48 protein-coding genes and 1 tRNA gene (2 of these 49 only partly in view) are annotated in these 57,671 nt (G+C 30.2%); 21 read left to right on the top strand and 28 right to left on the bottom strand.

The window, feature by feature from the left end; all coding sequences use genetic code 11:
- Together BLU40_RS03220 and BLU40_RS03215 are read left to right on the top strand one after the other, a co-directional pair.
- A protein-coding gene (locus BLU40_RS03220; protein WP_090119639.1) for a tRNA-dihydrouridine synthase family protein crosses the window boundary here: on the top strand, window positions 1-869 show its 3' portion. The gene continues 82 nt to the left of window position 1, outside the view; the window shows 869 of its 951 coding nt (coding positions 83-951); its start codon lies off the left edge, out of view; it ends in the stop codon at window positions 867-869.
- Between the two features lie 20 nt (window positions 870-889).
- Window positions 890-1,771 (top strand): M90 family metallopeptidase, encoded by an 882-nt coding sequence (locus BLU40_RS03215; protein ID WP_090119637.1) that lies wholly within the window; start codon window positions 890-892, stop codon window positions 1,769-1,771.
- 84 nt (window positions 1,772-1,855) lie between these two features.
- Here BLU40_RS03215 and BLU40_RS03210 read toward each other — a convergent pair whose 3' ends face one another.
- From BLU40_RS03210 to BLU40_RS03160, 11 genes are all read right to left on the bottom strand, one after another.
- On the bottom strand, window positions 1,856-2,428 hold the full coding sequence (locus BLU40_RS03210) for a hypothetical protein (RefSeq protein WP_090119634.1): 573 nt from the start codon (window positions 2,426-2,428) through the stop codon (window positions 1,856-1,858).
- Between the two features lie 468 nt (window positions 2,429-2,896).
- Window positions 2,897-3,868, bottom strand: coding sequence for a type I phosphomannose isomerase catalytic subunit (locus tag BLU40_RS03205; RefSeq protein ID WP_090119632.1), 972 nt, complete (start codon window positions 3,866-3,868; stop codon window positions 2,897-2,899).
- 21 nt (window positions 3,869-3,889) lie between these two features.
- Window positions 3,890-6,478, bottom strand: a complete 2,589-nt coding sequence (locus tag BLU40_RS03200) for a beta-mannosidase (protein WP_090119630.1) — start codon at window positions 6,476-6,478, stop codon at window positions 3,890-3,892.
- 70 nt (window positions 6,479-6,548) lie between these two features.
- Window positions 6,549-7,427 (bottom strand): sialate O-acetylesterase, encoded by an 879-nt coding sequence (locus BLU40_RS03195; RefSeq protein ID WP_217633378.1) that lies wholly within the window; start codon window positions 7,425-7,427, stop codon window positions 6,549-6,551.
- Window positions 7,428-7,436: 9 nt separating this feature from the next.
- On the bottom strand, window positions 7,437-9,032 hold the full coding sequence (locus BLU40_RS03190; RefSeq protein WP_090119628.1) for a sodium:solute symporter: 1,596 nt from the start codon (window positions 9,030-9,032) through the stop codon (window positions 7,437-7,439).
- Window positions 9,033-9,057: 25 nt separating this feature from the next.
- Window positions 9,058-10,608, bottom strand: coding sequence for a hypothetical protein (locus BLU40_RS03185; protein WP_090119626.1), 1,551 nt, complete (start codon window positions 10,606-10,608; stop codon window positions 9,058-9,060).
- Between the two features lies 1 nt (window position 10,609).
- Window positions 10,610-11,653, bottom strand: a complete 1,044-nt coding sequence (locus tag BLU40_RS03180) for a glycoside hydrolase family 130 protein (RefSeq protein ID WP_090119624.1) — start codon at window positions 11,651-11,653, stop codon at window positions 10,610-10,612.
- Window positions 11,654-11,713: 60 nt separating this feature from the next.
- Complete coding sequence (locus BLU40_RS03175) at window positions 11,714-13,249, bottom strand: hypothetical protein (protein ID WP_090120343.1); 1,536 nt, start codon at window positions 13,247-13,249, stop codon at window positions 11,714-11,716.
- Between the two features lie 53 nt (window positions 13,250-13,302).
- Window positions 13,303-14,997, bottom strand: coding sequence for a hypothetical protein (locus tag BLU40_RS03170; RefSeq protein WP_090119622.1), 1,695 nt, complete (start codon window positions 14,995-14,997; stop codon window positions 13,303-13,305).
- 13 nt (window positions 14,998-15,010) lie between these two features.
- Complete coding sequence (locus BLU40_RS03165; protein WP_090120341.1) at window positions 15,011-16,513, bottom strand: RagB/SusD family nutrient uptake outer membrane protein; 1,503 nt, start codon at window positions 16,511-16,513, stop codon at window positions 15,011-15,013.
- A 45-nt stretch (window positions 16,514-16,558) separates the two neighbouring features.
- Window positions 16,559-19,642, bottom strand: a complete 3,084-nt coding sequence (locus tag BLU40_RS03160; RefSeq protein ID WP_090119620.1) for a SusC/RagA family TonB-linked outer membrane protein — start codon at window positions 19,640-19,642, stop codon at window positions 16,559-16,561.
- A 229-nt stretch (window positions 19,643-19,871) separates the two neighbouring features.
- On the opposite strand from BLU40_RS03160, the gene BLU40_RS03155 reads away from it, so the two are divergent.
- The 5 genes from BLU40_RS03155 (at window position 19,872) to BLU40_RS03135 (ending at window position 28,156) form a co-directional block, all read left to right on the top strand.
- Window positions 19,872-20,732: an AraC family transcriptional regulator gene (locus BLU40_RS03155; protein ID WP_090119618.1), complete on the top strand. Its 861-nt coding sequence runs from the start codon at window positions 19,872-19,874 to the stop codon at window positions 20,730-20,732.
- A 210-nt stretch (window positions 20,733-20,942) separates the two neighbouring features.
- Complete coding sequence (locus tag BLU40_RS03150; RefSeq protein ID WP_090119616.1) at window positions 20,943-24,185, top strand: PAS domain-containing sensor histidine kinase; 3,243 nt, start codon at window positions 20,943-20,945, stop codon at window positions 24,183-24,185.
- Window positions 24,172-24,600: a response regulator gene (locus tag BLU40_RS03145; protein ID WP_090119614.1), complete on the top strand. Its 429-nt coding sequence runs from the start codon at window positions 24,172-24,174 to the stop codon at window positions 24,598-24,600. Before BLU40_RS03150 ends, BLU40_RS03145 begins: the two co-directional genes overlap by 14 nt.
- A 38-nt stretch (window positions 24,601-24,638) precedes the next feature.
- Window positions 24,639-26,969 (top strand): response regulator, encoded by a 2,331-nt coding sequence (locus BLU40_RS03140; RefSeq protein WP_090119612.1) that lies wholly within the window; start codon window positions 24,639-24,641, stop codon window positions 26,967-26,969.
- A gap of 158 nt (window positions 26,970-27,127) precedes the next feature.
- Window positions 27,128-28,156 carry a serine hydrolase domain-containing protein gene (locus BLU40_RS03135; protein WP_090119610.1) on the top strand — a complete coding sequence of 343 codons (1,029 nt, stop codon included), beginning with the start codon at window positions 27,128-27,130 and terminating at the stop codon, window positions 28,154-28,156.
- Here the strand turns inward: BLU40_RS03135 and BLU40_RS03130 are convergent.
- The 3 genes from BLU40_RS03130 to BLU40_RS03120 all read right to left on the bottom strand — a co-directional run bounded on the left by BLU40_RS03130 (window position 28,153) and on the right by BLU40_RS03120 (window position 32,270).
- Window positions 28,153-30,225 (bottom strand): hypothetical protein, encoded by a 2,073-nt coding sequence (locus BLU40_RS03130; RefSeq protein WP_090119608.1) that lies wholly within the window; start codon window positions 30,223-30,225, stop codon window positions 28,153-28,155. The two genes, BLU40_RS03135 and BLU40_RS03130, sit on opposite strands and share 4 nt — an antisense overlap.
- Before the next feature lie 235 nt (window positions 30,226-30,460).
- Window positions 30,461-31,876, bottom strand: coding sequence for an alkaline phosphatase (locus BLU40_RS03125; protein ID WP_090119607.1), 1,416 nt, complete (start codon window positions 31,874-31,876; stop codon window positions 30,461-30,463).
- Between the two features lie 321 nt (window positions 31,877-32,197).
- Window positions 32,198-32,270, bottom strand: a tRNA-Met gene (locus tag BLU40_RS03120).
- Window positions 32,271-32,382: 112 nt separating this feature from the next.
- On the opposite strand from BLU40_RS03120, the gene BLU40_RS03115 reads away from it, so the two are divergent.
- The 3 genes from BLU40_RS03115 to era are packed head-to-tail and all read left to right on the top strand — an operon-like array spanning window position 32,383 to window position 35,898.
- Window positions 32,383-33,759 (top strand): DUF1800 domain-containing protein, encoded by a 1,377-nt coding sequence (locus tag BLU40_RS03115; RefSeq protein WP_090119604.1) that lies wholly within the window; start codon window positions 32,383-32,385, stop codon window positions 33,757-33,759.
- Window positions 33,760-33,769: 10 nt separating this feature from the next.
- Window positions 33,770-34,960 (top strand): DUF1501 domain-containing protein, encoded by a 1,191-nt coding sequence (locus tag BLU40_RS03110; RefSeq protein ID WP_090119602.1) that lies wholly within the window; start codon window positions 33,770-33,772, stop codon window positions 34,958-34,960.
- 56 nt (window positions 34,961-35,016) lie between these two features.
- Window positions 35,017-35,898, top strand: coding sequence for a GTPase Era (gene era / locus BLU40_RS03105; RefSeq protein WP_090119600.1), 882 nt, complete (start codon window positions 35,017-35,019; stop codon window positions 35,896-35,898).
- Here the strand turns inward: era and BLU40_RS03100 are convergent, their stop codons facing one another.
- Complete coding sequence (locus BLU40_RS03100) at window positions 35,899-36,408, bottom strand: GTP-binding protein (RefSeq protein ID WP_139170912.1); 510 nt, start codon at window positions 36,406-36,408, stop codon at window positions 35,899-35,901.
- 119 nt (window positions 36,409-36,527) lie between these two features.
- Between BLU40_RS03100 and der the strand changes: the two genes are divergently transcribed.
- The 5 genes from der to BLU40_RS03075 all read left to right on the top strand — a co-directional run bounded on the left by der (window position 36,528) and on the right by BLU40_RS03075 (window position 41,154).
- A complete protein-coding gene (der, locus tag BLU40_RS03095; protein WP_090119595.1) occupies window positions 36,528-37,829 on the top strand; it encodes a ribosome biogenesis GTPase Der in 1,302 nt (433 codons plus the stop codon).
- Window positions 37,830-38,046: 217 nt separating this feature from the next.
- Window positions 38,047-39,378 (top strand): cytochrome ubiquinol oxidase subunit I, encoded by a 1,332-nt coding sequence (locus BLU40_RS03090; protein WP_090119593.1) that lies wholly within the window; start codon window positions 38,047-38,049, stop codon window positions 39,376-39,378.
- 3 nt (window positions 39,379-39,381) lie between these two features.
- Window positions 39,382-40,455: a cytochrome d ubiquinol oxidase subunit II gene (gene cydB, locus BLU40_RS03085; protein ID WP_090119590.1), complete on the top strand. Its 1,074-nt coding sequence runs from the start codon at window positions 39,382-39,384 to the stop codon at window positions 40,453-40,455.
- Between the two features lie 10 nt (window positions 40,456-40,465).
- Window positions 40,466-40,765, top strand: coding sequence for a hypothetical protein (locus BLU40_RS03080; RefSeq protein WP_090119588.1), 300 nt, complete (start codon window positions 40,466-40,468; stop codon window positions 40,763-40,765).
- Between the two features lie 5 nt (window positions 40,766-40,770).
- Window positions 40,771-41,154 carry a NifB/NifX family molybdenum-iron cluster-binding protein gene (locus BLU40_RS03075; RefSeq protein ID WP_090119584.1) on the top strand — a complete coding sequence of 128 codons (384 nt, stop codon included), beginning with the start codon at window positions 40,771-40,773 and terminating at the stop codon, window positions 41,152-41,154.
- A 127-nt stretch (window positions 41,155-41,281) separates the two neighbouring features.
- Here the strand turns inward: BLU40_RS03075 and BLU40_RS03065 are convergent, their stop codons facing one another.
- The 6 genes from BLU40_RS03065 to BLU40_RS03040 form a co-directional block, all read right to left on the bottom strand.
- Window positions 41,282-41,488, bottom strand: coding sequence for a hypothetical protein (locus BLU40_RS03065; protein WP_090119581.1), 207 nt, complete (start codon window positions 41,486-41,488; stop codon window positions 41,282-41,284).
- A gap of 306 nt (window positions 41,489-41,794) precedes the next feature.
- Window positions 41,795-42,514, bottom strand: a complete 720-nt coding sequence (locus tag BLU40_RS03060) for a LytR/AlgR family response regulator transcription factor (RefSeq protein ID WP_317040114.1) — start codon at window positions 42,512-42,514, stop codon at window positions 41,795-41,797.
- A 2-nt stretch (window positions 42,515-42,516) separates the two neighbouring features.
- Complete coding sequence (locus BLU40_RS03055) at window positions 42,517-43,359, bottom strand: sensor histidine kinase (protein ID WP_175454734.1); 843 nt, start codon at window positions 43,357-43,359, stop codon at window positions 42,517-42,519.
- A gap of 202 nt (window positions 43,360-43,561) precedes the next feature.
- Entirely contained in the window at window positions 43,562-43,879 is a 318-nt protein-coding gene (locus BLU40_RS03050; RefSeq protein ID WP_090119577.1) for a DUF4907 domain-containing protein, read from the bottom strand.
- A gap of 75 nt (window positions 43,880-43,954) precedes the next feature.
- On the bottom strand, window positions 43,955-44,941 hold the full coding sequence (locus tag BLU40_RS03045; protein ID WP_090119575.1) for a Kelch repeat-containing protein: 987 nt from the start codon (window positions 44,939-44,941) through the stop codon (window positions 43,955-43,957).
- Between the two features lie 2 nt (window positions 44,942-44,943).
- Window positions 44,944-45,816, bottom strand: a complete 873-nt coding sequence (locus tag BLU40_RS03040) for a DUF6268 family outer membrane beta-barrel protein (RefSeq protein WP_090119573.1) — start codon at window positions 45,814-45,816, stop codon at window positions 44,944-44,946.
- 236 nt (window positions 45,817-46,052) lie between these two features.
- Here BLU40_RS03040 and BLU40_RS03035 point away from each other — a divergent pair, with 236 nt between their 5' ends.
- Both BLU40_RS03035 and BLU40_RS03030 read left to right on the top strand, forming a co-directional pair.
- On the top strand, window positions 46,053-47,381 hold the full coding sequence (locus BLU40_RS03035) for a DUF4270 family protein (RefSeq protein ID WP_090119571.1): 1,329 nt from the start codon (window positions 46,053-46,055) through the stop codon (window positions 47,379-47,381).
- 1 nt (window position 47,382) lies between these two features.
- Complete coding sequence (locus BLU40_RS03030) at window positions 47,383-48,624, top strand: BamG family beta-barrel-assembly machinery protein (protein ID WP_090119569.1); 1,242 nt, start codon at window positions 47,383-47,385, stop codon at window positions 48,622-48,624.
- On the opposite strand, the gene BLU40_RS03025 is transcribed toward BLU40_RS03030, so the two are convergent.
- The 6 genes from BLU40_RS03025 to BLU40_RS03000 form a co-directional block, all read right to left on the bottom strand.
- Window positions 48,621-49,217, bottom strand: coding sequence for a class I SAM-dependent methyltransferase (locus BLU40_RS03025; protein ID WP_090119567.1), 597 nt, complete (start codon window positions 49,215-49,217; stop codon window positions 48,621-48,623). The two genes, BLU40_RS03030 and BLU40_RS03025, sit on opposite strands and share 4 nt — an antisense overlap.
- A gap of 20 nt (window positions 49,218-49,237) precedes the next feature.
- Window positions 49,238-50,035 carry a TPM domain-containing protein gene (locus BLU40_RS03020; RefSeq protein WP_090119564.1) on the bottom strand — a complete coding sequence of 266 codons (798 nt, stop codon included), beginning with the start codon at window positions 50,033-50,035 and terminating at the stop codon, window positions 49,238-49,240.
- Entirely contained in the window at window positions 50,036-50,473 is a 438-nt protein-coding gene (locus BLU40_RS03015) for a TPM domain-containing protein (RefSeq protein WP_090119562.1), read from the bottom strand.
- A 2-nt stretch (window positions 50,474-50,475) separates the two neighbouring features.
- Entirely contained in the window at window positions 50,476-51,069 is a 594-nt protein-coding gene (locus BLU40_RS03010) for a LemA family protein (protein ID WP_090119560.1), read from the bottom strand.
- A gap of 63 nt (window positions 51,070-51,132) precedes the next feature.
- Window positions 51,133-51,465: a MerR family transcriptional regulator gene (locus BLU40_RS03005; protein WP_090119558.1), complete on the bottom strand. Its 333-nt coding sequence runs from the start codon at window positions 51,463-51,465 to the stop codon at window positions 51,133-51,135.
- Window positions 51,465-52,436, bottom strand: coding sequence for a M23 family metallopeptidase (locus BLU40_RS03000; protein WP_090119556.1), 972 nt, complete (start codon window positions 52,434-52,436; stop codon window positions 51,465-51,467). Before BLU40_RS03000 ends, BLU40_RS03005 begins: the two co-directional genes overlap by 1 nt.
- Window positions 52,437-52,568: 132 nt before the next feature.
- On the opposite strand from BLU40_RS03000, the gene alaS reads away from it, so the two are divergent.
- From alaS to BLU40_RS02985, 3 genes are read left to right on the top strand one after another with little or no spacing between them, the layout of a single operon-like run.
- Window positions 52,569-55,181: an alanine--tRNA ligase gene (gene alaS / locus BLU40_RS02995; protein ID WP_090119554.1), complete on the top strand. Its 2,613-nt coding sequence runs from the start codon at window positions 52,569-52,571 to the stop codon at window positions 55,179-55,181.
- Between the two features lie 4 nt (window positions 55,182-55,185).
- The gene (locus tag BLU40_RS02990) at window positions 55,186-55,572 is read left to right on the top strand and encodes a VOC family protein (RefSeq protein WP_090119553.1); all 387 of its coding nucleotides are present in this window, start codon (window positions 55,186-55,188) and stop codon (window positions 55,570-55,572) included.
- Window positions 55,569-56,513: a GSCFA domain-containing protein gene (locus BLU40_RS02985; protein ID WP_090119551.1), complete on the top strand. Its 945-nt coding sequence runs from the start codon at window positions 55,569-55,571 to the stop codon at window positions 56,511-56,513. The genes BLU40_RS02990 and BLU40_RS02985 overlap by 4 nt, the downstream gene beginning before the upstream one ends.
- A 53-nt stretch (window positions 56,514-56,566) precedes the next feature.
- Here BLU40_RS02985 and BLU40_RS02980 read toward each other — a convergent pair whose 3' ends face one another.
- Entirely contained in the window at window positions 56,567-56,875 is a 309-nt protein-coding gene (locus BLU40_RS02980) for a rhodanese-like domain-containing protein (RefSeq protein WP_090119549.1), read from the bottom strand.
- Window positions 56,876-57,049: 174 nt separating this feature from the next.
- Between BLU40_RS02980 and BLU40_RS02975 the strand changes: the two genes are divergently transcribed.
- Window positions 57,050-57,671, top strand: partial view of a M48 family metallopeptidase gene (locus tag BLU40_RS02975; RefSeq protein ID WP_090119547.1) — the 5' portion only. Its footprint extends 149 nt past the window's final position; the window shows 622 of its 771 coding nt (coding positions 1-622); it begins with the start codon at window positions 57,050-57,052; its stop codon lies off the right edge, out of view.

Raw genomic sequence — 57,671 nt, 5'->3', positions numbered from 1 at the left:
GTATCGACACTTTTTATTCTCCTTACATAAGGCTTAACGGGAAACTAAAAATAAAAGCTGCTTATGAGCGTGACATTTTACCCGAAAACAATATTGGTTTAGAAGTTATACCGCAAATAATTACAAATAATGCAGACGAGTTTTTATTTGTTGCAGATTTTGTAAAACAACTTGGCTACAAAGAGTTAAATTGGAATCTTGGTTGCCCTTACCCAATGGTTACAAAATGCGGAATGGGCTCTGGATTAATTAATAGCCCAGAAAAAATTGATACTATTTTAAATAAAGTTCATATTGAAAGTGATATTTTAGTTTCTATGAAAATGCGTTTAGGCTACGAAAATGCTGAAGAAATTTTAAAAACACTTCCAATTTTAGATAAATATCCTTTAAAAAACATTGCAATTCACGCTCGCATAGGAAAACAATTATACAAAGGCGGCGTTAATTTAGATGCTTTTCAGCAATGTGTTGAAAACACTAAACACAAACTGTATTATAATGGAGATATAACTTCTGTTGCAAAATTTAACGAAATGCAAGAGCGTTTTCCTTCAATAGACCATTGGATGATTGGTAGAGGCCTTATTGCTGACCCTTTTTTACCTTTGATGATTAAAAATAATACTTTCGAGTATCCAGAAAACAAATTGGAGATGTTGCATCAATTTCATAATACTTTATATAAAGGATACAGTGAGTCTTTATCTGGAGCAACTCATATTCTTTTGAAAATGTACCATTTATGGGAATACTTTATTCCTTTATTTGAACAAACACCAAAAGCTTTAAAAAAAATAAAAAAAGCTAAGAACATTAAAAATTATGAAAAAGCAGTTCAAGAAATATTTTACAATGAAGGTTTTTAAAATATTAGATAACAAATAGTATGGTTCCAATAATAACATTTATAGTATTAAGTGGTTTGGTTTTTTATGTTTGGAAACGAAAAAACAAAGCTAAATGGATTTCACCAACAAAGCCTTTTCCAAAAGAGTGGAGATCAATTTTAACTCAAAAAATTACTTTTTATAATGCGCTTTCTTCAGAAGAAAAAAATAGATTTGAGTTTAAAGTTCAAGAATTTTTACTGAATTGTAGAATAACAGGAATTGAAACTACAGTTAATATTACCGATAAAATTTTAGTAGCATCTAGTGCAATAATTCCAATTTTTGGTTTTAACAATTGGAAATACACCAACATTAACGAAGTTTTAATTTACCCAAATGCTTTCAATAAAGAGTTTGAAACAGAAGGTGAAGATAGACGTATTTTAGGAATGGTTGGAAGTGGTTATATGGAAGGAATTATGATACTTTCTAAAGAAGCTTTACAGCACGGATTTAAAAATGAATCAGACAAAAAAAATACAGCTATTCACGAGTTTGTTCATTTAATAGATAAAACTGGCGGTGTAATTGATGGTATTCCATCGTTACTTATGGAAAAGCAATATGCCATACCTTGGATTGATTTAATAAACAAAAAAATTGATGAAATTTATGATGGAGAATCTGACATTAACCCTTATGGAGGAACTAACAAAGCTGAATTTTTCTCTGTAGCAAGTGAATATTTTTTCGAACGTCCCAAACTGTTAGAACGTAAACATCCTGAATTATACAATTTATTAGAAAAGGTTTTCAATCAAGATATGTCTGCTCGAAATTTAAACACAGCAAAAACAAAAATAAGCCGCAACAGTCCGTGTCCTTGTAATAGTGGTAAAAAATTTAAAAAGTGCTGTGGAAAAACTCATTATAACTAACACAAAAAAGCCGTTGCAATTGCAACGGCTTTTTCTACCCTTTTGTTAAAAATCTATTTATTAATTCAATCTATTTACTTTCTATTAGTTATCAGATAATGTATAAGTAATTGTTAGTGTTGTTGACTCATCGAAGTTTAAATTTGCATACGCATCTTTATCTTCGCTTTGAGTTATTCTGTAGGTTAAGTTATGTCCATTTTTAGCGCCATTTCCAGTATAAGCACTTCCTATTCCTTTAATAATGTTTGTTGCTTTTTTGTTGTTTAACACAATACTTTTCTCAGCAATTTCTCCCATTGTTCCTTCTCCATCTCCTTCGTATTTATTAGCAGATACAGTTAAGTCAATTCCGCTTGGTACATCACCATCTGTAATTTGTACCGTAATTGCTCTTGAAGATTCATTACCTACTATTGAAGAGTAGTTTAACCATAAATCACTATTAGATTGGTTGAATTCTACTTTTTCTCCTGCTTCTGTTGGTGCAGTTGCTTTTAATGAAATTGCTTTAGCTACTGTAGATTCGATATCTAATAAAGCTACTTGTGGAACACCTAATTTTAAAGAATGAGAATCTTTTTCTGTGTCTTGAGCAAAAGCATTTGAAGTTGCGATAAACAAAACAGCTGCGATAAATAATTTTGAAATTTTCATGATTTTAAGTTTTTAATGTTTTATATATTTTGTTAAATAAGTGTCTAACTTTGTTGTTATTTACACTGCAAATATATGGCGAGATAATAGCCTAAAACTTAAAATTAGATTAGTAAAATCTAAGTATCGATGAATGGTTAATTATTGTCGATTAAAGAAATATAATGTTGAGCTTCCTGTAAATGAACCTCTAACTCCACCAATAATTATACTATTATTAGTAGGAGAAACAGCTATACACATATTATATCCGCTTGTGAGTTAAATCCACTTATGGTAGTTTCCATAGTTTTATCAGCTACAGTATTATCATTTACAAACCGACACTTTCTAAAACCGATAATACCCTGGTATTAAACAAATTATTTACACCAATAAAATAGGCTAAACTATAGTTTAAAACATAAAAAAAGACATAACTAATTTATGTCTTTTCTATATACTTTATGTAATTATAAAATAAAAATCCTATAAATAAACCTCTAGTATTGTTGCTAAATCCGAATTTAAATTAACACTATTAATAGCTGCTGGTAATAAAATAGTTTCACCTTTTTCCATTAGAATTTTTTCTCCGTTGCAATCAACTTCCAAAGCCCCTTCAACACACATGTAAATAACAAACGAATCTAGTTTACTATAATCTTTTTCAAGTTCTCCTTTTAACTCAATAATATCTGTTTTAAAATATGGAGAATGTACTAACTCGACAGATTGATTTTCTCTTACTTTATAAGCTGTTTTATAATTATCGTATAATTTATAATCTATAGCGTCTAATGCCATCTCAGTATGTAACTCACGCTGATTACCATCTGCATCAACACGCTCATAATCATAAATTCGATAAGTAATATCGCTTGTTTGTTGAATTTCAGCTAAAACAGTTCCTGCTCCAATTGCGTGAACTCTACCTGTAGGAATATAAAATGTATCTCCTGTTTTTATTTCTTCTGAATTTAAAATTTCTAAAACTTTACCTTCATCTAACGCCTTTACATATTCTTGCTGAGAAACTTCTTTATTAAAACCAACAATTAAATTAGCGTCCTTATCAGCATCCATTATATACCACATTTCATTTTTTCCAAATGAATTATGACGCTCTTTTGCTAATTCATTATCTGGGTGAACCTGAATAGATAGTGGTGTTTTTGCATCAATAAATTTAATTAGAATAGGAAATTCATTTCCAAATTGTTTATAAACTTTTTCTCCTATAAATTCGCCTTTAAATTCTTTTATTAAATCTCTTAAACTTTTACCTTTTAAAGCTCCATTAGAAACTATAGAAACATCTCCTTCTACATCTGAAATTTCCCAACTTTCGCCGATGTTAGCTTTCTCAGATTTTTTTTTAAACGTTGTAATTAGTTTTTCTCCACCCCAAATTCTTTCTTTTAAAATGGGGTTAAATTTAATTGGATAATTCAATTTCATATTAGTTATGTTTTATAATATTTAGTAGGTATCAATTAACGACAATATCTCTAAGTTTTCTTTTAATTTCTTTGGGCTTAATTCTTCTTCTGAAATAAATTCTATTTTATACTTTTTATTTGGAATCATATCAAAATAATTATTTGAAAATCTTCCTGAAAATGGAGCAGTAAAGCAAATATCTTTTACTAAAACGTCTGCTTTAACTTCAACAACAACCTTTTTACTTGATGTTTTTAAAACAGTAATATCTATTGTTGGTTTTGTTAATTCTAATTTATTTGGCATTTCAAAAAAGTAAATACTTTCGTCAAACACATTATTTTCTAGACCAACTAACTCTGCAAATATAAAGATATTAAATTTGTTGTATTTTGAAACTAACTTAACCAAATCATTATTAAAATAGATTTTACTTGAGTTTGGTTTTATTTCAATTTCCTTTTCAAAAGTGTTTAATATAACGCCTTTAAAATCCATTACAGACACTTTTAATTTTGCTGTTTTTTCTTCCAATTCGTCCGAAATAATATGTAATTCTATTTCATTCTCTGTCTTAAAAAACATTGATTTAATTGGTTTGTACAAGTCTTTCACTTTATAGTGTGAAGCTTTCCAATTTCCATAATAATCTATACTAGACCACGAAGCAACTGGCCAACAATCATTAATTTGCCAATACAATGTTCCCATACAATAAGGCATATTTCTACGGTGAGCTTCAATAGCAATTTGCATTCCACGAGCTTGCAATAACTGACTTACGTATAAATAAGACTCAAAATTCTTTGGGTCTTTATACAAAGGCTTCATATAATGTTCAATATTTTGATTTCCGGAAAAATGACGCTGATGTGATTTCATTACTTCAGAATAAATATCCCAATCTTCTTCTACCGTAAATTTCTTTACAGATTCAAATTCTGGAAACGATTGAAACCCATATTCCGACATAAATCGAGGAATAAATTCATTAAGAGTTGAGAATGGTGATTTTTGTCCCCAAACTCCCCAATAATGATAATCGCCCGAAGTTAAAGTAGCATCTACACCTCTTGCAGATGTTGGTGACGATGCCCAATAAAACGTATCATTATCAAATTCTTCAACCACTTCTGGTAATATTTCGTGAAAAACATCAGTATAACCTTTCCAAACTTTGTCTACTACTTCTTGACCTTGGCTATTTAAGGTTTGTGGAATCCAACCCCAATTTTTCCAAGCTGTAAGATTTTCGTTATTACCACACCAAAGTGCAATACTTGTGTGGTTTCGTAAGCGCTTTACATTGTATTCGGCTTCTTTTTTTACATTTTCTAAGAAGGCTTCATCTCCAGGAAACATTGCGCAGGCAAACATAAAATCTTGCCATACTAGAATTCCATTTTTATCACATAAATCGTAAAAAATTTCTTTCTCATAAATTCCACCTCCCCAAACTCGAATCATATTGAAATTTGCATCTACCATATTTTGAATGGTTTCTTCATAATCTTTAACAGAAACTCTACTTAAAAATACATCTTGAGGAATATAATTTGCTCCCTTCATAAAAACAGGAACTCCATTTAATTCAAAATAAAAACTTTCTCCAACAGTATCTTTTTCTTGAACTACTTTTAAAGTTTTTAATCCAATTTTATTTGAATTAACAGCTAAAGTTTGTTTCCATTTTTTTAATTCAACCGAAATAGTATATAATTTTTGATTTCCGAGTCCATTAGTCCACCATAATTCTGGACTGTCAATATTAAAAGGTATTTTAATATTGTTTATTCCTTTTTTGAGCTCAATTTTTTTCTCGTAAATTAATTCTGAATCTACTTTAATAAGTAATGGCGTTTCAAAACTTTCTGTAGCTTCAATTTTTATATCTGCTAATAAATTTGCGGTTTCACTAGATAGTTTTTTTTGCTGAATGTGTACATTGCTAATACTTGCTTTATCCCAAGCATTCAAATTTACATCTTGCCAAACACCACTAGAAACCAAACGTGGACCCCAATCCCAACCAAAATGATAACCAGCTTTTCTATTAAAAATAGATACTTGCTTTTTACCCAAGCCTCCATTTTCGGACTGATCATTTACTGCATTTGGTAATTGATAACCCAATTTAGCTCTTTTTTTAAGCCCTATTTTTATAGGTGAATCGAATAGAATTTTTAATTCATTATTTCCTTCTTTTAAATATTGTTTGCAATCTGTAGTATAACCGATAAACATATTTTCGGTTTTCAAAATAAGAGAATCGTTTACATATACATTTGCATAGGTATCTAATCCTTCAAAATTAAGTTCAATTTTGTCCTTTTTAAGAAGGTGCTCATCAACTAAAAATGTAGTTTTATATTCCCAATCTTGCTTATCAATCCATTGCTGATTTTTTTCATTTAATCTATAGAATGAATCTTCAATAATTCCATTCGCCATTAAATCGGTATGTACTGTTCCTGGCACAGATGCTTTCATCCAAATTGAATCTTGAACAGATTTAAACTCCCAACCAACATTCAGCTTCTTAGAAATGACATTTGGAGATTGGTTGCAAGAAGAAATTATCAAAAATAAAACAACAAATTTTAGATTATAGATACTTTTATAAAACATACTTTTAAAATTAAAAAAAGTATCAACACAAAAATTAAATTGCATCAATACTTTTAAACCTAATTACATATTACTTAATTTTTGAAGGACAACAAGATTTTTTCTTTGTATTACAAAAAATTCCTTTTAGCTCTAGCATTTTTTCAGCATAGCGCTTTCCTAATTCTCTAACTCCTTTCGAGTTAAAGTGAACCATATCGTCTCTAACCTCACAACCTTTTGATGAAATAACATAAGCTGTTGGCACAACTTCAGGAAGTTTATTAATAATTGGATTCATACTAGCACAAACTCCTTTTTGTTCTTCGTGAACTACTTCACCAGCTAATAATGGAACATCTTTAGCATTCAAGTTTAAATCTTTCAGCATATTTTCATAAACAGCCTTTACATATTTTGGCCAATTTTCATCATCTTGATTCGTTTCACCTTGATGTAATAATATTCCTTTTATTACTCCAACTTTTTGAGTCTCTTTTGCCAAAGTAATAAAGTGCCTATATGGATTTCTACCATAATCATCAATCTTTTTTGTAAACCAATCTTCTGGGTAAGTTTCTAAATAATCTTTGTACAAGTCTTTATCAAACATTCTAATATCAGACCCTCCAACAGCTACATTTATCACTCCAACTTTTATTGAATCTGGTAAGTTTTTCACCATAGTTCTACCAAAATAATCAGCTGGAGATAAACCAACATAACACTGACTTAAAGGCGGTGTTGCAGTTCTCCACTCATTCTTTTTATATCCTAAATTATCACAATCTAAAGATTGTAACACCTTAAAACGTTTGTTACCAACTTTATCTTGCTCCTCAATAGTTGCAGAACCTTCCATATTAGATTGTCCAAAACATAAATAAATATGAAAATTCTTATCTTGTGAATACGTGTTCATTGTAATTAAAACTAACCCAATAAACAATATATTTTTTATATTTTTCATAATTTAAGTTTATTGATAAATGTATAAAACCAAGAAACAGAATACTATTAAAATTACAGACCAAACTCTAAAGTTTTTATAGATTGGAACTCCTTTCAATTCTTCAGTTTCTTCTCTATAAATTTTCTTAGTCCAAATAAAATCTGCTATTTGTTTTTCATCATCAGGTTTCGATACTAAACTAACAACAATTATTATAACAGCACTAAACACAAAGTAGAAGGGAACTTTTAATAAAAAGTGAATATCTCCCAATAATTCATATTCAAAAAACACTTTTGCTAATACCGTTGTAACTGCTGCAAATGCACCACCCATTAATCCCCAAAAAGCTCCGTGTTTATTAATACGTTTCCAAAAAACACCTAAAAAGAATACTGCTACAACTGGTGGAGCAATGTACGTGAGCATTTCTTGGTAATATTTTAATAAAGAATCGAACATTGCAATAAATGGCACCCATAATACTGCCAAAACTAGTACTACTACCGATACAATCTTACCAACGTACACTTGTTCTTTTTGCGATGTATTTTTCTTAAATTTTATATAAAAGTCCATTGTAAATAATGTTGCTACAGAATTTAACAATGCACTTAAAGATGATGTTAATGCCGCTACCATTGCCGCCAACATTAGGCCTAATAATCCGGTTGGCATTAGCTCAATAACTAATTTAGGATACACCATATCGTTTTTTGGCAACCCTGGGAATAAATGTTTCCCAATTACAGCTGGAAAAATAATAATGAAGATTAACGAAACTGTTAAAAACCCAACTAATAAAATACCTTTTCTACCGTGGTCTACAGATTTTGCCGTTAACACACGTTGCACCAACATTTGATTGTTTCCCCAGAAGTAAAAGCCGAGTATAGGTATACCAACTATCATTCCAAGCCAAGGAACGGAAGAATCGTCATTCGGTCTTATCAATTTCATCATTGTATCATCAGCTAGTAGTAACTCTTTTAGATAGTCTAAACCACCATTTTGCATTGCTAAAAATGTTAGTATAAAGGTTCCAACCAACAATAATATCCCTTGAATTAAATCTACCTTAATGGCTGCTGAAAGTCCACCTGGAATTGTATAGGCCGCAACAATTATGGCAAAAATCACAGACAGTTCCATTATAGATAATGCTGGAAAAACTAATTTCATTAATAATGAAGCTGCATATAAAGCACCTGCTGCATCTAAAAATGTAGAACCAATTAATGTGATGAATGAAAAGTAATATCTTGAACGTTTATCGAAACGTTTTTCTAAAAATTCAGGAATGGTAAAAATTCCTGATTTTATATAAAACGGCAAAAAGAACATGGCAAAAAATACCATTACCAATACCGAAACTAAATCGTAATTAAAAACTGCAATTCCAGTAGAATATGCATCACCACTTTTTCCAATTAAAGTTGTACTCGAAATACTTGCGGCAAATAATGAAAACCCAATTATTGGCCAAGTCATATTTCTTCCGGCAAGAAAGTAATCTTTAGTTGAATTACTTCCTTTTTTAGAAGATTTTATTCCAAACCAAACTATAAATATAAAATACAGTACTAATACTGTTATGTCTACAATTCCTAAATTATATTCCATTTTTATTTCTTTAACCTTTCGGTTATTATTTTATTAAAATTGTGCTTAAAAAAACTACACTATTGGCTTTAACCTCAACAATCATTTCTTTTTCTGCTTTTATTTTTTTTGTTACAATTGGAAAGCCATCTTCATTAACAGGTCTGTTTTCTTCAGCATATTCATATAAATACAAATCTTTAGAAGTATTTAATTCTGAATTTAAACTCACTGTTTTTATCGAGTTTGACTGGTTTACAATTGCAGTTGTAAAATTATTATTTAATGTTGAAGCTACTGCACGAATACTCTTATTTTCAACCGAATACTGTGGTTCATAAATTGTTGAATTTGGTTCAAACAAATTACAAAGCAATGTCCAAGAATAAGCCCAAGGTCTAGGAGTTTTATCAGCTTCTAAATCACCAAATTCTTCAGCTAAAATATTCCACATTCCCCATTTTTTTAATTGATCTTTTTGGCCTAAATCTCCAACAGTATGCATTGCATCATCTACATCCCAAGCAATTGCACCACCAACACTTGCCAACATACTTTGTATTGCTGCATCGGCCATATCAACTCCATAAAAATAATCGTACACAAACATTGATGAATCATCAGGGCCTGCAAAAGGATCTGCCTCGCCTCTTTTTCGGTTTTCTTCTTTTAAATCACCGCTGTACTTCATTCCTAATTCACCTAAAACCAAAGGCTTTTTGGTTGCATTAATTTTTGAAGTAAATGGTTTTAAATAATCGATAAAATTTCCAGTTCTAATCAACTCTTGATCTGCATAAATATGAAAATCGTATAAACCAGTTATCTCATTTAAGTCTGAAACTGTTGAATACACCCAATCGTGTGCCTTTTTTGGATGCGTTGGATGATCCCACTGAGTTACCGCATCTGGTCCAGACATTGTAACATACTTATCTAACCCTTTTTCAACCAACACTTTATTTAATTTTTGATAACCTTCTTTCCATTCTTCCCAATTTCCATCTGTAGATGCCCAATAACCGTTAGGTTCGTTTACTAAATTGTAATATTTAATACACGTGTAACCTTTTTCAATAATCAGAAAGTTCAAATACTCTGAAATCATTTGGTGCCACCTGCTATCACTCGCTAAATTGATATGATTTGTTTTTTTATCTGATTTCCACATTCCTGGAGCTCCCCATTCACCAAATAATACTTCAATATTATTTTTCTGGCAATAGTCCAATAACTTGCAAAGACTTTTTACTTCTTGAGTTTCAAAATCTAAAATTGGTTGATTATTTTTGTCAATACCTTTAAAGTAACGCCAAGAAGCAATATCCATCACCCTAATTATATGTGGATTTACAAAATCTAAACGCTTATATAATTCATTCCATTTTTCGTCAGTCATTAAAAATCCCCATTCTGCATCTTCAGAATCTGCGTGTGGATATGCTGACCATTGAACTCCGTGACCAATAAAAGGGAAATCTAATTGATCTGTTTTGTTAAATGAAATTGTTATATCGGTTTTTTGTTTTTCAGCAGTACAGCTACCAAACAAAACTATAACGGCTACTACTATAATTAGGATGAGTGATTTGTTCATGTTACTTTTTTAAAGCTTCTAATAATTCATTAATATCACACGTTGCTAAACCAATATGTTTATCAGCGGCACCATAATATACGTGTAAAGTATTATCTATAATCATATTACCAGTTGGAAAAACACAACCTTTGTAATACCCTTCAATTTCGTAATCATGTTCTGGTTCTAAAATCCAATGATCTAATCTACCTATTACTTTTGTTGGGTCTTCTAAATCTAATAAAGCTGCACCTGCACGATAATAACCTAAACCACCGTTTTCAACGCCGTGATAAATAATTAACCAACCATCTTTAGTTTTTAAAGGTGGTGTGCTTCCTCCTATTTTCTCTTCCCAAGTTCCATCTTTTCCTGCTAATAACATTGTACTTGGCTCTTCCCAAACCATTAAATCGTCTGAAAAACGAATCCAAATTGCTGGTTTATCAGTTTCGTAACCTTCACCAACCCATTCTTTCGGTCTGTGAAGCATTACAAATTTACCATTCACTTTTTCTGGAAACAAAATTACATCTCTATCATCTAAATTAGAAGTTGTAATTCTACCTAAACGTTTGTAATTTTTGAAATCTTTTGTAATTGCCAACCCTGAATTTGCAATATTATTTTTATACACTAATGGCGTGTCTTCACCAGATTCTGGCAATAAAATTTCATCGTGTCCAAATTTCCAATATTGACCTGGAGGAAATGGTCTATACGCATATGTAATGTAATATTCATCACCAAATTTCACAATTCTTGGGTCTTCAACTCCACCCATATCTGGTCCATCTATACTTGGTGAAAATACAGGCTCATCTGAAACTCTTGTAAAGTTTATTCCATCTGTACTTTCGGCTAAACCAAATCTTATATAATGTTCTTTATCATCTCCTGCTGCTCTATATAGCATTGAAAATTTTCCATTTTCGTACCAAACACCAGGATTACAAACTACAATATTTTCCCAGTAATTATCAGGGTTTGGGCTAAAAATAGGGTTGTTTTCATATTTTTTTAAACGTACCAAATCTGTGCTATTTTTTTCAATAGTATTCATTCTCTTCAATTTTCCTAAATTTTTACTTAAACTAATCTTGTATAATTGGTTATTTTTAGATTAATCCATATTTGTAAATAACATAAATGACTCTCCTTCAAGTGTCATTTTTTCACCTATTTCAAAATTCAAATTCATTCCAATTTCTGAAGGAGCAGCAAAACCATTACTATCAACTTCACCCACAAATGAACCATCTGAATTTGATTTGTACATATACTTATTTAAAGTAACCGAGCTAATAAATTCTGATTTTAAATTGATTTCATAAGTTGTGTAATGTGAATTAACTAGTGCAATAGTATATTTTCCATTATTTACACCAACTACAGCTCTAACTCCTTTTTTATTCGGTAATTCTACATTGTAAATATCACTTCCTGCAGGGAAATAACGTGTTAATAAAGATACTGGGTAGAAGTACGGACGAATAGCTTCATCTGAAGCATTGCCTATTAATTCTTCACCTAAAATATTCCAGAAGCCCCAACGCTTTAACATAGTTGTTTGATAATCTCCATTGTCTGGACTGTTATACATTGCGTCATCCATATTCCAAACTAAAGAACCAGAAAAACCTTCTCTCATAGATTGAATTAATGCATCTGCCATATCAATTCCATAGAATGCTTTATAAACCATCATGTTAGAATCTTCTCCTGCAAATGGATCATTTTCTATTGCTTCTTCATTTTCTAATTTAAGTTCAGCATCTACAGCATCATATTTAAAACCTATTTCACCCAAAACAACTTGTTTATCTGCTGGAGTATTCTCTTTATAGACTCTTAACATTTCTGCAAACTCACCATTACGAACTAATTGTTGCTTTGGATATACGTGAATATCATATAAACCAACATTATCACCTAAATCTGTTTCAGTATTTGTAAACCATTCTGTTTGACTTGCAGTATTAAATACAGCAATATCTGGTCCCATTAACTTAACATTAGATAAAGAATAGTTTGCCATTTCTGCAATATAAGCTAACTGAACATCTCTATAAATATCGTAGTTTCCTTGTGTTGAAGCCCAGCTTCCGTTAGGCTCATTAATTATATTTACGGTTTTTATAACTGTGTATCCTTTTTCATTAACTAAATGGTTTAAAAATTTTACTGAATTAGCTATCCAGTTCATATCAATATCACTAATATTTCCCGTTGATTGGTGTCCCCATTCTCCATAAGTTATTTCAATATTTCTGCTCTGTGCATAGTCTAACATTTTAAATAATGAAGTGGTTTTTGTTGTTTCATCATACACTCCATTATTATCGTACGCCCAACCAGAATTAGTCATAATTCTTAAAAACGGTGGTCGCATAAAGTCAATTCTATTAAACAATGTATTCCAATCTGCTTCACTTAAGGTTTCTTCACCTAACCAGGTTGGCACTAAATCGTAACCTCCCCATTGTACACCATTACCAATAAAGTTGGTCGAAACAACTTTGTTCGTAATAGTAATTTCTCTATTTTCTTGAACAACCTCAGCTATTTTATCATTTAAATCATCATCTTCACAAGCTGTAAAAACAAGAACTAGAGATAATAAAAAGCTAATCATATATTTTATATTTGTTTTATTCATTTCTAAAGTATTATACATCCACTTGCATTAAAGCAAGTGGATTAAATTATCTATTATTTACTTAAGTTATACCACATTTTATTAGACATATGCGCTACTTCTTCATAACTATAATTGGTATCAGTCCAATTAAATAATTCTGAATAATATGGTAACACTGTTGTTAAAGCTATTTCTGTTTCAGTTTTTACTTCTAGGGTTAAAACATATTCTGTTCCAGAAGCATCAGTTATTGTAACAGTTTCTCCTACTAGTTCCCAGGTTCCTGCTCCAGTTGGTACTTTTCTAAATCTAGAATTGAAATCAGTTTCTGGCCAACTTGCATCATCAGATACAAAATCTCCAAATTCACCATCTGACCCTGCATTATTTTCATAGGTTCCAAAAGGATTATCTCCATTTTTACCTTCAACAACAAATGTTATAGCATTATCTAACTCTTTACTTGCACCAGATAAATAATTGTTTAATAATTCAGATTTATCCCATCCCCAACTTTCCCAGGTAAATAAGTCACAGTAAATTCCTATTTCTCCAATAGTCCAAGTTCCTGCTATTGAAATATCACTAACATCTATATCTATTTCTAAATTAACAGTCCACACAACTGCTTCTCCAGCTTCAGATGTAACTGTTATTTGAGTTGAATTACCAGTAGAAAAATCTAACATTTCTCCAACTGCCTTATCTGCTGTTGCTGCATATGAAGTTCCTAAAGCTGTAATTTCAATTGCTGAAATATCAGCCCCATTATCTTCAATTTTAACCGTTACTGTTTTATTATCAACATCTATTGAAGCATCTCCAACTTGATTTGCAACACCTAAAGATGTAATGTTATTACCTGTTTGCTCAGTATATTCTTTTGTTAACACATACCACATTGGGTTAGACATATGAGCCAATTCTTCATAACTCCAATCTGTATCATTCCAATTAAATTGGTCTGCTAAATATGGTAATGCAGCCTTTAATGAAACTTTGTTGTCAGGCAACAATTCTAGATCTAATTCGTGTTCTACTTTATTTTCATCAGTAATAATTACTTTATTACGTTCAAAATCGCGCAACCAAGTTCCACTACCTGTAGGTATTTTACGGAATCTTTCATTAAAATCCCATCCTTTGCCTTCATCTCCAAAGTTTCCATATTCTCCATCGTTACCTGCGCTATGTTCATAATTTCCAAATGGATTACCATTTTCATCAGCTCCTTCAACAGTAAAAGAAATTGTATTATCTAATTCCGGACCTAATTCTGGCAAATACCCAAAAATGCTTTCGTTCTTTTCCCATCCCCAGCTTTCCCAGGTAAACATATCACAATACATACGTGCGTCTCCAACGTACCAAACACCTTCTAAATCTGATTTAAATGGGTTTAACGTTACCTCCCAAGTTAATGTTTCGCCTGCACCAGAAACAACCGAAATACTTGAAGTTCCTGAAGTAAAATCTAATGTTGTTCCTACTTCATTTACTGTTGTTGCACCATAAGAAAGTTCTATATTTTTAATTTCAACATTAGCAATGTCGCTTATGTTTTCATATTTAGCATAAATTGTAATTTTAGCCTCATCAAAATTACGATTAACAACGGCCGTACCTATTTGACCTTCAACTAAAATTGAAACAATGTTACGCTCTTTTTTCCAACCAGTTCCCTCTACATCTTCTAGAGGATTTTCTGTACAAGCAACCGCAAATATTGCTAATACAATAAGCCATATATTAAATATTTTTTTCATTTTTCGAATCCTTTTAGTTAATGTTTGGGTTTAAATCTATTTCACGTTGTGGAATTGGATAAAACGCTACTGCCTCTGGTGATAAACCTGCTGCCTGAGTTACTTTAGCCTGCACTGTATTTGTACGTCTTAAATCCCATAAACGATCTCCTTCATATGCTAATTCTCTTTGACGCTCTTCAATTACTAATTGTCTAAATTCTTCTTTTGACAATCCACTTAAATCAGCTAACTCACTAACTCCAGCTCTATTTCTAATATTGTTATACTGAACTAAACCCTCTGCATTTGCAGCAGCTTCTGCATATACTAATTGAATATCTGAATAACGTAATAAATAAGGTCGAGTGCTTGTTTTATCTCCTTCAAAATTAGGGTCGATATACTTTCTTGTAAACGGATAAGCAACAACACCATCTCCTGTAGTTCCTAAAGAAGCTCCTGTTTCATCAAAAACTTCTGAAACAAATAAATTATTTCTACGTAAATCATCTGTATTGTAAGCTGTAAATAAATCATCTGTAGTTTGAAAAACGCTCCAACCATCGTGTGTTGGAGAGAAGCTATCGTCTATATTTTTCAGGTAAACTGTAGCTCCACCAATCCAAGGAATAAAATATTTTGATAATTTAGAATAATCACCTTCAGCGGTTCCTGAACTATCCATAGATAATATGAAAATATGTTCTGGTCCGTTTGGCATTTCAACATTGTAAATATTTTGAAGATTTAAATCGTGGCTATATTCACCTTGATTAAATAAAACATCTCCTGAATATTGAGCAGCTTTTGCATATAAATTTTCTACACTTTCTAAAATTGTTTCATATTTTGGAACTCCGCTTTCTTTTGCTGAAGCTGCAAATAAGTATACTTTAGACAGCAATGCTTGTGCTGCAATTTTATCTACTCGACCAACAACTCTATTTACTTCTAAATAATTTATTGCTCTTTCTAAATCGCTAATTAAAAACGCGTATACCACTTGCATATCTGCAGGTAAAGAAGCTGTAGTTTCATCTAACTTATCAATTAATGACGTTTGCAACGGAGCCAATCCAAATGCTTTTACAGCGTTAAAATGATTGTAAGCTCTTAAAAACAAGGCTTCACCTAATAAACGGTTCTCATCATTTTCGTTAAAACCTCTTCCTTCCACGTTCTCAATTACTGCATTTGCTCTATTAATAGCAATATAGCAAGATCTGTAATATTGAGTTAATAATTGATTTTGAGAAGTAACTTCCCAGTTTACAAACGCTTGAGCATCTGCTCCTTCATCTGGTTTTACAATACAGTTATCACTAGCTAACTCAGTTAAATAATAAGTAACTGGCGCGTAGCTTACCTGCGTTAAACCATCATATGCATATAACATTGAAGCTTCTGCATCTTCTATTGTTTTATAGAAATTCTCATCAGAATAGAATCCTTTTGGCTCTACATCTAAACTTTCACAGGACACAAAACCTAGTACCAAGGTTAATCCCATTATTATATTTTTTATTTGTCTCATTTTCAATTCTTTTATTATTGTAAATGCTTTTTTCATCTTCTGAAATTAAAATGTGAATTCTACACCTAAAGTCCAGTTTCTTAATTTTGGATATCCACCCCAGTAGATTCCATCAGTTCCAATTTCTGGATCGTATCCTTTAAAATCTGTAATTGTAAATAAGTTAGTTCCATTTACAAATATTCTTCCTCTTTTTAACCAAGGCAAATCAATATCATTTAGATTATATCCAATAGAAAGGTTTTGCAAACGAACAAAGCTTCCTTCTTCAATGTACCAATCAGACATATAATTTGTACGGCCATCTCTTAAACTTGGGTAACTATTTGTTGGGTTATCTTGTGTCCAACGTAAAGGCATATTTCCTGCTTCACCAAAACTTTTGGTATTAAAAATATCTTGTCCAAAACTACCGTTAAAGAACATTGAAATATCAAAGTTTTTATAACTAGCTTGTAAGTTTAAACTTGCAATAAAATCTGGATTTGGATCTCCAATAATAGAACGATCATCTTCATCAATAACACCGTCTTCATTTAAATCTACATATTTAAACTCACCTGGCTGAGCTAAATCTCCTGTTAAACCAGCAGCTAAACCTTCAGCTTCGCTTTGTACTATACCATCTACTCTGTAACCATAGAATACATTTATTGGTTGTCCAACTGCTAAAATATTTGGTATGGCACGAAAAGCTTCAACAGTACTTCCAGAAAATTCATATTTTATACCTGTTAAAGCATCTGTAGTTAAACCTGAAGATAATTCGTTACCTAAACTAACAACTTCATTTTTATTTTTTGAAAACATTAATGAACCTCCAAAGCTCCAATCTTCATTCTTAAAAATAGTTCCGTTAATTGTTAATTCAATTCCTTGATTTTCTATTTCACCATCGTTAACCCACATTTTATCATATGAAGATGAAGGTGACAATAAACGTTCACGCAATAAATCTGTAGTATATTTATTGTAATAATCTAATGTTACTTTTAATTTTCTGTCAAAAAATGCAAAATCTCCACCAATGTTAAACTGTCTTGTAGTCTCCCATTTTAAATCAGGATTAGGAATTCCTCCCCAAGTTTTTTTACCAGTTTGACTATCCCAACCTACAACATAACCAGGTCCAATAGCAGTTTGCCACCCACCGTTTACATAGTATTGATCTTGTCCATATCTACTATTAATTAAGTAGGGAGAAATACCTTGGTTACCTGATATACCAAAACTTGCACGTAATTTTAATTCATTAAATACATCTAAATCTTTAATAAAATCTTCTTGATGCATTTTCCATCCCAATGCTCCAGAAGGGAAATAAGCCCATTTATTATTATCTCCAAATTTTGAAGAACCATCGGCACGCATTGTAAATGTTGCCATATACTTATCATCATAAACATAATTGAAACGACCTAAACCAGAATACATTACCGTTTCTGTATAAGCGTTGGCTACAGTTTGTTTTTCTGGATTACCTGCAGCTAAGTTACCGTTTCCTAAAGATTCATTTAAAAAATCGTACGCTTTCAAATCTGATGAACGAGCTTCATAGTATTGGTATGAAAAACCTCCCATTGCAGTAAACTTATGCTTTTCGTTAAACATTTTATTATAAGTTAAAAATGTTTCAGCAACAGTTTCTTCACTATCCCAATTATTAATTCCTCCAGAACCATTATTAAAAGTTCCGTCTTCTGTATAAATTTTAGGGTTGTAATAATCTGTAATAGATTGCCCTGTTTTATAGTTTAATTGCGTTTTTAATTTTAATGAAGGTAATAATTGAATATCAACAAAAGCCGACCCAATAAAATCTTTAAATTCATTAGTATTGGTTCTATTTTCTACCAAAGCAATAGGATGAGAATAATCTTGAGATCCTGCTAAAAAATAATCCTGTGTTGGATCGTTATTTTCATAAACAGGGAAAATAGGATTTCTCCAGTAAGCTAAATCACTATTATTAGTTCTATCTCCTTTTGAATAAATTACATTACCTCCAACTGATACCTTACCATCGTATAATTTATGAATTACATTTAGGTTTATGTTTAATTTTTTATAATCATCTTCAATATAAACACCTTCTTGTGTAAAGTGAGTTGTACTTAAGCTAAATTGAGTTTTATCGGTTTGACTACGAATAGCTAAGTTTGTATTGTTTGAAACTGGGCTTCTAAACACAACATCGTCCCATTTTGTATTGTACGACCAACTACCGTCTTTTAATTCTCCTAAAGATGGGTAATAAACTCCATTTGCATCTTCAGTTCCAATATATAAAGGAACAAAACCACCATTTATACGACTTTCATTACTTAATTCAGCCATTAAAACAGGGTCTCTCCATAAATTTAAGTCTGAAGTAAAGCTTGAAAACGTGTTTTGTTGAGACACAGTAACTTCGGTTGTGTGCTTGGCTCCTTTTTTAGTAGTAATCATAATTACACCATTTGCACCACGAGAACCATAAATTGCAGAAGCTGATGCATCCTTCAACACTTCCATAGAGGCAATATCTTGAGGTGAAATTTGTTTTAAATCACCCGCATAACCAATAGGAAAACCATCTACAACAACTAAAGGATCGTTTCCTCCATTTAAAGAGCTTCCACCTCTAATTCTTACAGTTGCTCCAGCTCCAGGATCATCTGAAGAAGTAATTACCTGTACACCTGCTACTTGACCTTGCAGCAACCCATCAATTGAATTTGAAGGTTTAGATGGAATATCATCCATTTTTACAGAAGTTACAGAACCTGTAAGGTCACTTTTTTTCATTGAACCATACCCAACAACCACAACTTCATCTAAAGCTGCAACATCTTCTTTTAAAGAAATTGTAAAAGTAGTTTTGTCTCCAACTTGAAGAACTGCTGTTTGAAACCCCATAAAAGAAACTTCAATACTAGATTTTTTACTAGCCACAGCTAATTGGAATTTACCGTCGAAATCTGTTGTTGCTCCGTTAGTAGTTCCTTTCTCTAAAATATTTGCACCAGGAATTGGCAAACCGAGTTGATCGGTAACCACACCACCTATATTAATTTGTGCATTTATTGTTCCTACACAAAGAACAATCAAAATAGCAGATAAGAGCCATATTCGATTTTGTTTATTCATCAGTTAAGTTTTAAGTTATTAATTATGGTTCAAAGTTATAGATCATCAAAACACAATAATGACAAAATTAGGTTTAAAACTGTGCATTTATTGAATTATAATTAACATTTTCTTAATTTCACGCAATTGTATTATCAATTCATTAAATTTACGCACAGTAATTTTTAATTATTAAATTTGTATAGTAAATTCATAATTAAAGGATTCAGCCTAAAACTTACCATATTAAATGAAATCTATTAAAGAAATAACACCAATAAAGTCTGATGATCCTTTTGTGATTTTAAAACACAAAAATGCATTATTTGATTATCCTTTGCATTTTCATAATGAATATGAATTGACTTTAATAACCAATTTTGAAGGTAGTAGAACTGTTGGAGATTCGGTTGAACAATGTGAAGAAACCGATTTAACTTTACTAGGCCCAGAGTTAAAGCATTTATGGAAATCTGATAAAGTTGTAAGTAACTCTGGCGTTATTACTATACAATTTCAAGAACACTTTTTGCATTCTAAAATTATGAGCTATTCTGTTTCAAAAGACATTAAGAAACTTTTGGAGCTATCAAAACGTGGAATCTCATTTTCGAACCCTACTAAAAAACTTGTTAGTAAAAAAGTTCAATCAATTGAAAACAATACTGATTTTAAATCGCTTTTAACATTTCTTGAAATATTACATATATTATCTACATCAAAAGATATTAAAGTATTAAGTAGCCCTCCAAGTGCTAATTATAGTCAAAAAAGAGAAAGTAGAAGAATCTCTTTAATTACCAATTACATTATAAATAATTACGATCAAGAAATTAAACTTTCTAAAGTTGCAGAAATGGTAAATATGTCTGAATCTGCATTTAGTCATTATTTTAAAAAGCGAACTAGTCAAAGTTTTACAAGTTATTTAATGGATTATCGACTAGGCGTAGTAACAAAACTTTTAACTGAAACTAATATGTCTATTAATGAAATTTCAATTTCTGCAGGTTTCAATTCTCTCTCTAATTTTAATAGATCTTTTAAGAAAAAACACGGTATTTCTCCTAAAGAATTTAAGGTAAATTATCATAAAGAAGTACAACGATAATCTACATTAATCATACCTAATCCCTATTGTTTAATAACACAATGGGGTATTAAAACTCCTTCATAGAGCTTACCAAATAAAGCTTCAACTTTTTGACTATCAAGCATTCAATATAAAAGTATTATATTGTGGAACTATTTTATATATAAATCATTTTATATGTAATTTATATTTTTTTAACGAAAAATTGGAACAACCAAAAAAAAAGCAATGAACAAAAAGAAACTTAATGAAGAGATTAACATTTTAAAAAAACTTTTAAAATCAAAAACTTCTGAATTAAATAAAGTTAAAGAAGAGCTAGTTCTATGTGAAAAAAAATTAAACAATAGCTCTCAAAATAATTCAAATCAAAACACTACCAAAACAGAAGAAATAACAAATAAAAATCGTTTCGAATATGCGCTAAACAATATTGAAACTGGAGCCTGGGAATTGGATTTAAAAAAGTTTGACTCTTGGAGAATGTTTAAACACGACCAAATTTTTGGCTACTCAAAACCGCTTGACGAATGGACCTACGAAATGTTTCTAGCACATGTAATTCCAGAAGACAGAGAGCGAGTAGATTTTAAGTTTAAAAAAGCTCTCGAAACAAAAACAGATTGGAATTTTGAATGTAGAATTAAACGAAATGACAATAATAAAATTAAATGGATTTGGGCTACTGGACATCAAGAATTTGATGCAGAACAAAACCCAATTAAAATGTTTGGTATTGTCCAAGACATTACAGACCGTAAAAAAATTGAAATAGAGCGTGATTTACAAGCTGAACGATTTAATATGGCTTTTAATCAGCAGTTTCAATTTATGGCTATTCTTTCACCTAAAGGAATTACATTAGAAATAAACAACCTTCCATTAGATGTACAAGGTGTTATTAAAAAAGAATATATTGGTAATTATTTTTGGGAATCTCCAACTTGGAAAAAAAATAAAAAGCTAAAAGAAAAAATAAAGAATCAAGTTTTACAAGCTGCAACTATGAACACTCCACTTCATACTGAAGATTCTTTTTATGCTGAAGATGGAAAACTACATACTGCATTAGCTGCATACACTGGAATTAGAGACAGCAACAACAATTTAAAATATATTTTAGTACAAGCAACTGATATTAGCGAACAAAAACAGGCGGAAATAAACCTTAAAAAAAAGCAATATTATCTTGAAAATGCACAATCACTTGGAAAAATTGGATCTTGGGATTTAAACATTAAACAAAATGAACTTATTTGGACCGATGAAAACTATAGAATCTTCGGCTTGCCAATTGGAACACCCCTAACTTATGAAACTTTTTTAAATCGTATTCATCCTGAAGATAAAAAATACGTTAATAAAAAGTGGAATACCGCAATAAATGGTGGTGAAAAATACGATATTAACCACCGCCTTTTAATGGATGACGGTGAAATAAAATGGGTTAGAGAAAAAGCAGATCTTATTTTTGACAGCTCAGGAAAATGTATAAGAGGTACTGGATTTACACAAGACATTACAGACAAAATAAAAGCTGAACAAAAATTTCAAGCAATTTTTGAAAGCTCGCCTGCCGCTATTTATGAAACTGATGAAAATGGAAATTGCCTAACAGTAAATAAAAAATGGTGCGAATTATCTGGTTTAACTGAAGAACAAGCAAAAGGAAACGGTTGGATTAATGCCATACACCCAGATGATAGAGATAAAATTAGTGAACTATGGTATAAATATGCAAAAACAGGTAATTCTTGGAATTTTGAATATCGTTTTTGCACTCCTAACAACAAAATAACTTGGGTTTGGGGAACTGCAACACCTCTAAAAAATGAAAATGGAATTATAACTGGATATATTGGTAGTAATACAGATTTAACAGAACGTTTAAAGGCTGAAAAAGAAATTAAAGTTAATGCGAAAAAATTTCAAACTTTATTTGAACAAGCCGGTGATTATTGCATGGTTATGGATCCAAATACCGAATCTGGAATACCTATAATTGCAGATGTTAACAAAGCATTTAGCAAAGCTTTAGGATACACTAAGGAAGAATTAATTGGAAATACCGTTGCCGAAATTGATGACGATGAAGCAAAAAAACTAAGTTTAGATCGCTCCAAAAGAATTCTAGCTGGTGAAGATTTACATATTGAAACAACGCACGTACGTAAAGATGGCTCTACATTTATTGTTTTAGCTCATGCAAATCGAATAATTTTTGAAGATAGACCACCACTTATATATGTAACAGAAGTCGATATAACCGAACGTAAAAAGAATGAATTAAAATTACGAGACATTCAGAATAACCTTTCTGCTATTTTTAATAACACTTCGGATGCACAGTTACTTACACAATATTTAGGTAGAAAAAAATTCAAAATTGCAGCAGTTAATACAGCATATATTAAATCTTTACAAGCTTTTGGGTTAAACGTTTCTCATAATGACTTGGTTGGAAAATTTTTAGAAGACGTTCTACTAAATGTTATCCATTTAAATGAAGAAGTGTTTGAGTACACCATAAATTATTATCAACAAGCAATAGATACCAATCAACAAATTAAATATCTTGAAACTTTAGATATTAATAATAAAATCTACCATTCTAAAACATCTTATACACCAATAGTTCAAGAAGAAGATAAAACAAAATACATACTATATACTTCTCATGATATTACTAAAGAAACTGAAGCTCAGAATAAAATACATAAATTAAATACAGAGCTAGAACAAAAAGTAAAGGATAGAACCGCTCAACTAGAAACTACTAACAAAGAACTTGAAACCTTTACATATTCTGTTTCTCATGATTTAAAAGCACCATTAAGAGGTATAGATGGCTACAGTAAACTACTTCAAGACTTATATCAAAACACAATTGATGAAGAAGGAAAATACTTCCTTTCAAATATTAGAAGCTCTGCACTTAAAATGAACGAACTGATTAACGATCTTTTAGATTATTCTAGACTTGAAAGAGCTCAAATGAGAATTGAAAAAATTAATATTAAAGATTTTATAAATGCTCTTACATCCGTTTATAAAATGGAACTTGATAAAGAAAATTTTCAATTACAAATTAATATTGATAATATTGAACTAGAAGTAGATTCAAAAGGCTTATCTATAGCGCTTCGAAACCTAATAGAAAACGCTATTAAGTTTACTAAAGGAACACCAGACCCTAAAATTATTATTTCATTAAAAGAAAAACCTAAATTTTGGCAAATTAGTATAGAAGATAATGGTATTGGTTTCGACATGAAATATAAGGAAAGGATTTTTGAAATTTTCCAACGCTTACATAGAGCTGAAGATTATTCTGGTACTGGAATTGGGTTAGCAATGGTAAAAAAAGCAATGCATAGAATGAATGGTAATGCTTTTGTAAAGAGCACACAAAATATTGGATCAACATTTTATTTAAATATACCTAAAAGAAAAAACAATGGAAAAAGATAATTTAACAAACCCAATTTTATTGGTTGAAGACAACCCAGTAGATCTTGACCTTACGTTACGAGCGTTTAAGATGAAAAAGTTACTAAACCCTATTGATATAGCACGTGATGGAGAAGAAGCCATTCAATACATTAATAATTGGAGAGTAGGTAATCCATTACCAATAGTAATTCTTCTAGACCTTAAAATGCCTAAAGTTCACGGTTTAGAGGTTCTTAAAGAAATTAAGTCTAACAAATATTTTAAAACAGTACCTGTGGTTATTTTAACAACCTCATCTGAAGACTCTGACGTTAAAACAGCATATGAATTAGGTGCTAATTCATATATTATAAAACCTGTAGATTTTGAAAAATTTATTGAAGTTGCAGGTCAAATAGAACTGTATTGGAGAGTCTTAAACAAACCTGTTTAACACCCTATATTTTAAGGTTTTAATAAAATTTAAATATTATGTATATTTTACTTTTGGAAGATAATTCGACCGATGCTGATTTAACGAAAAGAGAACTCATAAGTACAATACCAAATTGTACTATTGACATAGCGCCTACTATAAAAATTGGAAAAGAATTTATACAAAAAGGAAATTTATACGATATAGCTTTACTAGATATGCAATTGCCTGATGGAATTGGGTTAGATTTATTAACCGAAATTAGACAACAGGAATTAAAAACAGCTATAATAATGCTTACCGGTTCTGGAAATGAAGAGGTAGCTGCCACAGCATTAAAAATGGGGGCAAATGATTATATTGTAAAAAAACAAGATTACATTTCGCAATTACCTTCTATTATTGAGTTTGCAATTAGTAATTTTAATCAAAACTTAATAGAAAAAACCAAAACAATAAATGTGTTGTATGTTGAACATAACATACATGATATTGACCTTACTAAAAGGCATATGCACCAATATGCGCCTAACTTACTAATTAATGCTGTATCTACCGCCGAAGAAGCGTTAGACAAGCTTAATGCTAATAAAAAATTTGATGTAATATTAATGGATTATCGCTTAATTGGAACTAATTCAATGGAGTTGATTAAAATTATAAGACAAAAACTAAAATTAATAACGCCTATAATTCTAGTAACTGGTCAAGGAAACGAAGAACTAGTAGTTCAATCTTTAAAATTAGGAGCATCAGAATATCTTACTAAAAGTGATAGTTATTTATTTAGATTACCATCATTAATAATAAGTACAGTACAAAAAATAGAACTCAAAAAAAAACAACAAGCTCTAATTGATAGTGAAGAAAAATATAGAACTCTTATAGAAAATCAAGGTGAAGGTATTTGTATTATTGACACTAACAACATTTTTGTATTTACAAACCCTTCAGCAGAAAAAATATTTAATGTTGATTCTGGAAAACTTATTGGACAAAACTTAAATAGTTTTATTATTTCTAAAAACAACAAAAGCCCATTTAACAACTCTGCCATAGATCAACTTTTATGTAAAAAAACAACTTGCGAAATAGAAATAAAAAACAACGCTAACCAAATACTTACCTTATTAGTTACAACTACTTTACAAGTAAACAAAAGTGGTGAAAGCACAGGTTATTTTTGTATTTTTAGAGATATAACCTTACGAAAAAATGCAGAAAAAGAACTAATTATAGCTAAAGAAAGAGCAGAGGAAAGTGATCGTTTAAAATCTGCATTTTTAGCTAATATGAGTCACGAAATACGTACACCTATGAATGGTATACTTGGGTTTATTGATCTACTTAATGAATCTAACTTAGACAAAGAACAAATTGATTCATATTCAAAAATTATTAATAAAAGTGGAAATAGGTTACTTAACACTATTAACAATATTATTGATATCTCCAAAATTGAATCAGGACAAATAAGTACTACTTTATCCAAAACTTATTTAAATACAGAACTTGATGAACTTTTTTCTTTTCATTTTCCCGATGCAAAATCAAATGGAATAACCTTATACATAAACCCTACTTTATTAGAAGAAGAAATAATTATTTATACAGACGCACATAAACTTCATGGTATATTAACTAACCTTATTAAAAATGCTATCAAATACACCGAATCTGGGTCTATACATTTTGGATATTCAATTAAAAATAATTTTATAGAATTTTTTGTAAAAGATACAGGTATTGGAATTCCAGAAAATAGAATACACGCAGTTTTTAACCGTTTTGAACAAGCAGATATTGAAGATTCTAAAGCCCTTCAAGGCTCAGGATTAGGGCTTACTATAACAAAAGCATATGTAGAAATGCTTGGAGGCGAAATTTTTGTAACATCTAAAGAAGGCGAAGGTTCTACATTTACATTTACACTGCCATTAAATACAATTGAAGAAGAAAATTCAGAAAAAACAATAACACCACAACCAAGCAATGAGTTTAATTTTACTAATTTAAACCTATTAATTGTTGATGATGATGATATTAGTTCTAAATTATTAGAAACTATACTTGAAGGTTGTTTTAAAAAAATAATTATTCTGAACAATGGCCAAGACGCTATTGATTATTGTAAAAACCATTCTGAAATAGATCTAATATTAATGGATATTAAAATGCCTGTTATAAGTGGTATCGATGCAACACGTGAAATTAGAAAGTTTAACAAAGATGTAATTATTATAGCGCAAACAGCATATGTATTAATGGGCGATAAAGAAAAAACAATTGAAGCTGGTTGCAACGATAACATTTCTAAACCTATAAATAAAAAATTACTTTTAGAAATAATAAACTCTCATACCACTAAAAAACATACGTTAATTTAAATATTCTTATAAAAATTGTAACACTTCAATTAAACTACAGTCTTATAAAGGCTTGTGCTTATTTATAAAACATTTTGATATAACACAAAAATATTATCGAACAATAGCGAACTAATTTATTAAGCCCATTAAAAATATTTAGCATTTAATACCATATAATGAAAAAACTAATATTTAGAATTATATTACTTGTTGGAACAGTAACTTCTCTATTCTTTGTTCCTTGGATTTTGGTAAAAGCCTGGATAATACCATTACCAAATACAGTTCAAGAACAAGTAGACGAGGCTATTGATTATGGATTTGATGGAATGATTGTATACGTAGATGAAGCCGGAAAGCCTCCTGCTTTTTATACTGGTGGTTGGAAAGACCGAAACCAAAAAACACCTACAGATCCTAACTCATTATTTAAAATTGCTAGTATTAGTAAATTATACACTGCTGTTTCTATTGCAAAACTTGCCCATAAAAATCGTTTATCATTAGATGAAAAACTTACTGATTATTTTCCAGAACTTAAAGGTAGAATTGAAAATGCAGATAAAATTAGCCTAAAACTAATGGTACAACACCGAAGTGGAATTCCAAATTTTACTAACAATCCTTCTTTTTGGGAAAACGAACAAGAAAACGGTAAAAATGCACTCGAATTTGCACTTGATTTACCTGCTAGTTTTAAACCAGATAAAGGCTATGAATATTCGAATACAAACTATTTATTACTTCGCCAAATTATTGAAAAAGTTACAGGTAAAACTCATCAACAATACATTAAGGAGAAAATTTTAATTCCTTTAAACTTAAAAAACACATTCTTTTCTCTTAATGAAGTTGATATAGAAAACGTTATGAGTGGCTATTATGTTGGTGTTGAAGAAGATTTTAAAACTAACGAATATGGAATGCTAGCTACAGCTCAAGATGTTGGAATTTTCTTAAGAGCACTTAACAATGGTTCTGTTTTTAAAGAAGGTGAACAGGAAATATACACCTCAATTTACGTTTATGAACACGGAGGCTTAGTTCCAGGATATCAAAGCCTTGCAGAATACCATAAAGATATTGACACAGTTGTAGTTCAATTTATGAATACAACTGATTTTGAAGGTTATAATTGGAATCTATCAGAAATTATAATTAACCGTATTGTTAAAATACTACGAAAACAGCATAAATTAATCTAATTTAAAAGCTCAGGATTATCTAATATTAATTCTATCTTTTTAATAATTACGGTAATCTGATTCATTTGTATTTCAATATTTCTAAAATAAAGGCTTATATCTCTGTTTACCCAACTTTCAGAAATAACTCTAGCTCCTAAACTAATTCTTAAAATAGCACTTTGAATGTCGTTACCATATTTAACATTAACCGCCTGACCTATATGGCATTTCTGCCCTGCAAGTCTAATAGTTTTTAAAGGTGAATCTTTAAACTGATCTGATAAATCTGAATTTAACAATAAGTACAATTTCTTTACTTTCTCTACGGGTAATACTTCATTGTTTTTAAGAATAAAGAAAGGAAATATTGTACGAATATTTCTTATACCAAAATCTTTACTATTATAACTGTTAGTTTTTGCTTCATCTCCAAAAATTGGTTCTAAAAATGAAGCTTCTTTAATAGAGTCCTCAACAAAATTACAGAACATTTCAATTCCCATATTTCTATATAAAATAGGAGTTTTAAAATATCTATCCATTTCAACTATAGCTGCATTCCAGCGCATATAAGAACCAAAATTATAACCTTCGGATAAATTATTTGCGCAACCCCAAGCTGTAGGCCAATCTGATCTATTAAAATATTGAGTAATTCCTTTTGGCAATGTCTTTTTTACAGAAGAAATTAATTTACTAACACATTGAGGCAAAATTAAAGCCCCAGAATAAGGAGGCCCAGTAAAATATTTACTTCCAGTTACGGAAACAATAAAACCTCTATTTAAATAATTTTGTATATCTGTAGCGTCTAATCTAAGCTGTGCTGCATCTACAATAACTTGCATAGACAAATTATCTAATGATTCCAATTTCTGCATCATTTCTTCACTAGGAGATTGGTATCCTAATTTAGATTGATCCATTACATGCAATACAATATGCTTTCCTTGTTTATTAGTTTTTGAAATAGCGTTAAAAACTTCATCGTCTAATTGATTAGCCGATTTTAATTCTCCTTTTTCATCTCTAAACGGAACTTTAATTAAATCGATATCTCTAAAACCTTCAATTAAATCTCCTTTATTAACCGGATAATTTAAAGCTGTATTATTTTCGAAGTGACAACCTTTTAATGCTGCCGGTACTCCACTACCAGTTTCATCAGATGCAACTAATACATGTGTTATATCTTTATTGGAAATTACTTGAGTTATCGCTGCAATTTGAAGAGATGAATCGGTTCCTGAAGGTGAAAATATTATTTGACACTCTTCGTTTAATTTAAATATTTTTTTAAGATTATTTTTTAATAGTTCAGAAAATTGAATGGTTGCATCTTTAAAACCATTTTTCAAACTATTTTTAATTAAAATACTTCTAACCTTATCTGTTTTATCAAAAGCAAAGTTAGATACACTTGTTGCTGTAGACGATGCGAAAGTGAATGCCTCTGGCCTAGGAAAAGGGCGACATCCATATTTATTTAACAATGCAACTTCATCTATATTTAATCTAAAATCACCACCATCCATTAATAAATACTCGGTTGGTTTAGCCAAATTCTCAATAATAGGTTTCCAAGATTCTTTAAAAGACTTACTATCATTATTTAATCCATGAAACGTATTTATCTCCTTATAACTTAATAAAGTTTCTGGATCTATAGTTGCTTTTTCTTTAATTAAATTAATTAAAAAATAATCTAGAGACTCTAACTTTTCTTTATCATCTTTTGGTAATAATTCATAAAAAATTCGAGTTACTTTAAAAGCTGCTACATCACATAAAGCAATATCTTTCTTTTCCGCACTTAAAGCTTTATACCATAATTGCCATTCAATACCGTACCTTAAATAAACCAATGCTAAAACAGGTTTTTTTAAAAAAGAAGCTCCAATAATTATAGATTCATTAGGTACAATTTTAAATATATTGGGTTTACTTGTAGAAGTAATAATATTAATATTATTTACCTTAGGAACAGTATTAAATCTTTTTAATACTCGAACAAGGTAATTAACATTCTCTTTTTCAAATAAATTGGTTCTTTTATATTGATTTTCAATAGGTATGTTATTTGTCATAGATATCTTCATTTTCATCATTCATCAGAACGAAGTTCTGTTCTGCAAGTTTTATAATTATTTTACGCCACTAAATTAGAACAGTATTTAAAATTTTAACGCAACAAATGTTGCTGTTTTCAAATTCGTGCAAGTTACAATTTTCAATTCAAAAAAACCACAACTTATTCAGGCGTCTCACGCTAAATATTATTGGTGTTTTATTAAAAAACCACACTTACCGTTAACAAAAAAATTAAAAATTATTTTCTATTTCTGCAGCTTCAAGCATTAGATAATGTAATTCAGTATTTTTAATAAAAGGTTTTAACAAATTACTTCCTGGACCAAACATAGCTAGCTCAACATAATCCGCTGAATGTTGCATACTAATCCAACCAACAGAATTGTGTTGTTTTTGAATTTTTGCTAACTCATTAAAAGGTAAATGTTTTGGATTGTATAGTCCCTTTTCTGTATTTAAATTATTATAATATCCTAAAAGAGTATTTGCTTGCTCTGTGGTTACTACAATATTATTTGCATATTCAATTCTTTGCTTTATTTGAGAAATTGAAGTTTCTTTTCCTAAGCCATTCAAAATCCAATCATTAGAATGTTTATAATGCTGAATACTATCAAATTGTTTATTTGCCTTTTTACCATAAATTACTCCTGGATTTGCATTTCCGTGATCTGTAGTAATAATAACAAGAGTGTTCTTGTCCTTTTCTGCAAAATCCATTGCTACTTTAATTGCCTCGTCATGAGCTGTTTGATCAAATAATAATCCTGCAATATCATTTCCGTGAGCTGCCCAATCTACTTTACCAGCTTCTACTTGCAACACAAAACCTTCTTCACTATTTTTCATATGGTCAATGGCTTTCTTAGTCATTTCGCCTAGTGTTGGAACTTTTTGAGTAAGATTTTTACTGTTATTTCTATCTACAGTATAAGGTAATCCTTCATTATAAAAAACACCTAGAATTGGTTTTTTATTGGTTGTCTTCAACATTTCATCTCTGTTTTTTACAACCTGATAACCTTCTACCTCAAATTTGTGGTACATATTTACCTTGTCTTTTCTATGTTCTGAAGAAAAATAATTATCTCCTCCACCCATCATTACATCAAACCTTTGTTCTAAATATTTTTCTGCAATACCTTCTTGGTCATTTCTACTTTTGCTATTTACACAAAATCCAGCAGGTGTTGCATGAGTTATAGGCACTGTAGTTACGCAACCTGCTTTTTTACCTACTTTTTTAAATTTTTGCCATAAAGGAGTGTATATTTCTCCTTTGGTTCCAATATTTATACCTCCATTATTTATTCTAAAACCGCTTCCCCAAGAAGAACTTGCGGCAGCAGAATCTGTAACAATAGAACTAGCAGAAGCCATATCCATTAGAGCTCTACTTACTTTATTATCTTTATATAACTGAAGCCAATTTGTACCATTCCCTGTTTTTCTTGAAAGGTATAAATCTGTCATATTTAAAGTTCCAGTACTCATACCATCACTTACTAAAATAATAATGTTTTTTGCTTTTTTATTTTTATCTATTATATCTAAATCTAAGGTTGAAGCACTTAAATCAAATGGATTTAATAATGATGAGCCAATTGCGAGAAGAGAACCATTCTTAAAAAACTTCCTTCTATTCATAAGTTATTTTTTTACTTTATAAAACGAAAACAAAGATACCCCTTTTAATACTGGCTTATGTATTAAAAGTATCTTAAATATGTGCTAAATACTGCTAATTTAAATTAATTAAACAAAAAATTAGTTCGTTAACAAACTCCTTCTATATTTTTATCTTTATCAACTTTTAAATTTTGCTGTACATTATTACACTATAAATAACTAAGCGCATTACTCGGTTTATTTAAATATTTATATCCAAATACTACTATTAAAATCCTGATTTAATTCTTTTTCGCATAAAAAAAGCCTCACATTTCTGTGAAGCTTTGCTACTTATAGTAGCGGGGACTGGACTCGAACCAGCGACCTTCGGGTTATGAGCCCGACGAGCTACCTACTGCTCTACCCCGCGATTTGGATGGCAAATATACAGCTTTTTTGTAATGCTGCAAGTATTTTTTAACTTATAATTAAACTTTTTTGTAATTTTAAAGTCAAACAAAAACAAGTTCTAAAGTAAACATATGAAGCCCAAACACATACGACATTTATATTCAAGAGGTGGTTTTGGAATAAATCCTAAAGATTTTTCTAAACTTCAGCAAAAAAGCAAAAAACAACTGGTAAATCAACTTTTTGAAACTTCAAAAAATAGTACTCCTGTAAAAATTGCTAGCTTTAACGATATAAAAAAGTATAAAGATTTTCGAAATTTAAATGCAGATGAAAAAAGGGAGCTTCAAAAACTAAACAGAAAAAAAATTATCGAGTTAAATGTAGCTTGGATAGATAGAATATTTAATCCAAATGAAATACTTAGAGAACGTATGACCTTATTTTGGGCTAACCATTTTGTTTGTAAGGCTCAAAACATATTTCACATTCAACAATTCAATAATATTTTAAGAAAAAATGCACTAGGTAATTTTGGAGATTTTGTTAAAGAGGTTTCTAAATCGGCTTCGATGATTAAATATTTAAACGCCAAACAGAATAAAAAGCAAAGCCCTAATGAAAACTTTGCTCGCGAATTAATGGAACTTTTTACGCTAGGTGTTGGGAACTATTCTGAAAAAGACATAAAAGAATCTGCCAAGGCATTTACTGGCTGGAATCATAAATTAAATGGAGATTTTATTTTAAGAGAAAGACACCACGATTTTGGAGAAAAAGAGTTTTTCAATAAAAAAGGAAACTTCAATGGTGAAGATATTATTGATATAATTTTAGAACAAAAGCAATGTGCACAATTTATATGCGAAAAAATTTACCGCTATTTTGTTAATACCACTATTAACACAAACCATATAAACGAAATGGTTAGGGTATTTTATCCCAATTATAATATTGAAAAACTAATGCGTTTTATTTTTATGTCTAAATGGTTTTATAATGAAGAAAATATTGGTACAAAAATAAAATCGCCAATAGACTTACTTGCTGGCATTAACAATGTTGCACCCTATAAATTTAAATCAAAAAAACAGTTGCTTTACCTTCAAAAAAGATTAGGACAACAATTACTAAACCCAATTAATGTAGCAGGCTGGGAAGGTGGTCAAAGTTGGATAGACACTAATACGTTAATGCTTAGATTAAAATTACCTGCTATTCTTTTTAACAACGCAGTAATTTCTTTAGCTGGTATTTCTGAATTTGAAGATACCTATGAGCAATATTTAAAAAATAGAAAAAGACGGAAAAGTTATCTAAAAATTGAGGTTAATGAAACGGAGTTTAACTCTAATTATTCAAACTTAAATGCATTACAAATACAACAGCACCTATTAAGTGGCAAATTAAGTGAAGATGCTAAGGTATTATTATCTAACATTGCTTTTGACAAACCTAAAGATTATTGCCTGCAATTAATGTCGTTACCAGAATACCAACTTTGTTAAAATTTACCACATGAAAAGAAGAGAATTTTTAAAAAATAGTGCACTTGCAAGTAGCTTATTTTACGTGCCAAGTTTTGTAAATGCTTTTAACAACTTAAATTTAAATCTAGCTGGTTACAAACGCTTGGTAATTGTTCAACTTTCTGGAGGTAACGATGGTTTAAACACTGTTGTACCATATAGAAATGACATTTACTATAAAAACAGACCAACTATTAGTCAAAAAGGTAACAATATTTTAAAACTAAATGACGAGTTAGGACTTCATAAAAACTTAGCTCCTATTAAAAATTTATATGACAAAGGTTACTTATCCATTATTAACAACGTAGGTTATCCAAACCCAAATCGTTCGCATTTTAGGTCTACCGATATTTGGCATACAGCAAGTAATTCCGATCAATATTTAAATTCTGGATGGTTAGGTAGATATTTAGATTCTTATGGTAAAACTCCCCATAATGCCATTGAAGTAGACGATAGTTTATCGTTAGTTATGAAAGGTAATAAATTGAACGGAATGGCCATTCAAGACGCCAAGCAATTGTTTAACAATGCACAAGACCCTTATTTTAAAAAAGTGCTCGAACACCATAACGATCAGCATTTAAGTGAGCATAATTTAGGTTATTTATACAAAACAATGATTGCTGCAGAAAATTCAGCAAAATACATTTACAACAAATCTAAAACATACAAATCAACACAAGAATACCCAAACAACCCATTAGGAAACCAGTTAAAAACAGCAGCAGAATTTATAAACTCTGGTGTAGATTGCAAGGTACTTTATACATCATTAGGTGGTTTCGATACACATTTTAATCAAATTGGTCGTCAAGAACGATTATTGAGTGTTTATGCGGAATCTATAGAAGCGTTTGTTAAAGATTTAGAAAAAAATGACACCTTAAAAGATACGTTAATTTTAACTTTTTCTGAATTTGGCCGAAGAGTAAAACAAAATGCCGCCAATGGTACTGACCATGGTACTGCAAACAATGTATTTATTATTGGAAAGAACCTAAAAAAAAATGGAATTTATAATGAAATGCCAAACCTAAGTGATTTAGATGAAAATGGAGATTTAAAATACTCGGTAGATTTTAGAAGAATTTATGCTACAATTCTTAAAAATTGGATGCAAGTCGATGATAAAACAATACTAAACAAAACGTTTAAACCATTAACTTTTTTATAAAATGTAAGTTAAAAAGGTTCAATTGCCCTAACTTTGCCGTTTTATAAGTTAATACTATGGCACACAAAGCAGGTTTTGTAAATATTATTGGAAATCCTAACGTAGGTAAATCTACATTAATGAATGCGTTTATTGGTGAACGTTTATCTATTATTACATCTAAAGCGCAAACTACACGACACCGAATTTTAGGTATAGTAAATGGTGATGATTTTCAAGTAATTTTATCTGACACTCCTGGAATTATAAAACCAGCTTACGAGTTACAATCTTCTATGATGGATTTTGTAAAATCGGCTTTTGAAGATGCAGATGTATTAATTTATATGGTTGAAATTGGAGAAAAGGATTTAAAAGATGAAAATTTTTTCAATAAAATAATTAATTCTAAAATACCTGTTTTATTATTGCTTAATAAAATAGACAAGTCTACACAAGACCAAGTAGAAGAAAAATTAGACTATTGGAAAAGCAAAGTTCCAAATGCAGAAATTCATGTAATTTCAGCATTAGAAAACTTCAACGTTCAAAATGTTTTTGATAGAATTTTAGAATTACTACCAGAATCTCCAGCATTTTACCCTAAAGATCAATTAACAGATAAACCAGAACGCTTTTTTATTAATGAAGCTATTAGAGAAAAAATATTACTTCACTATAAAAAAGAAATTCCTTACGCTGTAGAAATTGAAACCGAAGAGTTTATTGAAACAGATAAAATTATTAAAATCCGTTCGGTTATTATGGTTGAACGTGATACTCAAAAAGGAATTATTATTGGTCATAAAGGTGCTGCCCTAAAAAGAGTTGGTACTGAAGCTAGAAAAGACTTAGAGAAATTCTTCAATAAAAAAATTCATATTGAATTATATGTTAAAGTGAATAAAAATTGGAGAAATGACAAGCGACAATTAAAACGTTTTGGTTACAATGATTAACTAAAGCTTTTTATCCAATGTTTTCATCATAAAACTATGCAGTTCGTCCATTTGCTTATGGCCGGTTCTTTTACCCATTCTTCCTAAAAAATAAAGAATAAACCAAAAAACAGGTAAACTAATTGTCATTACCATAGCTAAAGTAGTATCCTGCTTTATAGTATATTTTACATACCACATTATAGAAAAACCAATAAATGCAACTGCTGCTGCAAAGTGAATAAACATAAAAAATGTCCAAACAGTAGGTTTTGGCCCAAATAACCCTTTTACAATTGTTTTTTCACCTTCTGCTTTTTCTACTTGAATATTTAGTTGTGGCGACCAAAAATGACTATTTTCTTTAGGAACATCAATTATAATGTGTCCATCTACAATTTTACTACAATATTTACATTCACCATCATTTAAATTATCATGAAATTTATTAATAAGCTGCTCCTTATTTTCTTCAAATTCCATTTTAAATCGAGGCCTTAAATGTATATTACTATTGCGTTCTTCTTGCATAAAAGTTATTTTTAGGTGTTGTAATATACCTAAATTATGTGAATATCCTATTTTCAGCAGGTTAACTAGCGTTTATTCAAAATAAAAAAGTGTATTTTTGCAAAAAATTAAAAGCATCAATGAGTAATATTGTAGCCATAGTAGGAAGACCAAATGTTGGAAAATCAACATTATTTAATCGTTTAATCAAGCAGCGCCAAGCAATTGTAGATTCAGTTAGTGGTGTTACGCGTGATAGACATTATGGTAAAAGTGATTGGAATGGAAAAGAATTTTCGGTAATTGATACTGGTGGTTACGCTATTGGATCGGACGATATTTTTGAAGGTGAAATTAGAAAACAAGTAGAATTAGCTATAGATGAAGCTGATATTATTGTTTTTGTTGTAGATGTTGAAGAAGGTATTACGCCAATGGATACTGAAGTTGCAAATATTTTACGTAAAGTTAAAAAGCCTGTTTTTATGGCTGTTAACAAAGTAGATAATGCAATGCGCGAAAACGATGCTGTTGAGTTTTATAATTTAGGACTTGGAGAATATCACACCATATCATCTATTAACGGTGGTGGAACAGGAGAACTTTTAGATGCTTTAGCATTAAAATTAGAAAACGAATTTGAAGAAGAAAGCGAATTACCTCGTTTTGCTGTAGTTGGTCGGCCAAATGCAGGAAAATCTTCATTTATCAATGCTTTAATTGGTGAAGACAGAAATATTGTTACCAATATTGCAGGTACAACAAGAGATTCTATAGATACTAAATACAACCGTTTTGGGTTTGAATTTAACTTAGTTGACACTGCCGGAATTAGAAAAAAATCTAAAGTAAAAGAAGATTTAGAATTTTACTCTGTAATGAGAGCTGTAAGAGCAATTGAACATTGTGATGTTGCAATTCTTGTTTTAGATGCATCTAGAGGTTTTGAAGGTCAAGACGAAAATATATTTTGGTTGGCTGAAAAAAACAAAAAAGGAATTATTGTATTAGTTAACAAATGGGATTTAATTGAAAAAGAAACCAATACAATGCGTGATTTTGATGCTTATATTAGACGAGAAATTGCCCCTTTTACCGATGTACCAATAGTATTTATTAGTGCATTAACAAAACAACGTGTTTTTAAAGCCATAGAATCTGCTGTTGAAGTTTTTGAAAATCGTAAAAAACGTATTCCTACAAGTAAATTAAACGAAGCGTTGTTAGATTTCATGAAACAAAACCCGCCACCAGCTTATAAAGGTAAATTTGTAAAAATTAAATATTGTATGCAATTACCAACACCAACACCTCAGTTTGTGTTTTTCTGTAATTTACCACAATACATTAGAGATCCATACAAACGTTTTGTTGAAAACAAATTACGTGAATTATACGATTTTAAAGGTGTGCCAATAATTATTTACTTCAGAAAGAAATAAAAACTACATACTTTAACATTTAAAATAAACCACTTAGTCATGCAAAATACTAAGTGGTTTATTTTTTTACTACGTAAAACTTACAAAGTCAAGCAGTAAAGTACTTCTAGAGCATTTTATTTAAAAACTAGTGTAGTTTTACTTACATAAGTTCTTGGTTTAATTCGTAATTTTACACTTTCTAATTAGCTAAACAGCTATAATTTTTTTTCTGAAAATGGAAGATATGATTTTCTACGATAGATTGCAGTTTGCATTTACTATCACATTTCACTACATATTCCCACAATTAACAATGGGACTATCTTTAATTATTGTTTTTTTTAAGTGGAAATTCTTAAAAACAAAGATTCAAAAGTATAATGATGCTGCCTTATTTTTTATGAAAATATTTGCCATTAACTTTACAATGGGTGTAGTTACAGGTATTCCAATGGAATTTCAGTTTGGTACTAATTGGGCAAAATTCTCAGAATTAACAGGCGGTATAATTGGACAAACATTGGCTATGGAAGGAATGTTTTCCTTCTTTTTAGAATCTTCCTTTTTAGCACTCTTTATTTTTGGTGAAAAACTAATGGGTCAAAAACTTCATTTTTTAACAGGTTTTCTAGTTTTTCTAGGTTCTTGGGCAAGTGGTTGGTTTATTTTAGCCACAAACGCTTGGATGCAACACCCAGTAGGTTATGAAATTTTAGACAATGGTAAATTTGTACTTGAAAACTTTTCTGAGTTGTTTACAAACCCTTGGTTATTACCGGCATTTTTACACAATCAATTTGCCTCTGTAGTTACCTCTGCTTTTGTTGTAGCTAGTATTGGTGCTTTTTACATATTAAGAAACAAATACTCTGAACACGGAAAATTGTTTTTAAAAACAGGTGTTATTTTTGGGTTAGTATCTAGTTTATTAGTTGCTTTTCCTACTGGAGACTGGAATGCTAAAAATGTAGCTAAATTTCAACCTGCAAGTTTTGCTGCTATGGAAGGTATTTTTGAAACAGAACACGCTGGAGCAGAAATTGTATTAATTGGACAACCTAATATGGTTGAAAAAAAATTAGACAATAAAATTGCTGTTCCAAATATATTAAGCTTTTTAACTTACCAAGATTGGAGTAGACAAATTCCAGGAATGGATCAGTTTAAAAAAGAAGAATTACCAGATAATATTCCTGCGCTTTACTATTCATACCATATTATGGTTGGTTTAGGAACTATATTTATTGGGGTTATGTTTTTGGCAGCTTTCCAATTATGGAAAAGAAAATTACATACAGTAAAACCTTTACTTTGGACAATTATGTTTTTAGTTCCGTTTCCATACATAGCTAATCTTACAGGTTGGTATGTTGCAGAATTAGGTAGACAACCATACTTAGTTTATGGTTTACTAAAAACTAGTGAAGGAGTTTCTCCTACAGTTTCTTCAGGAAACACATTGTTTACACTTTTGGGCTTTGTAGCCTTATATATGCTATTAGGATTGTTATTTTTAATATTGGTTGGTAAAACCATTCATCAAGGTCCAAAACCTTTAAAACATTAAATTATGGAATTATTTTGGTTTATACTTATTGCTCTTGTTTTAGCTATTTTCTTTGTTTTAGATGGTTATGATTTTGGTACAGGAATTATTCACTTATTCTTTGCTAAAAAAGAAAAAGATAAAAAAGTTATAGCAAAAGCTGCTGGATTATTTTGGGATTCTAATGAAGTTTGGTTAGTTGCTGCAGGTGGAATGCTTTTTATGGCCTTTCCTACTTTTTATGCTTCAGTATTTAGTGGTTTTTACCTTCCGCTAATTATTGTGTTATGGCTAATTATATTTAGAGCTATAGGTTTAGAATTTAGAAGTCAGTTTAACAATGAAATGTGGACCTCTATTTGGGATAAATCCTTCGGAGTATCTAGTTTATTATTGGCTTTATTTTTCGGAATTGCTTTAGGAAACATTGTTAGAGGTGTAAATTTAGGTAGTGTTGAAAACGGAAAATCGCTACACGAAGCTCACTACTTTTTTCTACCATTATGGGATAGTAGTTTTAGCCCTTTAAGTGAAACTCCTGGAGTTATAGATTGGTTTACCTTAATTATTGGAATAATTGCTGTAGTTACTTTAGCTATTCACGGCGCTACTTGGATACGCTTAAAAACAGAAGCTTCCATTAATAAAAAATTAAAAACAGTTATTTTTAATTTAACTATTGTTTTAATTGTATTAACAGTATTTTCTATAATTGTTTGGCAAATTGTAAATCCAAATTCATTAAATAATTTTGTTGAAAGACCATACTTAATAGTATTTCCTTTACTTTATTTAATCGGGTTATTTGGTTTGCTTTTCATAAAAAAAATTAAGAAAGACAATCACGGTTTTATACTTTCAACCTTGCTAATAATTGGTGGTATTACCTCATCTTTAGCATCATTATTTCCGGTAATATTACCTTCAACAAATACAATAAACGAATCTTTAACAATTTATAATACAGCTACGGAAAACTACGGATTATCTATTGCTTTTAATTGGGCAATTGTTGGTGTAATACTAGTTGTAATCTATTTTATAATTCAAAAAAGATTACTTAAAGGAAAAATTGACAAGATGGATTACGGACATTAACAAAATAACTATGACTGCAACATTAATTTCATTAATAAGTATTTTAGTTGGAATAATAGGCGCAAATATTACAGCGGTAATTTTCAAAAAATATTCCTTTGGAATTATAGGCAATACTATTGCAGGTGTTTTTGGCAGTATCTTTTTTATTAAGTCTTTGGGAAAGCTTGGTTTTAATCCTTTATCAATAGTTAAACTAGAAAATATAAATTATAGCCTTCTTACTATAAATTTAATTGTATCATTTTTAGGAGGAACCTTAGCTATAATTCTAGCTAAAAAATTAAAAGAGAAGCTAAATAAAAAATAAACATTATGAAAATTGCACTACCTACAAACGACAGAAAATCGATTGCAAAAAGAACCGGAAGAGCTTCTGAATTTGCCTTTTACACCATAAATAACGGCATAATTGAATCTGTAAAATATGTAAAAAATACAAATAGCCACGACCACGACAGAAACGAAGGACATCTCCGTGGTGAAAATGATGAACACAACCATATTGGACATAAGCACGAACACGGTGAACACAACCACGATGAACTTTTAGACATTTTAGTTGATATAGATTTATTACTGGTAAGAGCAGTTGGAAAGTATATGAGAAAAACGCTACAAAAAGGAAGCTTCGAATACAAACTAGTTAAAACTGATGCTATTTCTGAGTTATTAGAAGACTACTTAAAAACTGTCTAATTCAACTGGTTCAATACGTTTAATTCCTTTTCTATTCATTATTACACGGTAACGCTTAAACTCAATACCAAGCTCTGTATAAAATTTTTGAATAACATTAATATGGTAGATTTTGTTACCTACTTTATTAATTATTTTTCCTTTTTTTAATAATAGAATCTGCTTTACCTTCAAGTTCTTCTATTTTATGTAGGTTATTTTCAAAAGCCGAAGAATTCCCATTTAAATAGTTATTTACTCCTTCTTTAAAATTTAGTATCCCTAATTCAACATTATCGAAATACTCATCTATATTAACAATAACATTTTTTGAAGTTTTAAATATTTTTATCATATCATTAACTTTAATATGACAAAGCTACTCTCTAATACTAGCTACAAGTATGATATTTATTAGCTTGTAGGTTTTAGAAAATATATTGAGAGTTGTTAATAGTCTTCCCCTATTGATTTTGCTGGGTTTACTTTTTTGATGTAGTGTTTATTTTTTGCTTTTTTATTTTGAAGTAAAGTTTTTTTACAGTTTTACGAAATTCAACATTTCAAATTTTAAGTTTTTAAAATCACTATTTTAACTCAATAAGCAATAAGTATTTCAATAAAAAAAACACTACCAACACTACATAGAGATCTAAACCTCTTAACTTTCTATTCGCTTCAGAAATTCGTCTTTATAATTTTGACCTATTGGAACTCTAACTTTCTCTATAACAATTCTGTTTCTTTGAACAGAATCTATATAATCTAGAGATACAATAAAAGAACGATGTACACGAACAAAATTAGTTGGTAATTTATCTTCAAAAGCTTTTAAACTGTTTAAAGTTAAAATTGGGTTTGGCTTATCTGTATATATCTTAATATAATCTTTTAAACCTTCAATATATTTAACTTTACTTAAGTTTACTTTCACATTTTCATACTCGGATTTTACAAAAATAAAATCAACTTTTGGCTTAACAACTTCAGGAATTGCTACTACAGTTTCTTCTTGCTCTAACTTTAAATTAAATAGCTCTTGAGCTCTATTTACCGCCTTTATAAATCGATGAAACGGAATTGGTTTTACTAGATAATCTACCGCATTTAAATTAAAACCTTCAACTGCATAATGTGAGTATGCCGTTGTAAAAATAATTAATGGTTTTTGCTCTAAAGATTTTATAAATTCAATTCCTGTAAAATCAGGCATTTCAATATCAGAAAATATTAAATCTATTTTTTCTGTTTGAATAGCTTCCATAGCTTCAAACGCACTAGAGCAGCTTTTTACCAATTCTAAAAAAGATACTTTAGACACAAAATCTTCTAATAACTCAATTGCCAAAGGCTCATCATCAATAATTAAACATTTCATCATAATCAATTGCTTTTAAGCTTTAGTTTTAATTTAACTGAAAATCTTTTGTCTTCTTCTTCAATTTTTAACTCGTGTGAATTTGGATATTGCAATTGCAATCTGTTTTTCACATTTTTAAGCCCAATTCCAGAGTTCTGATCGTCTCTTTTATGAATAGAAACATAATTTGAAACTTCTAAGGTTAAATTACTATCAACAACCTCAATACAAATTCTAATATCTGTTTTACCGTTATAATCTGTACCATATTTAAAGGCGTTTTCAATAAATGAGATTAACAACAATGGTTCAATTTTATGATCAATTTTACCATGAATATTAACTCTAACACCGCTAGAATCTTTCAATCTTAAATTTTGAAGATCTATATAATTTTTAATATAATTTATTTCATCTGCCAAAGGCACTAGCTCTTTTTGAGTTTCATAAATCATATATCGCATTAACTCCGAAAGTGTTACAATAGCTTCAGTAGTATCGTCAGATTTTTTATTGGCTAAGGAATAAATACTATTTAATGAGTTGAATAAAAAATGAGGGTTTAATTGTGTTTTTAAAAACGAAATCTCCGCACTAATTTTTTGATTTTCAATTTGTTGCTTTAACTTTTCGGACTTATACCATTCCGAAACTAGCTTAACACTTGTTCCAATTGCAAACGAAAGAATAAATATTATAAAATGAAGTTTTCGAACCGGTCCATTAGGGTCTCCGTGAAGTCGAGCTCTTTCAATATTAACTTTTTCAACCAATTCTGAAACAAATAACGTATCCGAAACAAAAGAAGCAAAAACAATAAATACCCCTGAAGTAACAACATATAGTACCACTTTATTGTTCAACAATAATTTTGGAACTAAAATTGAAAAATTCAGATAAAAAATTAAAATTTCAAACCCAAAACGAAAAACAAAAGAATGGTCTGGTAAAAAACCAAATCTTAAATAAAATGTTGAAACATTTATTAATAAAAATACTATCCAACATAAAACATGGATAATTATTGGGTTGATATTTCTCTTGCTATTTGACACTTTAATAATTCAATTACAAATGTACTCCATTCTGCTCTAGCTCTTCATAAGAAACGCTAGGCAAACGGTGTTCTGTAAGCTTTTTTAACATTATTTTACCACAATTTAATGCATCTTCTTCATTTAAAAAGTGTTTTCGCTCTTTTATAGAAGGTATTTCACCTTGACGAATAATTATATTGTTTCCTTTAAAAATACTATAACCCCAACCTTTTTCAATTTGAAATGTTTTTATTGTATAATTAGTATCATTTTTTGTTGCTACTACTAGTTTTATGGACACTACCAAAACTAATAAAACGACCACCATTGCTATTATTTTATGTTTCATAAGTCTAAAAAAGGCTAACACTAAAACTATAGCATTAGCCCTTTACAATATTTAATATAAATTTACCTTACAAATTTAATCGTCTTCATCTTCTTCTTCAAGAGGTCTAAATTCCCAGTTATCATCAAAATAATAACTTCCACTTCTACCCATAGCTACAAATGCTTTATCTGAAAAACTAAAAGCTATAGCATCTTGTCTTGCAGAACCTTCATAATCTGGTCTATCATCCCAAGTATCTGTAACTGGATCATATTCCCAAACAGCTGTTGAAACTCCACTCGCTCCACCAGTTACAATGTATCCCATACCTTGTAATGAAAAGCCTACACCACCTGATAATAATATTGTATAATCCTCATCGTCATCATCTAAATCTTTTAATCTAGTCCAAGTTTCAGAAGTACCATCAAATACATAAAAATCATTCTCGTAAGCTCCATTATGCAGCCCTGTTCCCATATAAGCATTGTCTCCTATTACAAAAACTGCAGCATCTTTTCTTTTGTCTCCACCAAAACCAACAGACTGCTCCCATTGATCTGTAGTTGGGTTGTACTTATAGAAATCTTTTAATTCGCTTCCGTCATAACCTGTTCCTACATATCCCATTCCTGAAACAGCAAAACCAACAGCTCCATACCTTTCGCTTCCAATAAAATCTGCTTTTTGTTCCCAAACATTAGCTACAGGATCAAAACTCCAAAAATCTTTTAGTTTATCATCTCCATCAAATCCCGTACCAAAATATCCTTTTCCATCAATTGCAAACCCTACAGCTCCACTACGTGCTACTCCTGGAAAATCTGCTTTTTGAACCCAATAATCTCCTTCTTTATCATACTCCCAAACATCACTTAAATAATCATCTCCATCATAACCGGCAACTAAATATCCTTTATCTCCTATTACAAAAGATACTGAATTACCCCGAGCGTCTCCATCAAAAGATGAACTTTCTACCCAGTTTCCATATTCTGTATCGTCATCATCGCTACAACTTACAACCAAACCAATTAATAATATGGGTATAAATTTTAATAATACGTTTTTAAATTTCATAATTAATTCTTTCTTTTTTTATTGTTTATTAAATTAAAACTCAAGCCTACGCTTGCGTATATTCCATTAGATGTATTAAAATCATATAATTCTGTTCTATCGTTACTTTGAAGGCTATAATTAGAATACAATTGATAACCTCCGTTAAAATTTATACCCCAGTTATCGTCTATTTGATGTCCAAAACTTAAACCTGAAACAATAGACGTATATCTAGCTTTTTTGGCCAAACCATTTTCAAATTGAATATTGTTAGATAGGTTGGCAATAAATCCTTTCGGCTTTACAAATAAACTTACCTTATTTCTTTTGTTAAACTTATATTCAGCCTTTGTAACTGGCATACCCAATACATAAGAAAAACGCTCATTAACTTGTTTTGAGTAACTAATTACTGGCAATGGAACTGCTAAACCGAATCCAGAATTTATTACTAAACCTAAATTCAATTTACTATTACTGCTTGTTTTTGTAAAAATTACACCTCCATTAAAATTAAAATCATCTAAAGTTAGGCTTGCTTCAAAATTTGAAGCTATTTGAGGCGAAAAATTCACCATATAACTCCATTTTTCATTTATTCTATTCATATAACCTATACTATATGATACCGCCTTAAACTCTTCCAACTCATCTGTATTTAAAAGTTGATAATCTTCATAATCTAATTTTAAACTTGAAAATGAAAGGCTGTTTATAAGCACTCCTGTCTTCAACTTAACTGGAATATTTAATTTAGCTTCTACCATTTTTAATGATACAGCATCCGAACTTGCCGGTAAACCTCCAATTTCTATATTAAAAAGGTTTCTATCTTGCCCTACTACGTTTACAACACTAAAAAGTAGTAAAATCATTAAAATCTTATTTGTCATATTCCATTCTTAATTTCGAAACAAAACTATAATGTTAAATTCAATGGAGAATAACATAATAGACAAACTATAGCTTTTTATCTACCAAATAGCCAAATCCATCAACAAACAATTAAACGTGCTGATTTACTGCTATTTAACTTTTAATTAACACCTTCATCTATACTTTTTAATCCTTTATCTATTTTGTAACCTAAATACACACCTCATCAAATACTTTTGCTCAAAAAAGTAGAATGAAACAATATTTTATAGTAATATTTATAGGCTTAATAAGTTTATTTTCCTGTTCTGATGATTCTAAGTTATATGAGGTTGGTGTAGATTTTTTAGAAACAGATCAACATCTATTTCAAACAGATACCATAACTTTAGAAGCTTCAACAATAATTGCAGACTCATTAATAACATCAGACTCTGGTAGATTATTAATAGGAAAGCTGCAAAATGAAACATTTGGAAATTTAACTTCTCAAAGTTATTTAAAATACACACCTTCAACATTTACTATTGATACGGATGCTGTGTTCGATTCCGTAGCCTTAGTAATGCACTACGACAGGTATTATTATGGAGATACTACTCTAGTTCAAACTTACAAAATACACGAAGTAATTGAAAAATTTGAACCGAATGATGAAGATGATGATTTGTATTTTTACAATACTTCATTTCTAGACTTTGATAGCGAAATTTTGGGTGAAGCCTCTTTTACCCCATATCCAAATAAAAAGGATTCAATTTCAATAACATTAAAAAATGAGTTTGGTAAATCTCTTTTTGATAAAATAAAAAATAACGAAATTGAAACCACATCTGACCTTGAGAAAGAATTTAGAGGAATTACTATTGTACCAGAAAACGAAACAAATACAATTTTAGGCTTTAAATATTCTACAGGTAGTACTTATAATTATTCTGCCATTCGTTTTTTTTACTCTATTGACGATGATGACGATGAAGATAATGACTACATATTAGACTTTACATTAACAGGTACAAATACTACCTTTAACAGTATAACTAGCGATAAATCGACCACTCAAATAAGCTCTTTAACTGATAGTGAAGATATACTTTCAAGTTCCAATACTTCAAACAAAGTGTATTTACAATCGGGTACAGGAGTTGCAATGCGAGTAGATATTCCTAACTTAAAATCGTTAAACGATTTAGAAAATGATGGAACTGCGCTTAGTGCCGTTCTAAAAATGTATCCAGATAAAAATAGTTATAACGAAATTAACTTAATTGATTCTTTAGCTGTTTACGTGGTTGATAAAAAAAACAGAAAAATACAACAACTTACAAGTTATAGTGGTAATAGTGTTTATGCCCAACTTATTAGTACAGATAATGAGTTTGATAATAACATTTACTACACTGCAGACGTAAGTTATTTTACAGAAGAAATACTTACAAGTTCTTACAACTTAGATTATTCTCTAATGCTAGAATTTCCAGAAAATACTAAAAGTATTAATCAATTATTAATTCACGATTCTGAAAGTCCAGAAGATTCTAACCTTAAAATGAAGCTAATTCTAACTTATTTAACATTCTAATATGAAACCTCAACTAGTTATATTATTTATATTCGGTATTTCATTTTCAGTATTAGCGCAAAGCGATTTTGATTCGCCATATTCAATTTTTGGAATTGGTAAAGAAAACTCAACGCTATTTGGAAATTCAAATGCTATGGGAAATACGGGAATAGCATATAGTTCTTCTCGCCTATTAAACAACTTAAACCCTGCTTCTTTAACAGCCCTAACACCTGGTTTATTTTTATATGAAGTTGGAGTGAGTAATACTTTTTCTACCAAAGAAGATTACCAAACAACACAAAGTAACAACGATTTTAACTTTACAAACATTGGTATTGGTTTTGCCGTTTCTAAAAAATGGAAAATGAGTTTTAGCTTAATACCAACAACAAAAGTTAGCTACGAAATAGATTTAGAACAACCTATTGAAGGTAGCCAAGCAGACTATTATACTAACATTATTGGTTCTGGAGGTATAAGTGAAATTTCTTGGGGACACGGTTATCAATTAACAAAAAACTTTTCTGTGGGTTTACAATTAATGGCTTATTTTGGTTCCATAGATCAAGAACAAATAATTACCTATGGTTCTTCTGAAGTTTTACTTGAAGAAAGCAACCATTACAATGGTGTAGGTTTAAAAACAGGATTTCAATATACTTTAAATAACCTACTAGGTAGTAAAACTACTTTTGGAGCAACAGTAAGTTTACCTTCAACCTTAAAAGGAAGTCAAGATGTTGAAGGTACAAAATCATTCAGTACGTCTTCTGTATCTGTTTTATCTGAAACGGACGAATCTATAGACGATTATGAATTACCTTTAAAAATTGGTGTTGGTATTTCATCTCAAATAAAAAACGTAACTGTAAATGTAGATTATAGAAAAAGTTTTTGGAGCGACAGCTACCAATCTAACTCATCATATACTTACAGCGATCAAAACACTTTTGGTGTTGGTTTAGAATACAAACCATCTACAGACAATTTTAAATATTGGAATACTGTGGCTTATAGATTTGGTGCAAATTACGATTCTGGATATTTAACTGTTTCAGACACAAAAATTGACAGCTATGGAGTATCGGCTGGGCTTGGTTTACCATTCTCAAAAAACAGCTCTTCTATGTTAAACCTAACGTATTCTTACGGAAAAGAAGGTACTTTAGATAATAATTTAATTGTTGATAATATTCACAAGCTATCGTTAAACCTAAGTTTAAACGGACGTTGGTTTCAAAAAAAGAAGATATTCTAACTTATTTTTTCGCCAATAAACCTAATTACAGTTCCTAAACCTTGATGGTATTTTCCTTCAGAAAGTTTCACTTCCTTCTCTACTAATGAAATTATTTTAAAATTAGAAAAATGTTGCTGAATCATTTCTTTAGTAAACAACATATCTCGGTTTTTAGGACCTCCGTGCCCTGTATGATTTTTACTGTAACCTTCTAGAATAACAATGCCTTTTGGCTTAATTAAATCAGCAATTTTTTGATGATATTCTTTTAAAATATCAGTTGGAAAATGAGCAAAAATTAACGCAGTAGCATTAAACTTTGTATCAATTAAATTCAAGTTGAATAGTTCTCCTACTTCATAATTAATTGATACCTTTTCATTTTTCGCAAGTTTTAAGGCTTTCTTTTTCCCTTCTTCACTTATATCAAAGGCATAAACATCTAACCCTTTTTTAGCTGCATAAATAGCATTTCTACCTTCACCTTCTGCAGGAAATAAAATTGAACCTTCTACAGCATAAGAATCTAAAGCACTTTTAAAAAACTGATTAGGTTCAGTTCCATATGCGTATTCTTGTTCACTATAACGTGAATCCCAAAATTCTTTCATTAAATTTGTTGTTGTATAAATTACCAGCTTCCACTAGCTCCACCGCCACCAAAACTTCCGCCTCCGCCAAATCCGCCAAATCCACCAGAGCTTCCACCACCAAATCCGCCGCTACCAAAACCTCCGCCACTACTTCTTCCAGCTCCACTTAAAATTATGGTTTCTAAAATATCGGTTGCTGTGTTTCTTCTAAAGCCTCTTCCTCCGCTCCCTCCATTCCCTCTGTTTTTTCGAGAAAAAATAATAATTAATATAAATATGATAATTACAATTAGTATAAAAGGAAAGCCTGATTCATTTTCTTTAGTGTTATTCTTTTTATAAGTACCATTTAAAACTTCAAAAATAGCATCCGTTCCTTTATCTAACCCTCCAAAATAATCTCCATTCTTAAACTCAGGAATAATTTCATTTTCAATAATTCTTCTACTTAGCGCGTCAGTTAATTTATGCTCGATACCATAGCCTGTTTCAATAGCTATTTTTCTATCTCCTTCAGCCAGCAAAATAATAATTCCATTATCTAAGCCTTTTTGACCTATTCCCCATTTATAACCCAATTGTGCCGCATAGTATTTTATTTCTTCTCCTCTCGTATCTTTAACTATCATTAAAAAAACTTCAGTAGAAGTCGAGTCAGAATACACTTCAAGTTTATGCTCTAATCCTGCTTTTTGACTAGCTGAAAGTAACCCAACACTATCAACAACGGCTGGTATGAATTTTGGTTTTTTAGGTATAAAATCTTGTCCAAAACTTACTTGAACACTTAAAATTAACGAAACGATTACTGTAATAAATTTGATGTTATTTTTCATTTATCCTTTTGAGATTTCGTCAGACAATTCGTTTTTATCATTTGATAGGTATGGGAAAAAATCTTTCAATTTTTCTCCTACTTCTTTTATCGCTAACTGTAAACCTAATGAAGCTTGTCCATTTACAAAATGAGATAAAACAAGCTCTTTTTCACTATCCCAAAAATTTTCTGGCACTAAAGAGTTTATACCTTCATCACCAATAATTGCAAACTTTTTACTTTCAACAGCTACATAAAACAAAACGCCATTTCGTTGTTCTGTTTTTTCCATTTCAAGTAAATAGAAAACCTCCAATGCTCTATCCATTGGAGGTTTGCTAGTTGTTTTTTCTATATGCACACGTATTTCGCCTGATGTGTTTTTTTCAGCAACTTTAATTGCTTTTATTATATCTTGCTCTTGTGCTTGAGTTAAAAAATCTTCAACTTTTGACATTTCTAAAATTCTACTTTTGGAGCAACATCACTACCTGGAGCTGACTCAAAGCGTGGCATCTCTTTAAAATTCCCTATAAATCCATTCAAAAAATTATTTGGGAATTTTTTAATGTGTTTAGAAAATTTATTAACTGTTTCATTAAATTTATTTCTTTCTACATTAATTCTATTCTCTGTACCTTCTAATTGACTTTGCAACTCTAAAAAGTTTTGATTTGCTTTTAAGTCTGGATACCTTTCAACCGTAACTAATAATCTAGACAATGCTCCACTTAAACCTTCCTGTGCTTTTTGAAAAGCTGCCATTTTTTCTGGAGTAATATTTGTTGGGTCTATTGTTGTTTTTGTAGCTTCAGAACGCGCTTTAATAACACCTTCTAAAGTTTCTTTTTCGTGAGCTGCATACCCTTTTACTGTTGAAACTAAATTAGGAATTAAATCTGCTCTACGCTGGTAAGCACTTTCTACATTAGACCAAGCTGTTTTACTATCTTGTTCTAAATCTACAGCTGTATTATAAAATCCAACTGCCATTTTATAGATTGCAAATGCAACTACAACAATTATACCTACAGGAATTAACCACTTTTTCATTTTATTCTATTTTTAAATTTATATTCTATTATTTGACACTAAAAATAGTATTTCGTTACTGTTTTACGAAATTTCTTTTTTAATTTTAATTAGTTCAGCTTTAATTCGCTCTAATCTTGTAATCATATCGTGATTACTTTTTGTAGTTTTAAATCCTTCTTTCATCTTAGTTTTAGCACCTTCAAGCGTAAAACCTTTCTCTTTAACTAAATGGTAAATTAGCTGTAAGTTTTTTACATCTTCTTGTGTAAAAAGTCTATTCCCTTTTTTATTTTTTTTAGGCTTTAAAATATCAAACTCTTTTTCCCAAAAGCGTATATGCGAAGTATTAACACCAAAAGCTTTGGCCACTTCACCTATTTTATAATATCTTTTTTCCGGTAAGTCTATATACATTAGTCTAGCGATTGTCCTTCAATTTCAGCAGCTTTTTGCATTGCCTCAAACTCTTTAGGAGATAAATTTCCGTAATAAAAATTAATTGGATTTATTTTAGTTCCTTTTTTAATAATTTCATAATGTAAATGCGGTGCTTGAGAACGCCCTGTGCTACCAACAAAACCAATTAAATCTCCACGTTTTACTTTTTGCCCTTTACGAACATTGTATTTACTCATATGCGCGTATAATGATACATAACCAAACCCGTGATCTATACGAACATGTTTTCCGTAACCCGATGAATTTTGATCGGCTCTAATAATTTTACCATCTCCTGAAGCATAAATTGGTGTTCCAGTTGGAGCTGTAAAATCCATACCCCAATGTTTCTTTCTTGCTTTTGTAAATGGATCTGTACGCCAACCATAACCAGACGCCATACGTGTTAAATCTTCTTTTTTAACTGGTTGAATTGCTGGTATAGCAGCCAATAATTTCTCTTTATTCTCCGCCAATTTCACAATTTCATCTAAAGATTTTGATTGCACATATAATTGCTTAGACAAAATATCCATATTCTTAGTAACATCTGCAATCATTTCCGAATTATCGAAACCTTCCAAAGCTTTATATCTATTTACACCGCCAAATCCTGCTTTTCGTTGTTCTTCAGGTATTGGATTTACTTCAAAATACAACCTGTAAATATTATTATCTCTCTCTTGAATATCGTGCAAAACAGTTTCTAACTGCTTTATTTTTTTATTATGAAGTTGCTCATTTAGTTTTACAAATTCTAATTCTCGTTTTAACTCCTTTTCTTTAGGCGACTCAAACACAGGTGTTAACACCACAAAACCTAGAAACATAAAAATTACTGCAGCCAAAACCGACAACAAAACTCTTCTTATTTTTTGTCCCTTTTTAGTTTTTATCTTTTGGTAAGATAAGGTTTCAGAATCGTAATAATATTTTACCTTCGCCATTGTTTAAAATTATATTATTTTTGCATTTTTAAACGCAACAGTATTTAGTTATATTGCGGCGCATAATTAACAAAATTACAAAATGTTTTACAATACCAGTAAAACAGTCATTATTTAGCATATAATTAACGTATGAAATCACAAGAAATCCGTCAACAGTTTTTAGATTTTTTCGAATCAAAAAAACACGCAATTGTACCATCTGCACCAATGGTTTTAAAAAACGATCCAACATTGATGTTTACAAATGCCGGAATGGTTCCGTTTAAGGAATATTTTTTAGGTCAAAAAAAGGCAACTAATGCACGTGTAGCCGATTCTCAAAAATGTTTACGTGTTTCTGGAAAACATAACGATTTAGAGGAAGTAGGTAAAGATACTTACCACCACACTATGTTCGAAATGCTTGGTAACTGGAGTTTTGGAGATTACTTTAAAAAAGAAGCAATTTCTTGGGCTTGGGAATTTTTAGTTGATGTTTTAAAAATTGACAAAGATTGTTTGTATGTATCGGTTTTTGAAGGAGCAAAAGAAGATGGATTAGGTTTTGACCAAGAAGCATTTGACTTTTGGAAAGAATTAATTGATGAAGACCGAATTATTAACGGTAATAAAAAAGATAACTTTTGGGAAATGGGTGCGCAAGGACCTTGTGGACCTTGTTCTGAAATTCACGTAGATATTCGTTCTGCTGAAGAAAAAGCTAAGATTTCTGGTAAAAGCCTGGTAAATATGGACCACCCACAAGTTGTGGAAATTTGGAATTTAGTATTTATGGAGTATAACCGTAAAGCTGATGGTTCTTTAGAAAAACTACCTTCTAAACACGTAGATACTGGTATGGGATTTGAGCGTTTATGTATGGTAATGCAAAACGTACAATCTAACTACGATACAGATTGTTTTACACCACTAATTAGAGAGGTTGAAGCAATTACTGAAAATGATTATGGTAAAAATGAAGAAGTTGATATTGCCATTCGAGTAATATCAGACCACGTTCGTGCGGTTGCTTTTGCAATTGCAGATGGTCAATTACCATCAAACAATGGTGCTGGTTATGTAATTCGTAGAATTTTAAGACGTGCTATTCGTTACGGATTTACGTTCTTAAACAAAAAAGAACCTTTTATTTATAAATTAGTTACCACTTTAAGCAAACAAATGGGAGCTAATTTCCCAGAAATTAAAGCTCAAAAACAACTAGTTACAAATGTAATTAAAGAAGAAGAAAATTCATTTTTAAGAACACTTGAACAAGGTTTAATACTATTAGATGGTATTATAAAAAACACAAAAGGAACAGAAGTTTCTGGTAAAAAAGCATTCGAATTATTTGATACTTATGGTTTTCCAATAGATTTAACAGCTTTAATTCTTTCAGAAAAAAATATGACTTTAAATGAGTCTGATTTTAATGTAGAATTAGAAAAACAAAAAAATAGATCTAGAGCTGCTGCTGTTGTAGAAACTGATGACTGGGTTGTTTTACAAGAAGATACTGAAGAAGAATTTATTGGGTACGACACCTTAGCTACTAAAGTAAAAATTACTCGTTACCGTAAAGTTTCTTCAAAAAAAGATGGAGAATTATATCAATTGGTATTTAATATGACACCTTTTTATGCTGAAGGTGGTGGTCAAGTTGGAGATAAAGGATATATTGAAGTAGACAATGGAAACGTAATTTATATTGTAGACACTAAAAAGGAAAACAATCTAATAATTCATTTTGCCAAAAGTTTACCAAAAAACCCAACACAAACTTTTAATGCTGTTGTAGATGAAAAGCAACGTTTTAGAACAAATTGCAATCATACTGCAACTCATTTATTACACCAAGCATTACGCGAAATTTTAGGAACTCATGTTGAACAAAAAGGATCTGCAGTTCATTCTAAAAATTTACGTTTCGATTTTTCTCATTTTTCTAAATTAACAGTTGATGAGTTACGTGCCGTTGAAGATTTTGTAAATGCACGTATAGAAAGTAAAATTCCGCTAGAAGAATTTAGAAACATACCAATGCAAACAGCACAAGATAAAGGTGCAATGGCTTTATTTGGCGAAAAATATGGTGATACTGTAAGAGCAATTCAATTTGGAAACTCTGTTGAATTATGTGGTGGTACTCACGTTGAAAACACCAGCGACATTTGGCATTTTAAAATTGTAAGCGAAAGCGCAATTGCTTCAGGAATTAGACGTATTGAAGCTATTACTGGAGATGCTACTAAAGATTTCTATTTTGAAAACAATAGAGCATTTTTTGAAATAAAAGATTTATTAAAAAACCCTAAAAACCCACAAAAAGCAATTGCTGATTTACAGAATGAAAATACAGCACTTAAAAAACAAATTGAAGGTTTATTAAAGGATAAAGCTAAAAACTTAAAAAGCGAATTAATTAATGAAGTTGAAGAAATTAATGGCGTAAACTTTTTAGCTAAAAAACTAGATTTAGACGCTGGTAGTTTAAAAGACTTAGCTTTTGAAATTGGAACTCAAGTAGAAAACTTGTTCCTGATTGCAGGAACAGAAAACAACGGAAAAGCAGGATTAACCTGTTATATTTCTAAAAATTTAGTTGAAGAAAAAAGTTTAAATGCTGGTCAAATTGTTAGAGAACTTGGTAAACTAATTCAAGGTGGCGGAGGAGGCCAACCTAATTTTGCAACGGCTGGAGGTAAAAACCCTGCTGGTATTGAGGAAGCTCTAGAAAAAGCTAAAGAGTATATTTCATAGTTAAATGAAAATAGATCATATTGCTATTTGGGTTAATGATTTAGAAAAAATTAAAGAATTTTATTTACAGTTTTTTGATGTAACTTCTAATAAAAAATATTACAACCCAAAAAAAGAATTTAGCTCCTATTTTTTATCTTTTGAAAATGGTGCACGAATTGAGTTAATGCACTCACCAAAAGTTAGTGAGGTAATTAAAAACAATTCAGATAGTTTTGGGTATGCTCATATAGCAATTTCAACAGGAAGTATTGAAAAGGTAAATGAATTAACTGAAATTATTAGAAAAAATGGTTACCAAATTATTGGAGAACCACGCACTACAGGAGATGGTTATTATGAAAGTGTTATTTTAGACCCTGAAGGAAACTTAATTGAAATTACTGAATGAATTTTAGAACCAACATAAAACTTAACAAAGAACATAATCAAATTGATTATAATTCTAAACTGTTATTAATTGGCTCTTGTTTTTCAGAAAACATCTATAAAAAATTGGATTACTACAAGTTTCAAACTTTTAGTAATCCTTTTGGTATATTATTTAATCCTATTGCTATTGAAAACTTAATAACCAATGCAATTAATGAGAGAGTATATTCAGAAAAGGATGTATTTAATTTAAATGAACGTTGGCATTGTTTTTATGCACACTCCGATTTAAGCGCAACTTCTGAAGAAGAAATACTTAAAAATTTAAATACAGCAATAACTTCAACAAAAAAACAACTTGCAACTACTACTCACCTAGTAATTACATTAGGTACAGCAAGAGTTTATAGACATATTGAAAGTGACTCTATAGTTGGAAATTGCCATAAAGTGCCTCAAAAAAAGTTTTTACAAGAATTACTTACTGTTGAAGAAATTATCGCTTCTCTAGAAAACATTATTACTTTAGTACAAGCCGAAAACCCTTCAATAAAAATAATTTTTACGGTAAGTCCTGTTCGTCATTTAAAGGATGGTTTTGTTGAAAATACTGTTAGTAAAGCTCATTTAATTTCTGCAATTAATAAAGTTACAGATAAAAGAAATAGCACCTTTTACTTTCCTTCTTATGAAATTATGCTAGATGATTTACGTGATTATCGATTTTATAATGAAGATATGGTTCACCCAAATGAATTGGCTATAAATTATATTTGGGAACAGTTTAAGAATGTTTGGGTTAATGAAAATACAACTTCAATTATGAATGAAGTTGAAACAATTCAAAAAGGATTGGCACACAAACCATTTAACACAAGCTCGAAACAGCATCAATTGTTTTTAGAAAAACTTGAGCAGAAAATTGATAATTTAAAAAACCAGCATCAAATTATATTCTAATAAAAAAGGGAGAAGTTAAAACTTCTCCCTTTTTTATATTTTTTATAACACTGTTATTCATTTACAAACTTAGCAACATTTTGCCAAGGTCCGCCATTAATAACATCTATACCATTTTGTTTTAAAAACGAAGTTGCTTGTCCACTACGAGCACCACTTCTACAAACAGCAATTACCTTTTTGTTCATTGCTTTAATTTCAGCAATTTTACCAGGTATTGTATTTAACACAATATTTTTAGACCCATTTACATTTCCACTATTAAATTCATCTACAGTTCTAACATCAATTACAACTGCTCCATCTTTTAAATATTCTTCAATAGGCTCGGCACTTCCACCAAATAATCCAAAAAAACTCATTTCTAATACTTTTTAATTTTGAGGCAAATATATAAGATAAAATACTAATATTGGTAACACGTGTTACTATTTATGATTTTCTTAAGTATTAAAGTTAGCTTGCCTGTATTTAAAATAGATTTTTAAAAGTCAAATATTTTTCTATATTTACAACACTTACATAATTAAAAAAAAATGAGAAGAGGAAATTCAAAAGTAAAATTACTTATTGGTGTTGGTATTGTTTTGTTTACGCTATTTAAATATTATTCTAATAGTGAAGTGAACGAATTTACTGGTAAAAAACAACATATTTCAATGACAACGGATGAAGAAGTTGCTATTGGCTTACAAAGTGCTCCGCAAATGGCACAACAACACGGCGGTTTGTACCCAGATCAAAACTATCAAAAAATGGTTGATAGAGTTGGCCAAAAACTGGTAGATAATAGTGTTGCTAGACAAACAAATTATAGATATGATTTTCACTTATTACGTGATCCAAACACTATAAATGCATTTGCACTACCTGGAGGACAAATATTTATTACCTATGCGTTGTTTTCAAAATTAAAAAATGAAGATCAATTAGCTGGTGTTTTAGGTCACGAAATTGGTCACGTGGTTGGGAGACATTCTGCAGAACGTATGGCTAAACAAGGTTTAACACAAGGTATTTTAAGTGGTGTAGCAGTTGGCTTTGACCCAAGCACAGCGCAAGGTGCAGCTGCTATTGCTAACGTTATTAATATGAGTTATGGTCGTGATGATGAATTAGAAAGCGATGAATTAGGTGTAAAATTTATGATAGATGCAG

It is taken from the genome of Lutibacter oricola, assembly GCF_900106565.1.
Lineage (GTDB): Bacteria > Bacteroidota > Bacteroidia > Flavobacteriales > Flavobacteriaceae > Lutibacter > Lutibacter oricola.
Note: the sequence above shows the minus strand (reverse complement) of the source record. Positions and strands in the feature narration are given on the sequence as shown.

Coding starts and splice junctions, on each gene's coding strand:
- BLU40_RS03215 (WP_090119637.1), top strand. CDS start 890: ATGGTTCCAATAATAACATTTATAGTATTAAGTGGTTTGGTTTTTTAT.
- BLU40_RS03210 (WP_090119634.1), bottom strand. CDS start 2,428: ATGAAAATTTCAAAATTATTTATCGCAGCTGTTTTGTTTATCGCAACT.
- BLU40_RS03205 (WP_090119632.1), bottom strand. CDS start 3,868: ATGAAATTGAATTATCCAATTAAATTTAACCCCATTTTAAAAGAAAGA.
- BLU40_RS03200 (WP_090119630.1), bottom strand. CDS start 6,478: ATGTTTTATAAAAGTATCTATAATCTAAAATTTGTTGTTTTATTTTTG.
- BLU40_RS03195 (WP_217633378.1), bottom strand. CDS start 7,427: ATGAAAAATATAAAAAATATATTGTTTATTGGGTTAGTTTTAATTACA.
- BLU40_RS03190 (WP_090119628.1), bottom strand. CDS start 9,032: ATGGAATATAATTTAGGAATTGTAGACATAACAGTATTAGTACTGTAT.
- BLU40_RS03185 (WP_090119626.1), bottom strand. CDS start 10,608: ATGAACAAATCACTCATCCTAATTATAGTAGTAGCCGTTATAGTTTTG.
- BLU40_RS03180 (WP_090119624.1), bottom strand. CDS start 11,653: ATGAATACTATTGAAAAAAATAGCACAGATTTGGTACGTTTAAAAAAA.
- BLU40_RS03175 (WP_090120343.1), bottom strand. CDS start 13,249: ATGAATAAAACAAATATAAAATATATGATTAGCTTTTTATTATCTCTA.
- BLU40_RS03170 (WP_090119622.1), bottom strand. CDS start 14,997: ATGAAAAAAATATTTAATATATGGCTTATTGTATTAGCAATATTTGCG.
- BLU40_RS03165 (WP_090120341.1), bottom strand. CDS start 16,513: ATGAGACAAATAAAAAATATAATAATGGGATTAACCTTGGTACTAGGT.
- BLU40_RS03160 (WP_090119620.1), bottom strand. CDS start 19,642: ATGAATAAACAAAATCGAATATGGCTCTTATCTGCTATTTTGATTGTT.
- BLU40_RS03155 (WP_090119618.1), top strand. CDS start 19,872: ATGAAATCTATTAAAGAAATAACACCAATAAAGTCTGATGATCCTTTT.
- BLU40_RS03150 (WP_090119616.1), top strand. CDS start 20,943: ATGAACAAAAAGAAACTTAATGAAGAGATTAACATTTTAAAAAAACTT.
- BLU40_RS03145 (WP_090119614.1), top strand. CDS start 24,172: ATGGAAAAAGATAATTTAACAAACCCAATTTTATTGGTTGAAGACAAC.
- BLU40_RS03140 (WP_090119612.1), top strand. CDS start 24,639: ATGTATATTTTACTTTTGGAAGATAATTCGACCGATGCTGATTTAACG.
- BLU40_RS03135 (WP_090119610.1), top strand. CDS start 27,128: ATGAAAAAACTAATATTTAGAATTATATTACTTGTTGGAACAGTAACT.
- BLU40_RS03130 (WP_090119608.1), bottom strand. CDS start 30,225: ATGACAAATAACATACCTATTGAAAATCAATATAAAAGAACCAATTTA.
- BLU40_RS03125 (WP_090119607.1), bottom strand. CDS start 31,876: ATGAATAGAAGGAAGTTTTTTAAGAATGGTTCTCTTCTCGCAATTGGC.
- BLU40_RS03115 (WP_090119604.1), top strand. CDS start 32,383: ATGAAGCCCAAACACATACGACATTTATATTCAAGAGGTGGTTTTGGA.
- BLU40_RS03110 (WP_090119602.1), top strand. CDS start 33,770: ATGAAAAGAAGAGAATTTTTAAAAAATAGTGCACTTGCAAGTAGCTTA.
- era (WP_090119600.1), top strand. CDS start 35,017: ATGGCACACAAAGCAGGTTTTGTAAATATTATTGGAAATCCTAACGTA.
- BLU40_RS03100 (WP_139170912.1), bottom strand. CDS start 36,408: ATGCAAGAAGAACGCAATAGTAATATACATTTAAGGCCTCGATTTAAA.
- der (WP_090119595.1), top strand. CDS start 36,528: ATGAGTAATATTGTAGCCATAGTAGGAAGACCAAATGTTGGAAAATCA.
- BLU40_RS03090 (WP_090119593.1), top strand. CDS start 38,047: ATGGAAGATATGATTTTCTACGATAGATTGCAGTTTGCATTTACTATC.
- cydB (WP_090119590.1), top strand. CDS start 39,382: ATGGAATTATTTTGGTTTATACTTATTGCTCTTGTTTTAGCTATTTTC.
- BLU40_RS03080 (WP_090119588.1), top strand. CDS start 40,466: ATGACTGCAACATTAATTTCATTAATAAGTATTTTAGTTGGAATAATA.
- BLU40_RS03075 (WP_090119584.1), top strand. CDS start 40,771: ATGAAAATTGCACTACCTACAAACGACAGAAAATCGATTGCAAAAAGA.
- BLU40_RS03065 (WP_090119581.1), bottom strand. CDS start 41,488: ATGATAAAAATATTTAAAACTTCAAAAAATGTTATTGTTAATATAGAT.
- BLU40_RS03060 (WP_317040114.1), bottom strand. CDS start 42,514: ATGATGAAATGTTTAATTATTGATGATGAGCCTTTGGCAATTGAGTTA.
- BLU40_RS03050 (WP_090119577.1), bottom strand. CDS start 43,879: ATGAAACATAAAATAATAGCAATGGTGGTCGTTTTATTAGTTTTGGTA.
- BLU40_RS03045 (WP_090119575.1), bottom strand. CDS start 44,941: ATGAAATTTAAAAACGTATTATTAAAATTTATACCCATATTATTAATT.
- BLU40_RS03040 (WP_090119573.1), bottom strand. CDS start 45,816: ATGACAAATAAGATTTTAATGATTTTACTACTTTTTAGTGTTGTAAAC.
- BLU40_RS03035 (WP_090119571.1), top strand. CDS start 46,053: ATGAAACAATATTTTATAGTAATATTTATAGGCTTAATAAGTTTATTT.
- BLU40_RS03030 (WP_090119569.1), top strand. CDS start 47,383: ATGAAACCTCAACTAGTTATATTATTTATATTCGGTATTTCATTTTCA.
- BLU40_RS03025 (WP_090119567.1), bottom strand. CDS start 49,217: ATGAAAGAATTTTGGGATTCACGTTATAGTGAACAAGAATACGCATAT.
- BLU40_RS03020 (WP_090119564.1), bottom strand. CDS start 50,035: ATGAAAAATAACATCAAATTTATTACAGTAATCGTTTCGTTAATTTTA.
- BLU40_RS03015 (WP_090119562.1), bottom strand. CDS start 50,473: ATGTCAAAAGTTGAAGATTTTTTAACTCAAGCACAAGAGCAAGATATA.
- BLU40_RS03010 (WP_090119560.1), bottom strand. CDS start 51,069: ATGAAAAAGTGGTTAATTCCTGTAGGTATAATTGTTGTAGTTGCATTT.
- BLU40_RS03005 (WP_090119558.1), bottom strand. CDS start 51,465: ATGTATATAGACTTACCGGAAAAAAGATATTATAAAATAGGTGAAGTG.
- BLU40_RS03000 (WP_090119556.1), bottom strand. CDS start 52,436: ATGGCGAAGGTAAAATATTATTACGATTCTGAAACCTTATCTTACCAA.
- alaS (WP_090119554.1), top strand. CDS start 52,569: ATGAAATCACAAGAAATCCGTCAACAGTTTTTAGATTTTTTCGAATCA.
- BLU40_RS02990 (WP_090119553.1), top strand. CDS start 55,186: ATGAAAATAGATCATATTGCTATTTGGGTTAATGATTTAGAAAAAATT.
- BLU40_RS02985 (WP_090119551.1), top strand. CDS start 55,569: ATGAATTTTAGAACCAACATAAAACTTAACAAAGAACATAATCAAATT.
- BLU40_RS02980 (WP_090119549.1), bottom strand. CDS start 56,875: ATGAGTTTTTTTGGATTATTTGGTGGAAGTGCCGAGCCTATTGAAGAA.